The 57149-nt window shown below is 60.5% G+C and carries 49 protein-coding genes and 2 tRNA genes (1 of these 51 running past the window's edge); 27 read left to right on the top strand and 24 right to left on the bottom strand.

What is annotated here, in order from left to right; genetic code table 11:
- Positions 1-318 precede the first annotated feature (318 nt).
- Positions 319-1656 carry an N-succinylarginine dihydrolase gene (gene astB / locus G5179_RS03120; RefSeq protein WP_421257855.1) on the bottom strand — a complete coding sequence of 446 codons (1338 nt, stop codon included), beginning with the start codon at positions 1654-1656 and terminating at the stop codon, positions 319-321.
- Positions 1657-2011: 355 nt separating this feature from the next.
- Between astB and topA the strand changes: the two genes are divergently transcribed.
- Entirely contained in the window at positions 2012-4633 is a 2622-nt protein-coding gene (topA, locus tag G5179_RS03125) for a type I DNA topoisomerase (RefSeq protein WP_421257856.1), read from the top strand.
- 108 nt (positions 4634-4741) lie between these two features.
- Positions 4742-4906, top strand: coding sequence for a hypothetical protein (locus tag G5179_RS03130; RefSeq protein ID WP_005334891.1), 165 nt, complete (start codon positions 4742-4744; stop codon positions 4904-4906).
- Positions 4907-4921: 15 nt separating this feature from the next.
- Here the strand turns inward: G5179_RS03130 and G5179_RS03135 are convergent, their stop codons facing one another.
- The 11 genes from G5179_RS03135 to G5179_RS03185 all read right to left on the bottom strand — a co-directional run bounded on the left by G5179_RS03135 (position 4922) and on the right by G5179_RS03185 (position 21238).
- Positions 4922-5278, bottom strand: a complete 357-nt coding sequence (locus G5179_RS03135) for an MGMT family protein (protein WP_421257857.1) — start codon at positions 5276-5278, stop codon at positions 4922-4924.
- A gap of 66 nt (positions 5279-5344) precedes the next feature.
- Complete coding sequence (locus G5179_RS03140) at positions 5345-6898, bottom strand: methyl-accepting chemotaxis protein (RefSeq protein ID WP_421257858.1); 1554 nt, start codon at positions 6896-6898, stop codon at positions 5345-5347.
- Positions 6899-7110: 212 nt separating this feature from the next.
- Positions 7111-8976 carry a beta-N-acetylhexosaminidase gene (locus tag G5179_RS03145; RefSeq protein WP_421257859.1) on the bottom strand — a complete coding sequence of 622 codons (1866 nt, stop codon included), beginning with the start codon at positions 8974-8976 and terminating at the stop codon, positions 7111-7113.
- Positions 8961-9833: a BadF/BadG/BcrA/BcrD ATPase family protein gene (locus tag G5179_RS03150; RefSeq protein WP_421257860.1), complete on the bottom strand. Its 873-nt coding sequence runs from the start codon at positions 9831-9833 to the stop codon at positions 8961-8963. The genes G5179_RS03145 and G5179_RS03150 overlap by 16 nt, the downstream gene beginning before the upstream one ends.
- The gene (locus G5179_RS03155; protein WP_421257861.1) at positions 9826-11541 is read right to left on the bottom strand and encodes a glycoside hydrolase family 9 protein; all 1716 of its coding nucleotides are present in this window, start codon (positions 11539-11541) and stop codon (positions 9826-9828) included. The genes G5179_RS03150 and G5179_RS03155 overlap by 8 nt, the downstream gene beginning before the upstream one ends.
- Positions 11542-11655: 114 nt before the next feature.
- Complete coding sequence (locus G5179_RS03160) at positions 11656-12648, bottom strand: ABC transporter ATP-binding protein (RefSeq protein WP_005353824.1); 993 nt, start codon at positions 12646-12648, stop codon at positions 11656-11658.
- A gap of 11 nt (positions 12649-12659) precedes the next feature.
- Positions 12660-13679: an ABC transporter ATP-binding protein gene (locus G5179_RS03165; RefSeq protein ID WP_042054504.1), complete on the bottom strand. Its 1020-nt coding sequence runs from the start codon at positions 13677-13679 to the stop codon at positions 12660-12662.
- Positions 13676-14596, bottom strand: coding sequence for an ABC transporter permease (locus G5179_RS03170; protein ID WP_005347708.1), 921 nt, complete (start codon positions 14594-14596; stop codon positions 13676-13678). Before G5179_RS03170 ends, G5179_RS03165 begins: the two co-directional genes overlap by 4 nt.
- Position 14597: 1 nt before the next feature.
- Positions 14598-15581 carry an ABC transporter permease gene (locus G5179_RS03175; protein ID WP_421257862.1) on the bottom strand — a complete coding sequence of 328 codons (984 nt, stop codon included), beginning with the start codon at positions 15579-15581 and terminating at the stop codon, positions 14598-14600.
- A 118-nt stretch (positions 15582-15699) separates the two neighbouring features.
- Complete coding sequence (locus tag G5179_RS03180; RefSeq protein WP_005353816.1) at positions 15700-17385, bottom strand: ABC transporter substrate-binding protein; 1686 nt, start codon at positions 17383-17385, stop codon at positions 15700-15702.
- A gap of 415 nt (positions 17386-17800) precedes the next feature.
- Positions 17801-21238: an ATP-binding protein gene (locus tag G5179_RS03185; protein ID WP_421257863.1), complete on the bottom strand. Its 3438-nt coding sequence runs from the start codon at positions 21236-21238 to the stop codon at positions 17801-17803.
- 249 nt (positions 21239-21487) lie between these two features.
- On the opposite strand from G5179_RS03185, the gene G5179_RS03190 reads away from it, so the two are divergent.
- Both G5179_RS03190 and G5179_RS03195 read left to right on the top strand, forming a co-directional pair.
- Positions 21488-21563 (top strand) — tRNA-Gly (locus G5179_RS03190).
- 57 nt (positions 21564-21620) lie between these two features.
- Positions 21621-21694 (top strand) — tRNA-Cys (locus G5179_RS03195).
- A gap of 48 nt (positions 21695-21742) precedes the next feature.
- Here G5179_RS03195 and G5179_RS03200 read toward each other — a convergent pair.
- A complete protein-coding gene (locus G5179_RS03200; protein WP_005347702.1) occupies positions 21743-22036 on the bottom strand; it encodes a hypothetical protein in 294 nt (97 codons plus the stop codon).
- Positions 22037-22248: 212 nt separating this feature from the next.
- Here G5179_RS03200 and G5179_RS03205 point away from each other — a divergent pair, with 212 nt between their 5' ends.
- The 8 genes from G5179_RS03205 (at position 22249) to G5179_RS03240 (ending at position 27957) form a co-directional block, all read left to right on the top strand.
- Positions 22249-22449 carry a YbfA family protein gene (locus tag G5179_RS03205; RefSeq protein ID WP_005334863.1) on the top strand — a complete coding sequence of 67 codons (201 nt, stop codon included), beginning with the start codon at positions 22249-22251 and terminating at the stop codon, positions 22447-22449.
- 433 nt (positions 22450-22882) lie between these two features.
- Entirely contained in the window at positions 22883-23146 is a 264-nt protein-coding gene (locus G5179_RS03210) for a DUF2282 domain-containing protein (RefSeq protein WP_005334862.1), read from the top strand.
- Between the two features lie 72 nt (positions 23147-23218).
- Positions 23219-24067 (top strand): DUF692 domain-containing protein, encoded by an 849-nt coding sequence (locus tag G5179_RS03215; protein WP_421171658.1) that lies wholly within the window; start codon positions 23219-23221, stop codon positions 24065-24067.
- Positions 24060-24812 (top strand): DNA-binding domain-containing protein, encoded by a 753-nt coding sequence (locus G5179_RS03220; protein WP_216953114.1) that lies wholly within the window; start codon positions 24060-24062, stop codon positions 24810-24812. Before G5179_RS03215 ends, G5179_RS03220 begins: the two co-directional genes overlap by 8 nt.
- Positions 24809-25252, top strand: a complete 444-nt coding sequence (locus G5179_RS03225) for a DoxX family protein (RefSeq protein WP_158112124.1) — start codon at positions 24809-24811, stop codon at positions 25250-25252. Before G5179_RS03220 ends, G5179_RS03225 begins: the two co-directional genes overlap by 4 nt.
- A gap of 97 nt (positions 25253-25349) precedes the next feature.
- Positions 25350-25829: a GNAT family N-acetyltransferase gene (locus G5179_RS03230; protein ID WP_216978274.1), complete on the top strand. Its 480-nt coding sequence runs from the start codon at positions 25350-25352 to the stop codon at positions 25827-25829.
- Positions 25830-25920: 91 nt separating this feature from the next.
- Positions 25921-27222: a methyl-accepting chemotaxis protein gene (locus G5179_RS03235; protein WP_088868722.1), complete on the top strand. Its 1302-nt coding sequence runs from the start codon at positions 25921-25923 to the stop codon at positions 27220-27222.
- Between the two features lie 180 nt (positions 27223-27402).
- A complete protein-coding gene (locus G5179_RS03240; RefSeq protein WP_088868723.1) occupies positions 27403-27957 on the top strand; it encodes a DUF3332 domain-containing protein in 555 nt (184 codons plus the stop codon).
- A gap of 58 nt (positions 27958-28015) precedes the next feature.
- Here G5179_RS03240 and G5179_RS03245 read toward each other — a convergent pair whose 3' ends face one another.
- The 6 genes from G5179_RS03245 to G5179_RS03270 form a co-directional block, all read right to left on the bottom strand.
- Entirely contained in the window at positions 28016-29074 is a 1059-nt protein-coding gene (locus tag G5179_RS03245) for an FUSC family protein (RefSeq protein ID WP_421257864.1), read from the bottom strand.
- Positions 29075-29136: 62 nt separating this feature from the next.
- On the bottom strand, positions 29137-30900 hold the full coding sequence (locus G5179_RS03250) for a bifunctional molybdopterin-guanine dinucleotide biosynthesis adaptor protein MobB/molybdopterin molybdotransferase MoeA (RefSeq protein WP_421257865.1): 1764 nt from the start codon (positions 30898-30900) through the stop codon (positions 29137-29139).
- On the bottom strand, positions 30897-31541 hold the full coding sequence (gene mobA, locus G5179_RS03255; RefSeq protein WP_111900511.1) for a molybdenum cofactor guanylyltransferase MobA: 645 nt from the start codon (positions 31539-31541) through the stop codon (positions 30897-30899). The genes G5179_RS03250 and mobA overlap by 4 nt, the downstream gene beginning before the upstream one ends.
- Positions 31513-32208, bottom strand: a complete 696-nt coding sequence (locus tag G5179_RS03260; protein ID WP_279463502.1) for an energy-coupling factor ABC transporter ATP-binding protein — start codon at positions 32206-32208, stop codon at positions 31513-31515. Before G5179_RS03260 ends, mobA begins: the two co-directional genes overlap by 29 nt.
- 34 nt (positions 32209-32242) lie before the next feature.
- Complete coding sequence (locus G5179_RS03265) at positions 32243-32944, bottom strand: ABC transporter permease (RefSeq protein ID WP_019446238.1); 702 nt, start codon at positions 32942-32944, stop codon at positions 32243-32245.
- 129 nt (positions 32945-33073) lie between these two features.
- Entirely contained in the window at positions 33074-33916 is an 843-nt protein-coding gene (locus G5179_RS03270) for a substrate-binding domain-containing protein (RefSeq protein WP_201907223.1), read from the bottom strand.
- A 255-nt stretch (positions 33917-34171) separates the two neighbouring features.
- Here G5179_RS03270 and G5179_RS03275 point away from each other — a divergent pair, with 255 nt between their 5' ends.
- The gene (locus G5179_RS03275) at positions 34172-35527 is read left to right on the top strand and encodes a sigma-54-dependent transcriptional regulator (protein WP_111900509.1); all 1356 of its coding nucleotides are present in this window, start codon (positions 34172-34174) and stop codon (positions 35525-35527) included.
- A 25-nt stretch (positions 35528-35552) separates the two neighbouring features.
- Positions 35553-37631, top strand: coding sequence for a sensor histidine kinase (locus G5179_RS03280; protein WP_421257866.1), 2079 nt, complete (start codon positions 35553-35555; stop codon positions 37629-37631).
- A gap of 80 nt (positions 37632-37711) precedes the next feature.
- Here G5179_RS03280 and G5179_RS03285 read toward each other — a convergent pair whose 3' ends face one another.
- Positions 37712-38578, bottom strand: coding sequence for a substrate-binding domain-containing protein (locus G5179_RS03285; protein ID WP_421257931.1), 867 nt, complete (start codon positions 38576-38578; stop codon positions 37712-37714).
- Between the two features lie 15 nt (positions 38579-38593).
- Positions 38594-39451, bottom strand: a complete 858-nt coding sequence (locus G5179_RS03290) for a formate dehydrogenase accessory sulfurtransferase FdhD (protein WP_323968682.1) — start codon at positions 39449-39451, stop codon at positions 38594-38596.
- Positions 39452-39681: 230 nt separating this feature from the next.
- On the opposite strand from G5179_RS03290, the gene G5179_RS03295 reads away from it, so the two are divergent.
- The 10 genes from G5179_RS03295 (at position 39682) to G5179_RS03340 (ending at position 49927) form a co-directional block, all read left to right on the top strand.
- Positions 39682-40404 carry a hypothetical protein gene (locus G5179_RS03295; protein ID WP_421249307.1) on the top strand — a complete coding sequence of 241 codons (723 nt, stop codon included), beginning with the start codon at positions 39682-39684 and terminating at the stop codon, positions 40402-40404.
- A gap of 471 nt (positions 40405-40875) precedes the next feature.
- Positions 40876-41430 (top strand): DUF3305 domain-containing protein, encoded by a 555-nt coding sequence (locus G5179_RS03300; protein ID WP_204381330.1) that lies wholly within the window; start codon positions 40876-40878, stop codon positions 41428-41430.
- On the top strand, positions 41423-42022 hold the full coding sequence (locus G5179_RS03305) for a DUF3306 domain-containing protein (RefSeq protein ID WP_421257867.1): 600 nt from the start codon (positions 41423-41425) through the stop codon (positions 42020-42022). Before G5179_RS03300 ends, G5179_RS03305 begins: the two co-directional genes overlap by 8 nt.
- A gap of 103 nt (positions 42023-42125) precedes the next feature.
- Positions 42126-43898, top strand: a complete 1773-nt coding sequence (locus tag G5179_RS03310; RefSeq protein WP_421257868.1) for a 4Fe-4S dicluster domain-containing protein — start codon at positions 42126-42128, stop codon at positions 43896-43898.
- A gap of 9 nt (positions 43899-43907) precedes the next feature.
- Positions 43908-44525, top strand: a complete 618-nt coding sequence (locus G5179_RS03315) for a TorD/DmsD family molecular chaperone (protein WP_058058400.1) — start codon at positions 43908-43910, stop codon at positions 44523-44525.
- A gap of 129 nt (positions 44526-44654) precedes the next feature.
- Positions 44655-44858, top strand: coding sequence for a transcriptional initiation protein Tat (locus G5179_RS03320; RefSeq protein WP_421249310.1), 204 nt, complete (start codon positions 44655-44657; stop codon positions 44856-44858).
- Between the two features lie 23 nt (positions 44859-44881).
- Complete coding sequence (locus G5179_RS03325; protein ID WP_421257869.1) at positions 44882-47758, top strand: formate dehydrogenase subunit alpha; 2877 nt, start codon at positions 44882-44884, stop codon at positions 47756-47758.
- Between the two features lie 4 nt (positions 47759-47762).
- Complete coding sequence (gene fdh3B, locus G5179_RS03330) at positions 47763-48389, top strand: formate dehydrogenase FDH3 subunit beta (RefSeq protein ID WP_005334799.1); 627 nt, start codon at positions 47763-47765, stop codon at positions 48387-48389.
- Entirely contained in the window at positions 48386-49357 is a 972-nt protein-coding gene (locus G5179_RS03335; protein WP_005334792.1) for a formate dehydrogenase subunit gamma, read from the top strand. Before fdh3B ends, G5179_RS03335 begins: the two co-directional genes overlap by 4 nt.
- A 159-nt stretch (positions 49358-49516) precedes the next feature.
- Positions 49517-49927, top strand: a complete 411-nt coding sequence (locus G5179_RS03340; RefSeq protein ID WP_236396759.1) for a DNA breaking-rejoining protein — start codon at positions 49517-49519, stop codon at positions 49925-49927.
- A gap of 87 nt (positions 49928-50014) precedes the next feature.
- Here the strand turns inward: G5179_RS03340 and G5179_RS03345 are convergent, their stop codons facing one another.
- Complete coding sequence (locus tag G5179_RS03345; protein ID WP_236396761.1) at positions 50015-50779, bottom strand: substrate-binding periplasmic protein; 765 nt, start codon at positions 50777-50779, stop codon at positions 50015-50017.
- A gap of 274 nt (positions 50780-51053) precedes the next feature.
- Here G5179_RS03345 and G5179_RS03350 point away from each other — a divergent pair, with 274 nt between their 5' ends.
- Positions 51054-52769: an NAD-dependent malic enzyme gene (locus tag G5179_RS03350; protein ID WP_199415397.1), complete on the top strand. Its 1716-nt coding sequence runs from the start codon at positions 51054-51056 to the stop codon at positions 52767-52769.
- Between the two features lie 87 nt (positions 52770-52856).
- Here the strand turns inward: G5179_RS03350 and G5179_RS03355 are convergent, their stop codons facing one another.
- Complete coding sequence (locus G5179_RS03355) at positions 52857-53198, bottom strand: RT0821/Lpp0805 family surface protein (protein WP_040065365.1); 342 nt, start codon at positions 53196-53198, stop codon at positions 52857-52859.
- Positions 53195-54493 (bottom strand): hypothetical protein, encoded by a 1299-nt coding sequence (locus G5179_RS03360; protein WP_421257870.1) that lies wholly within the window; start codon positions 54491-54493, stop codon positions 53195-53197. Before G5179_RS03360 ends, G5179_RS03355 begins: the two co-directional genes overlap by 4 nt.
- A gap of 305 nt (positions 54494-54798) precedes the next feature.
- On the opposite strand from G5179_RS03360, the gene G5179_RS03365 reads away from it, so the two are divergent.
- Complete coding sequence (locus G5179_RS03365; RefSeq protein ID WP_005347636.1) at positions 54799-56037, top strand: uracil-xanthine permease family protein; 1239 nt, start codon at positions 54799-54801, stop codon at positions 56035-56037.
- A 549-nt stretch (positions 56038-56586) separates the two neighbouring features.
- Positions 56587-57149: the 5' portion of a substrate-binding periplasmic protein gene (locus tag G5179_RS03370; protein ID WP_227342193.1), read on the top strand. It continues 169 nt past the right edge of the window; 563 of the gene's 732 nt are visible here — the first part of the coding sequence; the start codon lies at positions 56587-56589; its stop codon lies beyond the right edge, outside the window.

The following is a 57149-nucleotide window of genomic DNA, read 5'->3' on the forward strand; positions in this document are numbered from 1 at the left end:
GGAGAAGGATTCGAACCTTCGAAGGCAGAGCCGTCAGATTTACAGTCTGATCCCTTTGGCCGCTCGGGAACCCCTCCCCAAGTGCGAGGCGCATACTATCAGATCCAGAGGCTTTGTGAACCCCTTGATGAGGCATCTGGCAGTAAAAAATGACTGTTCGTCGATTTTTTGATACATCCAGCTCAAAATTCAAGCTTATCAGCAAGTTGTGCGCTGCTTTTCTGCACAAAACAGCATCCGTGCAAGTTGGCGATCGCGCTGAAGAGAAGGGAAATAGCAGAAGACCGCCAGCGTCGGCGGTCTTCCCGGGCATCACATCTAGCGCTGGAACGGGTAGACCGAACCCAGTTTCAGGATCTGGGTCAGCTCGTCCAGTGCGTTGCGGGACTCCTGCACCAGTGCCGGATCCCGCAGGTCATCGAGGGTCAGGCGGTCGCGGTAGTGGCGATCCACCCAGCCATCGAGGCGGGCAAACTGGCTGTCGTTGATGAGGCAGGCCGGATTGACCGCTGCGAGTTCCTGATCGTTCATGGCAACCCGCAGTCGCAGGCAGGCCGGGCCGCCTCCATTGCGCATGCTCTGCTTCACGTCCATATAATGAACGGCCTTGATAGGCGTGTTCATGGTCAGCAGCTTGTTCAGGTACGCCGACACCGCCGGATTATCGCGGCACTCGGTGGGGGCGATGATGGCCATCTCGCCGCTCGGCAGGGTGAGGATCTGGGTATTGAACAGGTAGGATTTCACCGCATCCAGCACGGATACCTCGGCGGTCGGCACTTCGATAAAGTGCAAATCCCCCTCGCCAAACTTGCCGCGGATCTCGGTCAGTACCGCCTCGGTATTGAGGAACGCCTGCTGGTGGAAGAAGAGCACGTTCTGGTTACCCACCGCGATCACGTCGTTATGGAACACCCCCTGATCGATCACCTCCGGGTTTTGCTGAATAAACACCACGCTCTCCTCGCCAAGGCCATGCAGGCGAGCGATGGCCTGGCTGGCCTCCAGGGTCTGGCGGGCCGGATAGCGCTTCGGCGCCGGGCGGGAGTAGTCAAAGGCGCTGCGGCCATAGACAAACAACTCGACCCCCGCCTCGCCATAGGCGCGGCAGAGGCGGGTGTGGTTGGCTGCCCCCTCGTCGCCGAAGTGGTCATTCTCCGGCAGATGGAGGTGGTGGCTGAAGTGGCGATCATTGTTGAACACGGCGCGCAGGATACGGCCTGTAACGTCCGGCTCCAGAGAGCGGTGAAACTTGTTGGTCAGGTTGGCGGGGGTGAAGTGAATGCGGCCATCCTGGGTATCGGCACTGGGAGAGACGGTGGCGGCGTTGGCGGTCCACATGCTGGAGGCTGAATAGCAGGCAGCCAGTACGGCAGGTGCCTGCTTGGCGGCCTGCTCCAGCACCCGGGCATCGTTGCCGGTGAAGCCGAGGCGGCGCAGGGTAGCGAGATCGGGACGCTCTTGTGGCGCCAGTACCCCCTGGGTCATGCCAAGCTCGGTCAGCGCCTTCATCTTGCGCAGCCCCTGCTTGGCGGCCTCTTTCGGATTGGAAGCCTCCTGGGCATTGCTCTGGGAGGCAACGTTGCCGTAGGAGAGGCCTGCATAGTTATGAGTCGGGCCGACCAGACCGTCGAAATTGACCTCGAAGTGCTTCATTGAGTACATCCTTTCGATTTTTATGATGGGTAGCGGTTCCTTCCGCGCACAATGCGTCGGGGTTGGGCCATTATAAAGAGATTTTATTTTTTTGTAACAAGCCGGTAACCGGCAGACGTTTTTATGTCGTTTCAGATATAAAAAGAGGGGCGGTATGGCAGAAAATTGAAAAAGCGGTTGCGTCCGGCCTGTTGCCTTCGCATTAATAAATAAAGAAGCAATAAAAGAAGCCGTGTGGTGCGGGCTGGTCAGGCAAATTTGCTCACAAGATTGCTTTTTCGCGTCAAATCTCTTATACAGCCCCACAAAACCGCACACCAACCCCGTCGGGTGCAATGAGGATAATAGTTACAGCATGGGCAAATCACTGGTCATAGTGGAGTCTCCGGCCAAGGCCAAGACGATCAACAAATATCTGGGCAAGGACTACGTGGTGAAATCCAGCGTTGGTCATGTTCGCGATCTGCCCACCAGCGGCAGCGCCAGCACCGAGCCCAAGAAACCTGTCATTCGCGGCATCAAGTTGAGCGAATCCGAGAAGGCTGCCAAGGATCGCAAGGCCCTGTTTGCCCGGATGGGTATCAATCCGACCGCTGGCTGGCAGGCTAACTACCAGATTTTGCCCGGCAAGGAGAAGGTGGTCAGCGAGTTGCAAAGTCTGGCCGAGAAAGCCGACACCATCTATCTCGCAACCGACTTGGATAGAGAAGGAGAGGCGATCGCCTGGCACCTGCGCGAGATCATCGGTGGCGACGACAGCCGCTACAAGCGCGTGGTGTTTAACGAAATCACCAAGAGCGCCATCAAGGAGGCGTTTGCCCAGCCGTCCGAACTCAATATTGACCGCGTCAATGCCCAGCAGGCCCGTCGTTTCCTCGACCGCGTGGTGGGTTACATGGTCTCCCCGCTGCTGTGGAAAAAGCTGGCCCGCGGTCTCTCCGCCGGTCGAGTGCAGTCCGTTGCGGTGCGTCTCATCGTCGATAAAGAGCGCGAAATCAAGGCGTTCGTACCGGTCGAGTTCTGGGATCTCAATGCCGACCTGCTGACCGCTGACAAGAGCGATCTGCGGATGGAAGTGGTCAGCCGCAATGGTGCCGACTTCAAGCCGGTGACCCAGGCCGAGACCTTTGCCGCTGTCGCAGCCCTGGAAGGGGTCGACTACAAGATCGTTAACCGGGAAGACAAGCCGACCGGCTCCAAACCGTCCGCGCCCTTTATCACCTCCACCCTGCAGCAGGCGGCCTCTACCCGTCTGAGCTTTGGGGTCAAGAAGACCATGATGATGGCCCAGCGTCTCTATGAAGCGGGTTACATCACCTATATGCGAACCGACTCCACCAACCTCAGCAAAGAGGCGGTTGAAGCGGTGCGTGAATATATCGGAGAGCAGTATGGCGCTGCCTATCTGCCAGCCGAGCCGAATCTGTATGGCGCCAAGGCCAATGCCCAGGAAGCGCACGAGGCGATCCGTCCCTCCAACGTACAGGTGACTGCCGAGATGCTGGAAGGGATGGAGCCGGATGCCATGCGTCTGTACGATCTCATCTGGCGTCAGTTTGTTGCCTGCCAGATGACCCCGGCCCAGTACGACTCCTCCACCCTGACCGTCAAGGCGGGTGAGTTCGAGCTCAAGGCCCGTGGCCGTACCCTGCGCTTCGCCGGTTGGACCAAGGCACTGCCGCCGATGGGTCGCAAGGGCGAAGATAGCCAGCTGCCGGCGGTGACCGTTGGCGAGGTGCTGAAACTGGTCAAGCTGGATCCGCGCCAGCACTTCACCAAGCCGCCTGCCCGTTTCACCGAAGCCGCGCTGGTGCGCGAGCTGGAAAAACGTGGCATCGGCCGTCCCTCTACCTACGCCTCCATCATCTCCACCATCGTCGATCGCGGTTACGTGCGGGTCGATAGCCGCCGTTTCTTCGCCGAGAAGATGGGTGAGATCGTCACCGATCGTCTGGTGGAGAACTTCGTCGAGCTGATGAACTACGAGTTCACCGCCAAGATGGAAGACAAGCTCGATGGCATCGCCGAAGGGAGCCTTGAGTGGAAGAAGGTACTGGACGCCTTCTACGCCGAGTTTACCCAGGAGCTGGAGAAGGCTGACAAGGCGCCCGAAGAGGGCGGCATGCGTGCCAACCAGATGGTGATGACCGACATCGACTGCCCGGATTGCGGCCGCAAGATGGGGATTCGTACTGCCACCACCGGCGTGTTCCTCGGCTGTTCCGGCTATGCCTTGCCGCCGAAAGAGCGCTGCAAGAAGACCATCAACCTGGTCTCTGCCGACGAATTTGTCTCCGCCACTGACGGCGAAGAGGCGGAAACCGAAGCGCTGCGCGCCAAGCACCGCTGCGGTGTCTGTGGCACTGCGATGGATGCCTACATCATCGATGACAGCCGCAAGCTGCACGTCTGTGGTCGCAACCCGGATTGCGATGGCTACGAGATCGAGAAGGGCCAGTTCAAGCTCAAGGGCTACGAAGGGCCGAGCATCGAGTGCGACCGTTGCGGAGCCGAGATGCAGCTCAAGAACGGCCGTTTCGGCAAGTACATGGGCTGCACCAACGAGACCTGCAAGAACACCCGCAAGATCCTGAAAAACGGCGACATCGCGCCGCCGAAGGAGGATCCGGTGCCGCTGCCGGAGCTCAAGTGTACCCAGTCCGATGCTCACTTTGTGCTGCGTGACGGGGCTGCCGGTCTGTTCCTGGCGGCCAGCAACTTCCCCAAATCCCGCGAGACCCGCGCGCCGCTGGTGGAAGAGCTCAAGCGCTTCAAGGATCGCATCTCCGCCAAGCACAAGTATCTGGCCGGTGCCCCGCTCACCGATCCAGACGGCAACCCCGCCATCGTACGCTTCAGTCGCAAGACCAAGGAGCAGTACGTGATGAGCGAGGTCAACGGCAAGGCGACCGGTTGGACCGCTCACTACGACAACGGTACCTGGCAAGAGAGTTTGCCAAAGGCTAAAAAAGCCTGATGAAAAGAGGCCCCGACAAGGGGCCTCTTTGCTTATGGATAGCGGTATACTGAGACAGCTGCAAGGAGTGCAGCTGTCGTCAATCGCGAAGTAGACAAGGAGGTTGAGATGGAGATAAACGAGATCCGGCCGGGCATGAGCTGCATGACTCGGGAAGGGGCGGCCTATGTGCTGGAGGTGGACCGGCAGAGCCTGCTGGTGCTGCTGCAGCGTGCGGATGAGACCATACCGGTGCAGGTGCGCAGCGACGAGATCCTGGCGCCGCTGGAGTGATCCGGCTGTGCCCCCTCAAAACGGCAGTAGAAAAAGCAGCTCGGCCAGATCGGGCTGCCATTGCCACTCCTTCATTCTGACCCGCCCACCGATCACCACGACCCCTTCTTGCTGCAGGCGTCCCGTCTGTTCGGCAAAGCCTTGCGATCCTTTCGGTAACGAGATGGTGCCCGCTGCGCCCAGCACCCGATGCCAGGGCAGTACCTTGTCGGTTTCCCACAGCACCTTGCCCACCAGTCTTGCCCGTCCGGGCAGCCCTGCCAGATCGGCCACCTGACCATAGCTGACCACCCGGCCTGCCGGGATCAGGGCGATGATCGCTTCGATACGGGCCGTTTTGTTCAATGGGGATGGACTTGGTTCAATGCTCATAGACCCGATTCGTCAAAAACAACAGAAGCGCCATTGTGGCGCTTCTGTCATGGGGCTGGCAATGATTCAGCCGAAGGTCTGGCTAAGCCCCTTCAGTTGCTTGGCCCGTTCCAGCAGAGCCTGACTGGAGTGATCGACATCCAGCATCTTCTGACTGTTGGCGTGGGAGTACTCGGAGATCTGGTGGATGCTGCGGCTGATCTCCTCCACGACCGCTTGTTGCTGCTCAGCAGCGGCGGCGATCTGGGTGGAGTGTTCGGTGACCAGCTCTATCTCTGCCAGCACGGTATGGAGGCTGCTGGCGCCCTGGCGGGTCATCTCGGCACATGTGCGGGTCTGTTGCAGGTTCTCCTGCATCATCCCCTTCCAGCGTCCCAGAGTGTGCTGGATCTGCTTGATGCTGACCTGGATCTGCTCGGTCGCCTTGTGGGTGCGGGTCGATAGAGTTCGCACCTCGTCTGCGACCACCGCAAAACCACGGCCCTGCTCCCCGGCGCGAGCGGCTTCGATGGCCGCGTTGAGGGCCAGCAGGTTAGTCTGCTCGGCGATGCCCTGGATCTCGCCCATGACACTGCCAATCCGTTCGGATTCGCTGGCGAGCTCTACCGCCGAGTTGAACGCCAGCTCTGCCTGTTTGGCAAGCTGTTCGATCTGTTGCTCGGTCTGGTTCAACTGCTGGTTGGTTTGTTCACAACGATTGCGAGCTTCGTTGACCTGACCGTTGGAGTCCTGAATGTTGCGGGCGATCTCGTGAGCTGTGTTGGCCATCTGAGTCATAGCCGTAGCCATCTGCTGGGTCTGGGCATCTTGCTCGTTGATATCGAGACAGGCCTGATGAGAGGCCTGCTTCAAATTGATGGCCAGGGTTTGCAGAGGTGCCGTGGCATCGTTGATCCTCCCCAACACGGTTCGGATGCGGGCCTGCAGCATCTTGATATGAAAATCGGCAATGGCGCCGGGGTTGTCACCGGAGTAGACCAGCCGGGTCAGACTGTCATATTCGCGGCCCAGCTGCCGTAGATAGTGGGGCAGGGCAAAGAGCTCGCGCCAGTAGGCTCCGCCAAGAAGCAACAGGGGCAGCAGCATCAGCAGGACGGTCATGGCCCCTTGGCTGGCGAAGGCCCAGCCCATCAGGCCGAGCAGCAGCAGGGTAATGGCCGGGGTGCGCACTCTGGCAAGAGAGGGAAGGTTGCTGCTGTTGCCGCGCTCGGCCTTGAGCAGGGCTTGGTAGGTCTGAGCGGCGATGCGCTTGAATTGGGGCTCGGGCTTGCAGCGTACCGACTGGTAGCCGCTGATCCTGTTGCCTTCATAGATGGGGGTGACGTAGGCATCTACCCAGTAGTAACGACCATCCTTGCAGCGATTTTTGACGATGCCGCGCCAGGGTTTGCCCTCCTTGAGGCGGGCCCAGAGATCGGCGAAGGCGGCCTTGGGCATGTCGGGGTGGCGTACCAGATTGTGGTTGTGACCGACCAGCTCGTCGGCGCTATAGCCGGCGATGGTGCAAAAAGCCGGATTGGCATAAGTGATCACCCCGCGCAGGTCAGTGGTGGAGACCAGTTGTACGTCGGCAGGAAACTCCACTTCGCTATCCAGGGTATGGACATCTCTGCGGGCCATAGGAATACGCTCCGATGTTCTTGTTGATAATGTTGTCGTTGTTATTGTGGCAGATCTGGAGGTGGCCGCAGGCTCGCGCCAGCAGGAGGCAGGCCAGCTTCATTGGGGGCTGGATTTTGCCAATAATGGAGGATGAATGGTAGGGGGAAGTTGATGTTTTGTTGGCTAATCGTAAAAAAGGCGGCCGATTGGCCGCCAAAGTAGAGACAACATTACCTCTGTGGCATCCGGTAGCGCACCTGCAACTGATCGAGGATCTGCAGCTGACCCGGCAGGCGGGCGGCGAAGTGCTCCCAGCCCTTGTGGGCGGGATAGCTCCAGGCCACCTCGGCCGTGGCCAGCATGCGCGGGAACAACATGTAGTCGAGACGATCACGGCTGGTGATCAATTCTGACCACAAGGGGCTCAGCACCCCGAGGATGTTATCGTTGGCATGGAAATCTGCTGGGGCAGGATCGCAAGCATAAACCTGCTCCAGATTGAGGGTCCCCGCCCAGTAGAGGCCGGGTTCATGAATATCGGCGCTCCAGGCCAGATCCAGATAGAGGAACTGGGCGGGGGCCATCACCACCGGATAACCGGCCGCGGCAGCATCCAGCCCCGCCTGAAAGCTGGTCCAGGCACAGATGGCCGCTTTGCGGCTCACCTTGTCGCCATGCAGGATCTCCTCCCAGCCGATCATCTGTTTGCCTCTGGCGGCCAGATAGCGCTGGCAGTGGCGCAGCAGATGGCCCTGCAGCTCGCGGCAGTCGGCGTAGCCCTGTTCGGTCATCAGCTGCTGGCAGGCGGGGCTGTCGGTCCAGACCCCGGTCGGCACCTCGTCACCCCCCATGTGGATCTGCGGGCCGGGGAAGAGCTCGCATACCTCGTCCAGCACCGCCTCCAGAAAGCGGTAGGTGCCGGGCAGGGCGGGGTTGAGCACGTTGTCATCGAAATGCTGAACCGAGCGGTAGCGGGAGTGATCCGCCGTTTCGATCAGCAGCTCGGGCAGCGCCTTGATGGCAGCGTGGCAGTGGCCCGGAATGTCGATCTCGGGAATGACGGTGATGCCGAGCTCACCGGCATAGCTCACCAGCTCCTTCACTTCGCTCTGGGTGTAGTAGCCGCCATAGGGTTCGGCGCCGCCGCTGAGCTGGGGGCCGATCGCCAGATCGTGGCCGCGCCAGGCACCCACGTCGGTCAGCTCCGGGAAGGTCTTTATCTCGAGTCGCCACCCCTCGTCATCGGTCAGATGCCAGTGGAAGCGGTTGAACTTGTAGAGGCTCATCAGCTTGAGCAGGCGCTTGATGGTGGCCGGAGTGTGGAAGTGGCGGGCGCAGTCGAGAAAAATGCCGCGAAAGCCAAAGCGCGGGGCATCCTCCAGCGTGACGCAGGGCAGGCTCTCCCCATGTTGCAGATACCACTGGGCTAGCGTCACCAGCCCATGGCGCCAACCCGTTTCGTCGGCGGCGGCAATCACCACCTCCTGCGGCGTGATGGTGAGTTGGTAGGCTTCGGGGGCCAGCTTGGCCTCGGTCAGCCGGATTTCAGCGTCGTGATCCTGCTCCAGTGCCAGCGATGTGAGCTCGTTGAAGTGGCCAAGTAAACCGCTGATATCGCGGATGGCGCTCACGTGGGCCCGCTCGGCGAGGCGAAAATACCCCTCCAGCAGTACCAGATGGGCCGGTTGTGGCACTATGCCGGGCTGGGGCTCGACATCCGGCAGGTCGGGGCGGGTTACCGGCGGGTTCTCCAGTCCGAGATCCTGCGCCGCCAGCGTCACCGGTAGCAGCTGGGCACCTGTGGTCGCCTCCGGCAAGCTGAGGAAAAAGCCCTGCGGCATGTCGGAGATCTTCTTGATGGGGGTCTGGCGGCAGCAAAAGCGCAGTTCGCTGCTGCCAGCGTTCGGGAGAATCACCTTGTAGCTGCCGCTCTGGCGCTCCAGCTCGCCTCCTTGCAAGGAGTCGGGGTCGATATGGCGAGCCAGACAGAAGTGCAGCTTCCACCGGGTATCCGGCATGCGGGAGAGGGTGAAGGTGAACCAGACATCCTCGCCGTCACGTCGGGCGACCTGGGTGTGGATCAGGGGTGTAGACATGGAAAATCCTCTGATTGGGCAAACAGGATGGCGCCATCGAGCACATCTGCCTGGGGGGGGATCAGGTTGAGCTGGCCGAGACGGGGAGCGAGGCGGGTGCCAATCCCCCCCAGCAGGGCGATCTGTCTGGCACCGAGCTGGGTCATCCCCTCCAGCAGGATCCGCAGTTGTTCGCAGGTTTCGTCCAGCAGCTGATTGGCGAGCTCGTCGCCATCGCTGGCGGCATCGAATACCCAGGGGGCAAAGTGGCCATAGTCCGCCGGAATGGCGCGGGCGGCCCAGCGTACCACCTCGGCCTGATCCCGCTTGAAGCGGTCCATCAAGCGGATGGCGAGGGTGCTGGGGGGCAGAATGCCGTCGTGGCAAAGCAGGGATTGCTGGATGGCGCGCAGCCCCAGCCAGGCGCCGCTGCCTATGTCTGAAATGGGGAAGCCGCGGCCGGAGCAGGTGCGGATCTGCCCCTCCTGATAGACCAGCCCCACCGAGCCGGTACCTGCGATCAGAATGGCCCCCTCACGGCCGCCAAAGGCGCCGAGGCAGGCACCGAAGGCATCGGAGGTGAGCCTGACGCTGGCGAAGGGGAAGGGCATCTCGAGCAGGGCGTGATAGCAGTCGGCCAGCTCGGCGGAGGCGAGCGCCAGTCCGACCCCCATCTGCTGTTCACTCTCGATAGCGATCCCGGCGGCAAGGCGGGCGCTGGCGATGGCGGCCAGCACATTGGCGTGGGCATGGGGGATGCCCAGCTCCAGATTGGAGCCGGCTGAACGCCCCTCTCCGAGCAGTTTGCCCGCCCGATCCCGAATGCGGGCGCGGGTGTGGGTGCCCCCGCCATCGACGCCGACCCAGAACTCAATCATGGCGACCTCCTGCGGCATTTTGCCAGCTGATGGCAAGGGCAAACCAGGCTGCGTGGGGGATCCACTGCTCGCCCCAGCGCCAGTTCTGATCCAGCCGATCCTTGTACTCCTCCGGAATAAAGGCTACCTCATTTTCGTCATCAAACCCTGAGGTGATGCCGTTGCAGATACCACCCTGCGCATTGTGATACCCGGCGGTATAGGCGGGGTTGTTGATGCCGTGGCCCGCCAGCATGCAGGCGTTGAAGGGGTTCTGCCCGAGGATCCAGTCGAGCTGGCGCTGGCCATAAGTGAGCAGCGGCTGGCTCTGGCGGGGGAAGTGGCGGGCGCCAGCAAAGGCCATGGTCGCCAGAGACGCGAGGCGGGCGTTCTCCCCCTGCCACCAGTAACCGGATTCGTTATTGTGGGGCATAAAGAAGCTGATGCGCGGCGCTTCATCCACCCCTTTCACATATTGGCGGGCGAGGGAGAAGGGGTTGCCCGCGCGGGCGCAGAGCGCCAGCTCGGCGGCCAGCGCCTGCTCCACCACGGTTTGTACCCTAGCCTTGTATTCCTGATCCGGCTCTACGCCCAGATATTCCAGCAGCGCCAGCACCGGCAGGCCTGCCTCGGCGGCGTGGTAGTAAGGGCGCGAGCCATCCTCGTTGGCCGACCAGTAGTGACCCAGCTCCGAATGAGGGCGCTGGCGGGCACAGAGCTTGCTGGCGAGGGCTCTCGCCTCATTCAGCCACTCGTTGCCGAAAGTGCGGGTCAGCTCCACCGCTGCCAGCAGGGCGCAGTAATCGTCGATGATGTTCTCGACCCCGTCATCAAGGTAGGCAAGGTTGTGCTCACGCAGATGCAGGTAGCCGCGTTTGGCCGCCTCGGCGTAGCGGCTGGCATCGAAGTCGCCGCTGACGCTCTCGCGGGCGGCGCGGGCCAGCGCGGCGATGGCCATGCCGCCCCCTTGGCGAAAACCCGCCTGCCAGTTGGCGGACTTGAGCCCCTGTTGGGTGGCATAGGTGCACAGCTCGCGCTGGGCAGGGTCCTTGCTCCACTTGTCGAACAGGGTCATGAAGAAGAAGCCCGATTCATCCTGCATCCGGCAGAGGAAATCGGCGCCGTGCAGCGCCTCGTCATTGAGCCGCTTGCAGAGGTTCACCCCGTCGATATCGCGGCGCGGGGCCAGCAGTTCCCGGCACTTGAGCAGGGCCCACACCACCATGGGGGTCTGCTGGGGGTTGAGGTAGTTGGCGTAGGATAGGTGGCTCAGGTACTTGCTCATGTCGCCGCTGGCATCGAACCAGCCGCCGTGCACATCTCTGTGCTGGTCGGTGCCAAACAGGCGGGCGTTGCGGTCGGCCCGATCGAAGGTGCCGCTGGCGCGCTGGCCCTTGAAGTAGTGGATGACATCGGAGAGACAGCTGCTGGCCAGCAGATCCTGGCCGATGGCAAAACGGGTGGAGCGGACTATGCCTTGGGCAGTGATCGCCTCCAGCCGATAGTGGCCGGGCTCTTTGAAGGCGGAGAAGTCGGCGCGCCAGTAAGCGCGGCCCTGCCAGCCGGGGACGCTGCCAGCCGGTTGCAGCGGGGTTTCAAACAGGATCTGGCCATCATCGAGGCGTTGCAGCCTGACATAGCCGCCGAGATCAGGAGCGGGGGAGGTTTGCAACAGGGCGACCTTGTGTCCGTCGCACTCGTAGCCCACCTGATTGATCAAGAGTTCCATCAAGGTATTACTCCTGTGGTTCACCGCCGGGCGGTGAGGCACATCACGGGGCTGTGGCCGCCCCGTATCGAGGCATGGCCGGACAGGGTTGTCCGGCCGGTCTAAGGCTCACCCTCACTCGTAGAGGTAGCAGCGCACGAAGTGGTTGTCGGCAAGCTTGGTGATGGGGGGCAGCGCCTCCTTGCAGCGGGGCATCGCCTGATTGCAACGCCCGGCAAAGGGGCAACCGCAGGATTCCGGCGTCCAGAGCGGGATCTCCCCCTTGCGGCCACCCTCCAGCTCGGCGTGGATGCTTTTCTCCGGATCGGGCACAGCCGAGATGAGCAGCTGGGTGTAGGGGTGCTGCGGGTGGTGCAGGATTTCGTCCACCTCGCCCCACTCCACCATGTGCCCTACATACATCACCGCCAGATCTTCCGCCACATAGCGGGCGGTGGCGATGTCGTGGGTGATGTAGAGCATGGAGACACCGAGCTCGTTCTTCATCTGCTCCATCAGGTTGAGGATGCCGATGCGAATGGAGACGTCGAGCATGGAAGTCGGCTCGTCCGCCAGCACCACTTCCGCCTCCACTGCCAGATTGCGGGCGATGTTGACCCGCTGGCGCTGGCCGCCGGAGAGCTGGTGCGGATACTTGGCCGCCGTTGCCTTGGCAGGAGTCAGGCCGACCTTCTCCAGCAGGGCGTAGACCATGTCGGGCAGCTCTTTTTTGTCGATCACCTTGCTGTGCAGCAGCAGGGGGCGGGCGATGTGGTGATAGATGGTGTGGGTCGGGTTGAGCGAACCGAATGGATCTTGCCACACCATCTGCACGCTCTGGCGATAGTCCAGCAGGGCGGTGCCCTTGTTGAACTCCTCCAGATCGTGGCCGCGATAGAGAATGCGCCCGGCACTGAGCTTGTACATCTTGGCGATGATCTTGGCGATGGTGCTCTTGCCGGAGCCCGACTCCCCGACCACCGCCAGGGCGCGACCCCGGTGCAGGTTGAAGGTGATGTCGGAGAGCGCCCGCATCTTGCCACTCTTGATGGCATTGGAGTTGATGGGGAAGTCCTTGTAGAGGTGCTGGACTTCGATGATGGGTGCATCGGTTTTGGCGATTTGCATGACAGACATCCTTAACAGCCAGCGGCCTTGTCCAGATAGATCACGGAATCTTGTTGCAGCCCCTGCTCTTCATAGAGGTGGCAGGCGGTCTGTTGCCCGGGGCGGATCTCGGCCAATCTGGTGTACTCCTGACGGCAGCGATCGTGCACCTTGCCGCAGCGGGCCTGAAAGCGGCAGCCGACCGGCACCTCCAGCAGGTTGAGCGGGGTGCCCGGGATCCCCTCCAGCACCTTCTTCGGCCCGTGCAGGGGCGGGAAGGAGTTGCCGAGCCCTCTGGTATAGGGGTGCAGCGGTGCGGTCAGGATCGCCTTGGAAGGAGCCACCTCCACCAGCTCACCGGCATACATGATGCCGATGCGATCGCAGAACTCCACCATCAGGGAGAGGTCGTGGGTGATGAACAGAATGGAGAAGTTGAACTTCTCTTTCAGGGCATAGACCTTCTGCAGGATCTCCCGCTGCACCACCACATCGAGTGCCGTGGTTGGCTCATCCATGATGAGCAGCTCGGGGTTGAGCGCCATGGCGATGGCGATCACCAAGCGCTGACGCATGCCGCCGGAGAACTGGTGCGGGTAATCCTTGAGCCGGCTCGGGTGGATATCGACGATGGTGAGCAGCTCCTGGGCGCGCTTGATCGCCTCGTAACGGGTCAGGCCGGGATTGTGGGCCAGCAGCACGTCGCAGAACTGCTCCTCCATCCGCAAAACAGGGTTCAGGGCGTTCATGGCGGACTGGAACACCACCGACACCTGTTGCCAGCGGTAGGAGCGCAACCGTTCGTCGTTGTAGTGGAGGATATTCTCCCCCTTGAACAGGATCTCGCCACCGCTGATGTAGGCGGGCGGCTTGTGCAGTCGGGCCACCGAGAAGGCGACGGTGGATTTGCCGCAGCCCGACTCACCGGCGAGACCGAAGATCTCGCCCTGTCTGATATCGAAGCTCACCGAGTTGACGGCGCGCACGTCGCCATTTTCGGTGATGTAGTCGACGCAAAGATTGCGTACTGACAGCAGGGGATGCTTGTTCATGCTGTCTTCTCCTGTGCTGTGGCAACCGGAGTGGTGACCGGGGCCGCGAGTTTCTTCCAGCGGCTCAACCCTTTGTGGGAGCGCAGCTGCGGGTTGGCGATCTCGTCGATGGCGAAGTTGAGCAGAGCCAGACCGGCACCCAGGGTGGCGATGGCAAAGCAGGGGGCCAGGATCTCCCACCAGGCGCCGACCAGAATAGCGCTGGAGGTCTGGGCGTTGTAGAGCATGATGCCCCAGCTCACCACGGTCGGGTCGCCAAGCCCCAGGAACTCCAGGGTCGCTTCGGTGACGATGGCGTAGATGATGGAGCCGATGAAGCTCACCCCGATGATGGAGATGAGGTTGGGCAGGATCTCCACCAGAATGATGCGCCAGGCCGGCTCGCCCAGCACTTCGGCGGCGATGACGAACTCCTTCTCGCGCAGGGCCAGAGTCTGGGCACGGATGACCCGCGCGCCATAGGCCCACGAGGTCAACCCTATTATCACGGCAATCACCGCCGGTGACGCCTCCCCGATAAAGCTCGCCAGCACCAGTAGCAAGGGGAGGTTGGGGATCACCAGCACCACGTTCATCAGGAAGGTGAGGCATTCATCCACCAGACCACCGAAGTAACCGGCGGTGATGCCGATGGCGACGGCCAGGGTGCAGACCAGCAGGCCTGCGCTGAAGCCCACCAGCAGCGAGATACGGGCACCATTGGTGAACTGGGCCCAGATGTCGTGACCCATGCGGGTAGACCCCATCACGAACTCGGCACTGGGCGGCTGGTGCGGGCGAGCCACCCGTTTGGTCGGCTCGTTGCTGGCCAGAATGGGGGCAAAGAGGGCCATCAGTACGAAGGCAACCACGATGGCGAGGCCACAGGCAGCCTTCTTGTTGCCCAGCAGGATCTTGAGAATGGTCGGCATACGCATCTTATTTGCCTCCTGTACGCAGACGGGGATCCAGGAAGACGTAGAGCACGTCGGCCAGGAAGTTGAAGCTGAGCATGGTGATGGTCATGATGAGCAGCTGCCCCTGAATGAGCGGGTAGTCGCGGGCCAGAATGCCCTGATAAAGGGTCAGGCCCAGGCCGGGGTAGTTGAATATCACCTCGGTGATGAGAGAGCCACCGATGACGAAACCGAGCGCCATGGAGAGGGCGGTGACGCTGGGCAGAATGGCGTTGCGGGCGCCGTAGTTGAAGATCACCCGGTTGCTGGAGAGCCCCTTGGCCTTGGCCATGGTAATGTAATCCTCGCCCAGCAGGTTGATCATGTTGTTGCGCATGGTGATGAGAAAGCCCCCCACCTGTACCACGGCCAGGGTCAGCACCGGCATGATAGCGTGGGTCATGATGCTCTTGATGTGGTCCCAGCCCCAGTCAGCCTTGATCTCCGGGCTGTAGGCGTAGCCGATGGGCAGCCACTCGAGGCTGACCCCGAACAGGAACAGGGCGAGCAGGGAGACCACCACCGGTGGAATCGCCTGCATCACCAGGGTGAGCGGGGAGAGAATGCTGTCCATCCGGCCGCCGCGATACCAGGCGGCGAAGATGCCGACGATGGAACCGAGGGAGAAGCTAAGGATGGTGGAGGTGCCGACCAGAAACAGGGTCCAGCCGATGGCACGGCCCAGCACGTCAGAGACCTGCTGCGGGTAGAAGCGCACCGAGGTGCCGAGATCCCAGGTGAAGACACTCTTCACATAGGTAAGAAACTGGGTACCGATGGGGCCGTCGACAAAGCCGAAGGTGGCTTTGAGGGCTTCCAGGGCGGCGGGTTCCATCATGGCGCCAGCGCGGGCAAACATCACGGAGACAGGATCCCCTGGCATGGCACGGGGTAACAGGAAGTTGATGGTGGCGGCTACCAGAAAGGCAACCAGGTAGAAGGAAAAGCGTCTCAGTATGAATCCCATGATAGTACCTTTTACTGCAAGTCTGCCCCGCGTCGGGTATAGCTACCCCAACCCCGGCAAAGTCGGGCAAGAAGGGGATTAACGGGGAAGATGGCCCCCCGCAGGGGGCCGGGATTGTTTAGCTGTTTGGCTTGAGGGACAACACGTGCAGCAGACGCTCAGGGGTGTCCGGGTGGAGCTGAGGTTTGGCTACCGGGTTATCAGCACTGAACCAGCCGTTGAAGCGCTTGGTGCTGTACTCATACCAGGTCGGGTTGTTGAAGACCGGAATGATGGTCTGGTTGGCACCGACACGATCCTGGATGGCGAACATGATCTCCTTCTGCTTGGCCGCATCGGCGGTCTGGGTGAAGTCATCGATCAGCTTGTCGAGCTCGGGGTCCTTGTAACGGGGCGCGGCGAAGCGGTTGCCACGGTCACCCATGTTGCGGGAGTGGAACGCGGTCTCGAAGTACTTGTGCGGGTTGGCACCGGCAAAGTAACCCTGCAGGGCGACATCGAAGTCACCGGTGATCAGGTTCTCGGTCCAGACGGTCGCTTCCGGGGTGGCGGTCTTTGCGTTCAGGCCCAGCGCCTGCAGCCCTTCTACACCGATCTGTACTGTGTTGACCCAGTCGGTCCAGCCGTTCGGCACCAGTACCTTGAACTCGATCTTTTTGCAGCTCGGGGTGTCGAGGAACTTGTCGCCGTCACAATCCTTGTAGCCTGCCTCTTTCAGCAGGGCCTTGGCCCCTTCCAGATCGAACTTGTTGTACTTGCCGTACTTCTTGTCCACTTCCGGGTTGTTCCAGGAGTCAAAGGCTTTGCCCAGACCTGACGGGTACTCGTTGACGGTGGGGTAGCCGTAGCCCGCGATATCCACCATGGACTGGCGGTCCATCGCCATGGAGAAGGCGCGGCGGAAGTTGATGTCGTTGAAGGCTTCGTTATTGCCCGGGTTCTTGGTCTGGAAGTTGACGTTGAACGCCACGGTACCGGAGGCCGGGAACCAGTATTTGTTGTTCTTCGGATCGTTGCCGACGTAGAGGCGCTCGATATCCGGCACGAAGGAGCCGAACCAGTCGATGTCACCCTTCATGACAGCCGCCAGCACCTGGTCGTTGGTGGCCATCTGCGGCATGCGGATACAGTCGATGGCGAGGTTGGCGTTATCCCAGTAGTGCGGGTTGCGGCACTGGGTATAGAGCTGGGCGGAGAAGTTGTCCACTTCGGTGAAGGGGCCTGTACCAACCGGCTTGTCGTTGGTGAAGGCAACCGGATCTTTCACCGATTTCCACTGATGCTCCGGCACGATAGGTACCAGCACCAGATCGTTCACCACGTTGGTGTTGACCTCGGTCAGGTCGAATTTGACCTTGTTGGGGGCCAGCTTCTCGACGCTCTTGATCTGGGTCCAGATTGAGCGCTCATCCAGCGCCTTGTTGGCCTTGACCAGATTGAAGGAGAAGATGATGTCATCGGCATCAAAGGCTTCGCCGTCAGACCACTTCACGCCGTCACGCAGATCGAAGGTGACGGATTTCAGGTCATCGCTGAACGCATAGTTGGTGGCCAGACGATAGACGGGTTTGCCCCCTTGCATATCGTTGAAGATCACCAGCGGTTCATAGATGAAGTGACGGGTGGTGTGCAGCAAGCCCGCTTGCAGGAAGGGGTTGAAGTTCTTGACCCAGGCGGTTTCCTGCTGTGCGACCATGGTCAGCACGGTTTTGTTTTCTGCGGCCATGGCGTTACCGGCGGCACCGGCAAGCATCATGGTTCCCAGCATTACAGCGGTAGAGATTTTGGATACTTTGGCAAGCATATGTTTTCCTTTCTTATTTTTTGGCATTCCCGAGGGTTCGCCTTGTTTTGTGTGAGCACCGGTTTCGCATGCTGATGAAATCGGCCCTCTGTGTTGGTCAGGTGTCTAACCTTTGTCGTTCTGTTTTCCAACGCCCTAAGCAAACCAGAATTAACAGGAAAACAACAACTATTGATTTCGTTGTTTTCGTAAAAATTGACGGTGTTACGTCAATCTCGTCAAAATGCTTTTTTATCTGTTTAAAATCAATACTTTGAGTTATTTGCTTTCGCGTAGAAAGTGGCTGTGAAAATGGCGTATATGACAAATTTGTGAATTGGATCTGCTCTCGGTTTCGGGGTTGTACGGGGCTTTGTTTTGCATAAAAAGAAACCAGATTGCCAATTGTGATCCGGCGCCCGTTTAGGGCGCCGTGTCACGGTTTGCGGTTGGCGAGTTGACGCAGGGTCTGGGCGCTGTGCTGCAACTGCTGGCGCTGGTGGTCATTGAGCGGGCAGTGGCCCAGCACATACTCGGTGGTGGCCACCACCGTCTTCCAGCGTGGTGACTTGGGCAGGGTGTCCAGACTCAGGTATTTGTCGAGGGTACGGGTCTGCGGACTGGATCTGTCCATATAGACCCGCCACAGCTTGCTCTTCTCTGCCAGCACGATTTTGCCCTTGCCGGTCCCCTGCTGCCAGGCATCCAGGGTGAGCTGCATGGTCTCTACCAGCGCCCTGCGCAGCGGCTCGTCATCCTGCTGGCGAATGAGGTCGTCGGCCAGCGAACGGAACTCGCCACCCAGGCGGCTCAGCTCGCCCAGCAGCTGTTCATCTTCGATGATGGCTTGCCGCGAGAGGTTCTTGAGGGCGTTCTCCAGCGCCATTACCCGGTTCTCATCCTGACGCAGCTCGGTACTCAGAGTGAGGGCGAAAGCGGCCTGTCCTCCGAGCGCGATGGGCAGGGCACGGGCGTTGAGCACATCTTTTTGCCCGGCCACCAAAAATTCCAGATTGTGTTCCCGCTCGCTGGCAAGGTCGGGCCACTGCTGTTGCAGCGGGGTGGCGAGCCACTCATTGAGGGGTTGCCCCTCCATGGCTTCCGGCTCCTGACCCAGCAGGCGTGCCAGTACCCGGGAGGCAAACAGCACTGTGCCCTGCTCGTCGATAAAGATCATGGGGTCGGCCCCTTCGCCGAGCAGGGCCAGCAGCCGCTGCTGATCCTGATGCAGTCGATCCTGCAGGGTGAGGCGATGTTCGATCTCCTGCTTCAATAGCCGGTTCTCTACCAGCGAGGCGCGTCCTGTCTTGGCTTCCAGCAGTGCCTTGACCCGGGCAAACAGCTCCTCCTTGCAGAAGGGTTTGACCAGATAGTCGTTGGCACCGGCCCCGAAGCCCTCCTCGATATCCTTGGGCTGGTTGAGGGCGGTGAGCAGCAGCACCGGCAGCATATCTTTCGGGTGCTGCTGGCGCAGGCGGCGGCAGACGTCAAAACCGGAAAGGGTCGGCATCATCACATCGAGCAGGATGAGGTCCACCGGCTCCTCGGCCAGCTTGGCCAGCGCATCGTGGCCGTCACTGCTGGGCAGGATGCGGTAGCCGCAGGGCTGCAGCAGATGGCGCAGGATGTGCAGGTTGATGGGCTCGTCATCCACCACCAGAATGAGCGGCGCATCCTCGGGGGGAGGGGGCAGATCGTCGCTCTCCCAGTCTGGCAGGATCAGCGGTTGCTGGCGCACCAGCTGATGCTCGATCTGGCGGCTGTCGAGAGTCAGATTGGCCGCTTTGCCGGTGGCAAGGGGCAGGGTAAAGGCGAAGGTAGAGCCAACGCTCGGCTCGCTCTCGACAAACAGCTCGCCCCCCATCAGGTGCACCAGCTGGCGGGTGATGGAGAGGCCAAGGCCGGCCCCCTGCTTGCTTACCTCCGGGCTCATCTGTACCAGCGGCTCGAAGATATGTTCGAGATGGTCGGGGGCAATGCCGATGCCGGTGTCGGTGACCTTGATGCGCAGGAAGTTGTTCTCGACGATGGCACTGAGCACCACCTTGCCCTGCGGCGTGTACTTGATGGCGTTACCCACCAGGTTGTAGAGCACCTGTTCGAGCCGCTGCTCGTCGGCCAGCACCGGCGGCAGTTCGGCCGGGCTGATATCCACCAGAGTGAGGGGTTTGGCCTGCACAAGATGCTGGCAGAGATCCAGCACCAGCCGGATCACCCCTTTTGATGAGACGGGTTGTGAGTGGATCTCCAGCTGGCCGTAGCGCATCTGGTGGTAGTCCAGCAGATCGTCAACCAGACGGGCCAGGCCGTCGGCGCTCTTGATGATGAGGCCGAGCTGTTTTTGCTGCCCTTCGGTCAAATCCAGCTGGCTGGCGAGCATGGACTCGGCCATCCCCTTGATGCCGTGAATGGGGGTACGCAGCTCGTGGGAGGTGTTGGCCAGCAGTTCATCCTTGAGCTTGTCCGCCTGCTGCAGGCTGAGGTTCTGCTTGTGGGTCAGCTTGACCTGCTGTTGCAGCTCCTGGGTCTGCTGCTCGATGAGTTCGATCTTGTCCTTCACCGAGCGCTGCATATGGCGAAACGCCTCGGCCAGCCGGTCGATATCATCGCCGGTGCGCTCGATGGCGATGGGGTGATCCAGCGCACCGTCGGCCACCTGCTCGGCTGCTTCGGTCAGGGATCGCAGCGGCGCCGTGATGGAGTGGGAGAGCCAGCGGGAGAAGAGGATCAGCAGCAGTACCGAGCCAGCCCCCAGCACAATCACCAGCGTTTCCAGCTGGCGGATCGGGGCATAGGCTTCCCGGGTTGAGATCTCGGCGATAAAGGCCCACTCGGTGTCGAACACCTTCACCTGGGTGTAGGCGGCCAGCACCTCGTCATCCTGATAGGAGTGGAACAGCCCGACCCCCTGCTCGCCGGAGAGCGTCTTGGTGATGAGGGGCGTTTGCAGCGGCCGGAAGTTAGGGCTGAAGCTGTTCTCGACGCTGAACTCCGGTGCCAGCCAGGCATCGGCGCGCATCCGCTTGTCGGGGCCGATCAGGATGGTCTCGCCGGTCTCGCCCAGCCCCTCCCGCTCCGCCATGATCTGGTTGAGCTTGTCCGGCAGCAGCTCGAAAATCACCACACCGCGCACATAGTCGTACTGCATCACGGGGGCGGCCATGTAGGCGACCACCTGCCCGGTCAGCTCGTTGCGGCCAAAATCGGTGAATTCGAAGATCTGCTGCGGCTTCTGGCCGCCATCAAGGCGGCGTTTGATCTTGGCAAAGGTCTGGCCCAAGCCACTGCCCTGATAGGGGCCGGAGAGCAGATTGGTGGCAAAGTTAGGGTGCTTTGTGACCGAATAGACCACATCACCGTTGAGGTCCACCAGAAAGATGTCGCTGTAGTTGGACTTGCGCACCATGTCGGCATAGCCGCGATGAAAGCGCTGGTGCACCCGGCCATACATCTCGTCGGCGAGGATAAGCGCCGTGATGGAGGGTTCTATCTCCACCTGACTGTCCGGTTTGCGCAGTTGATCCCAGGAGCCTGGCAGATAGCGGGCCTGAGCACGGCTGCGGGCCTCCTGCGGTGTGGTGCCCAACTTCTCGAAGGCGCCGGTAAAGCCATAGAAACGGCCGATACTGTTGCCGGCAAAATCCTGCTGGGAGAAGTTGATGATCTGCTCTTTGAGGTTGTTGAAGTAATCCTCGAGCTGACTCTTCTTGATATTACGAACGGAGACCAGATGGTTGGAGGTCTGGGTGGTGAGATCCTTGCCGTGGCTGTATAGGAAGAAGAGGGTGATGACCAAAAAGGGCACCATGCCCAACATGAAAAAAGCCAGCATTAACTGCGGCCTGAGCCCACGAAGCGTGAAGATCCATTTCATCTTGTGATTTTCAATTGAGAATCCGGTTATTAAGCCGCTCAAGTCTCGAACGAAAGCGTAATCATTTCAACGACTTTATCCCAAATTCGCTTGGTGGGTCACAGCTGGCTGGAGAAAAATGCAGCAAGGCGTTTAAACCCTGAGCAAACAGTCTGCATCAGGGCTTAAATTGCGAAAAAGGGGTTGTGCTGGCGCTCGTGGTACGTATAATGCGCCTCGTTGTCAGGCAACTGGCACGAAAGCAGTAACGCGGGAATAGCTCAGTTGGTAGAGCACGACCTTGCCAAGGTCGGGGTCGCGAGTTCGAGTCTCGTTTCCCGCTCCAATCTTCCATCGCACCAACGATGGAACTCACTTTCAAGACAATCAGTCTTGTCAGCATGGCGCGTTAGCAAAGCGGTTATGCAGCGGATTGCAAATCCGTTTAGTCCGGTTCGACTCCGGAACGTGCCTCCATATTTTCTCTGTTTATCTCAATCATAACTCTTCGAGTCTGAGCCTTGGTCAGTATCCTTGCTGTACCAGTAACTGCTCGCAGCCAGCCTGTTTCCACTCGCGCTCGAGATAGTGGCTCACATCCGCCATGTTTTGCCCCCGATATTGAAACTGCACCTCGGCACTGTGCTGGTTGAGATCCGCAATCCGTTGCTTCAGTGTGCCGCATTGCCACAGGCTGACGGTGGGCACGCCCCGTTCGGCCAGCACGATGGCATCTTCCCGATTCAGTTGCCACTCCTCCAGTTGTGCCCGTGTCAGGGCAACCATCAGCACCAGCAGTGCCACTTCCGGCAGTTTCATGCGTGTCTCCCTACTGCATGTTTTTCCCCTGATAACTGTGGCAAAGCGCACGATTTTCGCAAGTTTGTTAACTGTTGGTTAATAACGTAACCCGTTTTCAGTATTTCCCGTTTTTCACCATTTTTTTATAAAAAAATGCGTTAGTGATGTAGTAATCCTACATGGAGTGGGGTAATCTTTGCTCAGTGGTCTTACCAGTAAGGAGTTACATCATGTTTCATCCCTTTTCCCTGACTCAGATTATTCTTCGTCGCATTTATGTATTGCTGGTGGGCATTCTGGCTTTCCCCGTGATGCTGTTTCGCAGCGATCGTGCCCGCTTCTACAGCTATCTGCACCGGATCTGGAACAAAACCAGCACCAAACCGGTGTGGCTCAAAATGAGCGAGCGTGGCGAGCGGATCTTCTACTAAACCCCATTCGCACCATGTGCAAAAAGAGACAGCCAAAGCTGTCTCTTTTTTTATCTGCTTGCCGCAACTCCTGGCTCCCAACACCACTCCGATTGTTTATTTCTTGTTTCTTTAAAGTTGCATCCAGCCCTGCCTGTTGGCGGGGCTTTTTTATGTCTGACGCATCTCTTTTGATGGAAGCAGTGAAAAAGATTAACGGGATGAAAGCACCATATGGCACTTTCCTCGTTCACTAATGGGTGGTCGTCGAGAAATTTTCAATGATGAAATAGCTGTTTAAAATCAATTTATTGAGTGTCTGCCTTTGGATTTTTTAACTCTTTTTGTGTTTTTTTGAAAGGGAATATCCCGTTTGCCGGTTCTATTGCAGGTACCCGGTTGCGACAAATCGGGGATATCAGCGACATCCAACGACATCAAAAGGAACATGAACATGAATGTTAAAAAAAGTACTGCTATCGCCTCCGCCATGACCGGTCTGCTGGCGCTGGGCGCCCAATTTATCGCGGCGCCAGCCATGGCTGCCGATGAAAAGGAGAAGTGCTACGGCGTGGTCAAGGCCAGCAAGAATGACTGTGCGACCAAGAGCAGCTCCTGCGCCGGTACCGCCAAGGAAGATGCTCAGGGTGATGCCTTTGTGGTGATGCCCAAAGGGCTGTGCGAGAAGCTGGTCGGCGGTTCGCTGCAACCCAAGTAAGAGACATCGGGCAGGGGATGGCCAACGGGCCGCCCCCTGCATCTTCTCTGGTTGGCGAAAGCGAGTCTTGCGATGAACCCTTTGATTGGCATCGGATTACGCACTCCCCATTACGATGAGATCCGGCAAACCCTGCCGGCAGTCGGTTGGCTGGAGGTGCACAGTGAAAATTACTTCGAACGGCACAGCCAGGGTTTTCAGGTGCTCGCCGAACTGGCGCAGCACTACCCCGTCAGTCTTCACGGCGTTGGCATGTCCCTCGGTTCTGCCGACCCGCTCGATCCGCACCATCTGCAGCAGTTGTCGACACTGGCCGCGGCGATCAAACCGGTACGGATCTCCGAACATCTCAGCTGGGGCAGCATTGGCGGGCGTTACTTCAACGATCTGCTGCCGGTGCCCTATACCCGCGCCTCCCTGCGCAACATGAGCGACAAGATCCAGCAGGTACAACAGACCCTGGGTTGCCGCATGTTGATTGAAAATCCCTCCTCCTATCTGCAACTGCCCGGGGAGATGAGCGAGTGGGAATTTCTTGCCGAGCTGCAGCAGCGCAGCGAATGTGGCATCCTGCTCGACCTCAACAATCTCTATGTCAGTGCCTTCAATCACGGTTTCTCTTGCGATGAGTATCTGGCGGCGATCGATCTCGCCACCGTCGGGGAGATCCATCTGGCCGGTTATACCGAGAAACAGCTGCCGGAAGGCTCCCTCTATATCGATACCCACAGCGTCCCTGTGGTGGAGCCGGTCTGGGAACTCTATCGCCAGATCTGCCGCAAGCAGGCCATTCCCACCCTGATTGAGTGGGACCTCGAGATCCCGCCGCTGTCGGTCTTGCTGGCAGAGGCGGCGAAGGCCGGCGCCATTCTGGATGAGGCGCGTGCCATGAGTGCACCACGGGAGGTGGCCCATGGCTGAACTGGCACAGCTGCAACAGCACTTTGCCGATGGTCTGCTGGGGGCGCCTGACGCCATTTCCCCTCACATCAGCTCCCGGCTCTTTTCTGCCGAATCTGTGCTGCAGGTCTATCGCAACCACTTCATCCTGAGCCTTGGCGAGGTGCTGGCGAGCAGTTATCCCGCCGTCAAGGCTATGGTCGGGGATGACTTTTTTGCAGCGGCGGCCCGTGGCTTCGTATTGGCCGAGCCGCTCAGGGAAGGGAGCGTCATGCATTATGGCGCCGGATTTGGCCAATGGTTGGCCCGCTTGCCGACTACAACCGGGCTGCCCTGGCTGGAGGCGCTGGCTCAGTTCGAATGGCAGCTTGAGCGTGCCAGTCTGCTGCCGCTGGAATCACGCTGCTGGCCAGCCGAGCGTCTGGCCGCATTATCGCCGCAACAATGGGAGCGGCTGCGGCTGTTGCCAGCCACGGATCTGCTGCTGGTTGCCAGCGATTATCCGGTGCTGGCCCTGTGGCAGATGGCGCTGCACTGTGGTGAAGCGGTGGAGGTGCTTGATGCCCCCGTCTGGTTGGCACTGAAGAAACAGCCGGATTGCCGGGTTGCCCCCTTGCCCCTGACGGCGGGTGAGTGGGCGCTGCTACAGGATTGTCTCGCTGGTACGGCGCTGGTCGATCTGCTTGCGGCCGACCCTGCGGCCAGTGAACATCTCACTCGCCTGATAACCCTTGGTCTGCTGGTGGATATGGAGGTAATGCCATGATGGCAAACAAATGGCTGGCGCTGGCCAGCTCGAGTGGTGATTTGCCGCGCTGGAGCAGTGCTGGTGTGCTGTTGTTGGCGCGGCTTTGGGTCGCCTCGGTTTTTATCACTTCAGGCTGGCTCAAGCTGACGGCGTGGGATTCCACCCTCTATCTGTTTGAATCCGAGTATCAGGTGCCCCTGCTGCCCTGGTTGTGGGCTGCTTATCTGGGTACGGCGACCGAGCTGCTGTTGCCGCTCTTCCTGCTGGCGGGGCTTTTTACTCGCCCGGCCGCCTTGCTGCTGTTTGGCTTCAATATCATGGCGGTGATCTCCTACCCGACCCTCTGGGCGGGTGGCTTTTACGATCACCAGCTGTGGGGCTGGATGCTGCTGATCCTTATCATCTGGGGCGGCGGTGTGCTGAGCCTGGATCACTGGCTGACACGTCGCAGCCATTGATTTATCAGTGATTTCCCCAATGACAAAGAGCGCCACAAGGCGCTCTTTGTCATAATGACGGCCGGCGAAATTTCCCATGAGAGAAAAGGAGCAGCCAATGATCATTCGTCAGGCAAGGGCCGCAGATATTCCCACACTGGTGGCGCTGCGCATGGAGCTGTTTTGTGAGGTCGGTGAGTTGGTGACGCCGCAGGCAGACCCGGCCTTGTGGCAGGCCACCCTTGACTACTTTACCCGGGCGATGAGTGAAGAGAGGGCTCTATCCTGGCTGGCTGAGGCCGATACGCAGGAGGGCGGCAAACAGATCGTGGCGGCAGGGACGCTGGCATTGTTTGAACGGCCGCCCTATCCCGGCAATCTGGCGGGGATGGAGGGGTATCTGCTCAACATGTATACGCGGCCACAATGGCGCCAGCAGGGGATCGCCACGGCGCTGCTCGATGCCATAACGGCCTTTGCCAGATCGCGTCAGCTGGGAAAGGTGTGGCTCCATGCCAGCGAGCAGGGGCGTCCACTCTATGAGCGGATCGGCTTTGTCGCCAATCCGGCCTATCTGGAGTGGGATCTGGCACCTTAATCGATGGGACCCCGTTATCCCTCTGCTTTCTCGTCTAAAGTTCATGCAGATGTGATGTAGTTGTAAACAGGTAACAGAGGGGCAGGGCAAGATGTTCAACTTCAAACTCAAAGCGGAATTACAAGCGTGTCAAATGCAGTTGGCCCAGGCCCAGGCATTTATTGATGCAGTAAAAGTCGGTGTCGCTACCATCAGTTTCACACCAAGTGGCGAGATCCTCGAGGCGAACCCGCTGTTTCTGAGTGTGGTGGGCTATAGCGAGCAGGAGGTGATTGGTAAACACCACCGGATCTTTTGTGATGCCCACTACGCCCAGTCATCCTCCTATGCCCAGTTTTGGGAACAGTTGCGTCAGGGGCATTCCCACAGTGGCATCTACCAGCGCATTGACAAACATGGCAGGGAGTTGTGGCTGGAGGCTACCTACTTCCCGGTCAAGGTTGAGGGCAAGGTGGTCAGGGTCGTCAAGATAGCCTCCGATATCACCGAGAGTTATCAGCAGTTGAGTCGTCAGAAAGCGATCATCTCAGCACTCGATCGGGCACTCGCCATTATCGAGTTCACCCCCAAGGGGGAGATTGTGACGGCCAATCAGAATTTCCTCTCCTGCGTCGGTTACTCCCTTTCGCAGCTCAAGGGGCAGCATCACAGGCTGTTTTGCGATGAGAGCTTCTATCACGAGCAACCTCACTTCTGGGACGATCTGGCCCACGGCCAGCTCAAGTCGGGGCTGTTCAGTCGTCGTGACAGCCACGGCAACGAGATCTGGCTGGAGGCTACCTACAACCCCATCAAGGATGAGAGCGGCAAGGTGGTCAAGGTGATCAAGTTTGCCAGTGAGGTGACAGAGCGGATCAAGCGCGCCCAGGCAGTGAGCGAGGCGGCCAACATAGCCCAGACCATTTCGCAGGAGACCACCCGCTTTGCCGAAACCGGGTCTGAACTGCTGGCGGCATCGGTTGCCATCTCCAGCGCCATTTCCGAACAGGTGAGCCGCACTTCCGGTCTGATTGGCCAGCTCAATGAGCAGTCGAAAAGCATTGAAGCCATCGTATCGACCATCAGCAGTATTGCCGAGCAGACCAATCTGCTGGCCCTTAACGCCGCCATTGAGGCAGCCCGGGCCGGCGATCAGGGGCGCGGTTTTGCGGTGGTGGCCGACGAAGTACGTCAGCTGGCTGCGCGCACCTCCCTCTCGACCGGCGAGATCGCCAGCGTGGTTCAGAAAAACCGCGAACTGACGGCCCAGATCACCGGCAACATCAATGAGGTGGCCACCAGTGCCCAGCGTGGCAAGGAGCAGATCGGCGAGGTGAGTGGCGTGATGTCACAGATAGAGCAGGGCGCCATCAATGTGACCGAGACAGTCTCCAATCTGGCCATCGGCTCCTGACGGTTATTGGTTGTTGAACGAGGCACCGAATGGATGATTATTCCATCGGTGCTTATTTATTGCTCACTTGGCACGCCAATCTGAACTCTTCCTGTATCACCCCGCCATTGTGAATTGTCCTCTTCTGGCCCCTTGATTAGGCTTGCCGCCTCATTTATTTCAGAGTAGGAACAGAACACGATGGCATTACAACAGAAGGGGCGGGCAATGGCCCTGCTGGTTATGGTCGCGAGCATGGGTCTGGGCGGCTGTATGGGGCAGATGGGGCTTTCTGGCATGGTCACCAAGGGCAACCTGAGCGTGGTGGATAACCGCTACGCTCGTGCCGGGGTCTTTATGCTGCTCTCCCCTGTCTACGGTCTGGCCGCGACCGCTGACCTGTTCGTCTTCAATACCATTGAGTTCTGGTCTGGCAAGAACCCCATCACCGGCAAATCTCCGGCTGTGGTGGACATGAAGGCCAATCCGGTGATCAAGGTGAACCAGCATCTGGATCCGGCCCTCAAGACGGTGCCGCTGGCCATGCTGCCACAAGGGGTGCGTGAGGTAGAGATCAGCTACCCGGACGAGCATACCGCCCAGATGGAGGTGCACTATCTGGATGGCCGCCGCAGCATGATGCGTGGCGAGAAGCGTGGCGAGTTGATGGATATCTACTTCGATGGCCGCTTTGTCTCTACCCTGAGCCGTGCGGAGCTGGAGCAGATGAGCGAGAACGCCCGCACGGCGGCCTGATCATCAGTGCCTATGCCGACAGGAACGCCCCGCCACTGCGGGGCGTTTTGCATTGGGTTTAGTCCGGCTGCTTGCGATGGGGCGGGGTGAGGATCAGACCCAGCAGGCGGCGCAGGTGAGTCAGCTGCTCGGTCAGCTGGACGTTGAGCCAGAGGTAGCCATTGATGGCCGCCTCGGTATTGGGGGGGAGCGATACCTGGGTTGCCAGCTCGTGCAGGCGGGCGATGGCGGCATCCGCGCCACGCCCGTCACCGGTTTGCATCATCAGGGCAAGCTGGTTGATCGCCTCCTCGGTGGCCAGATGGCAGGCTTGCAGTGCAGCCGTGCTCTGCATCAGGAAGTGGCTATCCCGATCGTTCCAGTAGGTGTTGGCCAGCATCTCAAGAGTGCAGAGGGTATTGCGCATGGTGACCTGCACCGCATCAAACAGGGCGACGCTGTGGCGTGTCTCCTTGGCCGCAGGGGCCAGCAGGGCCCGCAGTTTGCCGGTCTGGGCCAGCAGTTGGGAGAGATTGTGCTTGAGGCGCGGGCGCTCCAGCACATTGGGGGAGAGGTGGGTGTGATAGAGCCGCCCCGACTGCTGCAGGATCTGGTGCAGTTGCAGCCGCCAGTGGCTGTAGGCCCGCTGGGGATAGATGCTGCAAAAGAGCAGCGCAAGCAGGGAGCCCAGTATCACGTCGGCACTGCGCCACAGCGCCGTCTCTATATCTCCCGGCATGGCCCCCATGGTGACTCCCAGGGTGATGCCGATCAGCAACCCCACATAGGGGCGCTTGCCGAGGGCCAGATAGCCGCAGAGAAACATGATGCACCCGCACCAGATCAGGGTGAGTGGCAGCGAGTAGATCTCGAGATAAAGTGCCACCACCCCGCAACTGGCGCCGAAGATGGTGCCCACCACCCGCTGCAGGGCGCGGGAGAGCACATTGCCCCAAAACGAGATGGGGCCCATCACCACCACCAAGGTTATCAGCGGCCAGGTGCTCTCCGGCAGTTTCAGCTCGCGGGTCAGCAGAAAGGTGAGCATAAAGGCGAGCGCAATGCGCAGGCCATGGACGATCCGGTAGCGGCCATAGACCAGCAGATCGAGTCGGGAGAGGGGGGCATCAAGACGCACGGTCTGCCTCCTGTCAGGTGGGGGACGGGGCGCCGTGCATCCGGCCGACGCCCCGTCGGGATTTAGGCCAGTCGTCCCTGCAGGGGGTGGATCCAGACCCGTTCGCCAACGGCGATCCCGGGTTGATCCGGTACGATTTCAATCAGGCAGTTGGCATCGGCCATGGAGCTGAGAATGCCCGAGCCCTGCGGCCCCGTGGTGCGCACCCGCAGCTGGCCGTTACGGTCCTGATGGAAGATGCCGCGCAGAAACTCGGTGCGCCCCGGGCGGCTCTTCATCTTCTCGTCCGCCAGTGCCGAGAGGCGCAGCGGCTGCCACCGCTTGCCCTGTAGGCGGGCGATGGCGGGCTCGACAAACTGCAGCACGCAGATCATCGCCGCCACCGGATTGCCCGGCAGGCCGAAGAAGGGGGTCTGCCCCAGCTTGCCAAAGGCGAGCGGGCGGCCCGGGCGCATCTGGATGCGCCAGAAATCGATCTGGCCGAGCTCTGCCAGCACCAGCTTGATAAAGTCGGCGTTGCCTACCGAGACCCCACCCGAGCTCAACACCAGATCGGCGCTGGCTGCGGCCTGCTCCAGCTGCTGGCGCAGTATGGTCTTGTCATCGGGAATGATGCCAAGGTCCATCACCTCGCAACCGGCGGCGCGGATAAGGGCCATCAGGGTGAAGCGGTTGCTGTCGAAGATATGGCCGGGGGCGAGCTGCTCGCCCGGCGCTTGCACCTCGTCGCCGGTACTGAACAGCGCCACTTTCAGCGGGGTGCGCACAGTGAGACTGGCTTGACCGAGGGATGCCGCCAGCCCCAGCTGGGGGGCGCCAAGCCAGGTCCCGGCCGGGATGGCGACCGCGCCTTTGGCGAGATCTTCGCCGGCGAGGCGCACATTCTGTCCCGCCCGGATCGGGGCGGTGACCGTGACCCACTCCCCTTCAATCAGCGTCTCTTCCCGCATCACCACGGTATCGACACCGGGGGGCAGCGGGGCACCGGTCATGATCTGCACCGCCTGACCGGCCAGCACCGGTTCATGGCGTTGCTGGCCTGCCAGTACTTCCCCCACCAGTTGCCAGCGGCCGGCGGCGAGATCGTCGCTTCGAAGGCCGATGCCATCCATCGCCGAGTTGGCGTGGGGCGGCACATTGATGGGGCTTATCAGATCGGCGGCCAGCACGGCGCCGTGGCACTGGGCCAGCGGTTTTTCGGAGCAGGCGTTGCTCGGGGTGAGGGCCGCCAGAATGGCGTTGCGGGCCGCCTCGACCGAGAGAAAGCCCTTGCCCGCCTCCGGCTCCTTGCTCTGGCAGCCGTCAAGCCAGCGGCAGACGAAGTCGGCAATGGCCGCCAGATCGTTGATATCGAGGCGGGGCAGACTTGTCTGCTGTTGTTCGCCACTCTGTTGGGGCTGATCGCAAGCCAGCGCGATGATGTCGCCGTCTTCGGGGAAGAGCAGCGGCTTGCCAATCTCGGCGCGGTGCAGCTCGATTTTCGGGAAGTGTTCGTGCTTGAACCCCTCGACCAGCAGCAGATCGAGCTCTGTCTGATCGAAGCTGGCCAGCAGCTGGCGAAAATCGGCTTCGGCCAGTTCCGTTTCAATGATACGGGCATGACGACGGCGGGAGGCAACCATCATCTGCTTGGCACCCGCCTTGCGCAGGCGATGGCTGTCTTTGCCCGGCTGGTCGATATCAAAGTCGTGGTGGGCGTGTTTGAGCACCCCGATGCGCAGGCCGCGATCCACCAGCAGGGGGATCAACTGCTCCAGCAAGGTGGTCTTGCCGGTGCCGCTCCAGGCGGCGAAGCCAAGCAGGGGAAGAGTGGGGGCCGGGGTCATGAGGTGACTCCTTGTTGGGGGTCGATAGCCGGGGCAAGCAGACGGGCCTCGTAGGCGGCCAGCTCGGCAGGGCTATTGAGATTGATAAAGGCATCCGGCTGATCGGCAAAGCTCACCACCGCCATATTGTGGCGGGCAAACCAGATATCGATTTTGCGCTCTCCCTCTGCCAACGCAGCGGTGAGGGAGGGGAGCAGGGATTTGTGCAGCAGGGCCACCACGGGTTGCAACCAGTCGCCATCGTGGGCAACTACCAGCTCGGTATCCGGGGTCAGGGCGGCGCGAAAGCGGCTCATCAGATCCAGCGGCAGGGCGGGGCCATCGCAAGGGACAAACAACACCCAGTCGTGACGGGCGGCAGCAAGACCTGCCTGCATGCCCGCCAGCGGGCCGAGATAGTCGTTGTTGTCATCGCTGATGACCGGGGCCAGCGCCTGATAGCGGGCCTGACTGCGGTTGGCGTTGATCAATACCTCATCTACCTGGGGGCGCAGGCGCGCCAAAACATGGTCGATAAGAGGGCGTCCCGCCAGTGCTACCCATCCCTTGTCTTCGCCCCCCATCCGGGTGGCGCGGCCTCCTGCCAGGATCACTGCTGATACGGCAACGGGATCAGAGTGGCTGTCGCTTTTTGAAGTCATGTCGCTCGATGATTTTTAAAGGGGTCGTCTCTTGCAGCTGGCCACGGGCGAGGGTCCATTGCCGCTCGCACAGGTCGGTCAGGGCATTGCTCTGGTGGCTGATGACGACCAGGCCGCTGCCATGTTCCCGCAGATCTTGCGCCAATGCGGCCATCAGGGCAACCGAATGTGTATCCAGATTGGCGGTGGGCTCATCCATCAGCAGAAAGGCAGGTTGCAGCGCCCAGGCTCGAGCCATCGCCAGCCGTTGCCGTTCGCCACCCGAGAGAATGCTGATGTGCTCCCGCGCCAGCCCCTCCAGCTCGACCCGGCGCAGCGCCTCGAACACCCGGATCTCGCTGCCGAGCTGTTTATCCAGCGCCCAGGCCACGTTGTCGTGCACCGTGCGATCGAACAGATAGGGAGTCTGGTGCAGATAGGTGACCCGGCCCGGCCCCAGACCCCGCTTGAGCAGCCGGTTGAGCCGCTGTTGCCAGCGCCCCGGCAGATTGGTGTGGCCGCGGGTGGGGGTCAGCAGCCCCGCCAGGATCTTGAGCAAGGTGGTCTTGCCCACCCCGTTGGCCCCGTGCAGCCAGATGGCATCCCCCGGTGCGATGGCGAGCCGGTCAATCTCGAACAGCTGGCGCTCGCCAAAGCGCATCGTCAGCTGGTGGGCGGTCAGGGCCATGGGGTACTCCTGTTGATACACAGTGGGGGCATGGTCAGTTCTTCAGATAGCTGTGGCCGCGACACGCCGTCAGCAGCAGGTTGAGCAAGAGGGCGAGGGTGAGCAGCACTATGCCGAGGGCCACCCCCTGGGTGAAGGCCCCTTTCTGGGTTTCCAGCGCGATGGCGGTGGGGATATTGCGGGTAAAGTGCAGGATATTGCCCCCCACCATCATGGAGCAGCCCACCTCGGTGACGATACGGCTGAAGGCGCCGATGATGGCGGCCAGCAGGCCAAAGCGGCACTCGTGCATCAGGCCGATCAGCGCCTTGGGCCAGGAGACCCCCAGGGTCAGGGCGGTCTCCCAGGCGCGCCGGTCGCTCTGGACAAACGCCGCGTGAGCCATGGTGGCGATCACCGGGAAGGCGATCAGCATCTGCCCCACCACCATGGCCTGCTGGGTAAAGAGCAGCTTCCAGTCGCCAAAGGGGCCGGCCCGCGACAGCAGCATGTAGAGCAAGAGGCCAATCACCACGGTCGGCACCGATTGCAGGGTATTGATGCAGGAGAGCCAGAGCCAGCGGCCGGGCAGCGGCAGATAGGCCAGCGCAAAGCCCAGCAGCAAGGCGGGCAGCAGCACCAGCAGCAGGGCGATGCAGGAGACGGAGAAGGAGACCCCCACCACCTGCCACAGTTCGGTGTCACCACTGAACAGCAGGGCGAGGGCTGCTAATGTCGTGTCGATCAATGTCGGCATCAGACCTCTCTCTCATAGTGCAGGGCGAGGGCCGTCAATAAGGTCGTGTCGAGCAGGGTCGGCATCAGGCGCCTCCCTCAGCGAACCGGGGGAGGGCCATCAAGGTCATCGCAGGGGTCGGGGTTGCCATTATTTCCCGTTGGCATCCGCCACAAACAGCGCTTGACCGGCTACCTTGAAGTCGCCGATCAACTTCTGGCCATGCTCGGAGACCAGCCAGTTCTTCAGGGTGCGCGCCCCTTCGGTGTTGAGGTCCGGGTAGCGCTTGGGGTTGACCAGGATCACCTGATAGGGGTTGAACAGGCGCTTGTCACCCTCCAGCAGCACGGCGAGATCCAGCTTGCTCTGGTAGGCGAGCCAGGTGCCGCGGTCGGTCAGGGTGTAGGCACCGAGCTCCGAGGCCATGGTCAGGGTCGGGCCCATCCCCTGGCCGATGGACTTGTAACCGGCAAACTCGGGTTTAACGTCTGCGGCTTGCCACAGGGTCTTCTCCTTGATGTGGGTGCCGGACTCGTCACCGCGGGAGATAAAGGTCTGGCCCTGTTCCTTGATGGCTTGCAGCCCCTTGGCCGCGTCGTGCAATTTAGCCAGACCCGCCGGGTCTTTCGCCGGGCCGACGATAACGAAGTCGTTGTACATCAGGTGTACCGGCTCGATGCCAAAGCCCGCATCGACGAACTTCTTCTCGGCAGAGGGGGCGTGGGTCATCACCAGATCCGCGTCGCCATTCTCGCCCATCTTCAGGCTCTGGCCGGTACCGGCCGCCATCACCTGCACCGGATAACCGGTCTCCTTGGTGAACTGGGGCAGCAGCCAGCCCAGCAGACCGGACTGCTCGGTGCTGGTGGTGGTGGCGAGTCGGATCGGCGCTTTTGTGGCATTAGTATCCGCTTCGGCGTGGGCCGCACCGGCGATCAGCAGGCTGGCGGCGAGGGAGAGGGCAAAACGTTTGAGGCAGGTTTTAATCGTCATCGTGATGCAACTTTTTTCAGGGTGGATGAGGAGAGGGCAAGAGTAAGCAAGCAGGGTGCCAAACTGTTTCTGATAACAGAGATTAGCTCTTTGCCCTTAAAAAACAGTTATTTAATGGTGGCAATTAGGTGAGCCGGTTATCGCTTTTAATAATTGGTGTTGGTGATTTTGCTGCGGGAAGGACAAAATGTCCCACAAAGGTTCCGGTTATCGGGACATTCTTCGACCTTACCTGTATTCGAGGTACTTTTTTCCATGACAGCCTCTCCCGGTCTCTGGTCTGCCCTCTCCCTGCTTATCGTTGACGATGAGCCCGGCATGCGCAGCTTTCTGGCCAAGGCGCTGGCCAAGCGTTTCGCCCAGATAGAGACAGCCGCCAGTGTGGAGGAGGCGGAAGCCTTGCGCTGCCGCCTTCACTTCGATCTCATCATCGCCGATATCCGGATGCCGGGACGCTCCGGTATCGAGTGGCACGAGGCTATCGAGCCCGGCACCCGTCGCAGCGACATCATCTTCATGACCGGTTTTGGTGATATGGAGACCGCCCTCAAGGCGCTGCGTCTGGGAGCCTGCGACTTTATCCTCAAGCCTTTCAACCTGGAGCAGATGGTGCAAGCGGTGGACAGGGTCATCGAGCGCCGTCAGATGGAGCGGGAGAACCTGCTGTTGCGTCGGGAGGTGAGCAAGCTGTTCCCGCCCACTCTGATCGGCGACAGCGCCAAGACCCGCGAGCTCAAGACCCTGATCGCCAGAGTGGCCCCCTCCAACGCCGCCGTATTGGTGGAGGGGGAATCCGGCACCGGCAAGGAGCTGGTGGCCCGCGCCCTGCATCAGCTCTCCGGCCGGGTGGGGGCCTTTGTGCCCCTCAACTGCGCCTCTATCGCCCCGGAGCTTCTGGAAAGCGAGCTGTTTGGCCATGTGCAGGGGGCCTTTACCGGCGCCCGCAAGGGGCGTGACGGCCTGTTCCGGGTCGCTCATCAGGGGACGCTCTTCTTGGACGAGATCGGCGAGATGCCCCTTGCCATGCAGGCTTCCCTGCTGCGGGCGCTGGAGCAGAAGGCCATCCGCCCGGTGGGGGCCGAGCGCGAATTGTCGGTGGATGTGCGCATCGTCGCCGCCACCAATCGCAACCTCAAGGCCGAGGTGGAGGCGGGCCGCTTTCGCGAGGACCTCTTCTATCGCCTCAACGTGGTGGCGCTGCCGGTTGCACCCTTGCGGGATCGCATTGACGACATCCCCGCGCTGGTACACCACTTTACCCGCCAGCTCACCGCCGAGATGGGGATGGGCTCCTTGAGCTGGACCCACGAGGATGTGGTGGCGATGCAGGCCTATCCCTGGCCCGGCAACGTGCGCGAGCTGCGCAACCTCATTGAGCGCTGCCTGCTGCTGGGCAAGCCGCCCGCTGAATATTGGCAGAGCGTCAAGCCTGCCGAAGCCGGCGGGAGCGAGGCGGGCTACCCGCTGGAGTGGCCATTGGCGGAGGTGGAGAAGGCTCATATTCTGCAAGTGGTGGCGAGCCATGATGGCAACAAGTCGGCCGCTTCCCGGGTGCTCGGGGTGGCGCGCAAGACGCTGGATCGCAAGTTCAAGGAGTGGGCCATCGAATGATAAAGGGTGATCGGATGTGGTGGCGATGAAACTGACTCTGCTCCCCCGCTGCGTGCGAACCAAAGTGCGCTGGCGCCTGCTGTTGCTCACCTCGGTACCCATCATGCTCACCCTGGCGGGCATGATAGGGCTCACCCTCTACTGGACCCTCACCTACAGCTGGCAGAACCTGCTCACCACGGTGCGCAGCGACCTTGGCGTCGCCCATCATGCGGTCAGCGTGCAGCAGCAGCGTCAGGCCGAGCACCTCGAACATCTTCGGGATGCCTGGGCTTTTCAGCTGCGGCTGCGTGAGTCACCAACCCGGCTGGACGAGTGGGTGATGCCGCTGGCTGCCAACTATGGTCTCGATTTTCTGCGCCTGCGTAGCGGCGCCGAGCTTCAGGCTCTGACGGCGCAGGAGCTGACGACCCTGAGTGCCGGACGCAGCGTCAGTCACTTCGTGGTCTGGTCGCAGCAGGAGATGCTCGCCCTCTCCCCGCAACTGGCCAAGCGAGCCGTGCTGTGGCAGCGGGATGGCACCAAAGCGGTGGAGAGCCGGGGGCTGATCAGTCTGTCATTGACGCCTGTGATGGGGCGCGACGGATCCCTTTGGGCAGTGCTGGAGGGGGGGGAGCTGATTAACGGCAGCACCCGGCTGGTGGATGAGATCAAGGGTCAGGTGTTTGCCAAAAACACCCTGCCAGAGGGGAGCATAGGTACGGTCACCCTGTTTCTCGATGATCTGCGGGTGAGCACCAATGTGCCGGTCAGCAGCAGCCGTCAGGTTGGCCGGGCGGTGGGCACCCGGGTCTCGCCCCCGGTGCGCGAACAGGTGCTGGGGCAGGGGGATATCTGGATAGACCGCGCTTTCGTCCACGACGCCTGGTATGTCTCCGGCTACGAGCCGCTGCTGGGGGCCAGGGGCGAACGGCTCGGCATGCTCTATGTCGGCTTTCTCGAGTGGCCCATCATCCGCACCTACCTCACCAATCTGGTGGAGCTGGGCTCCGGCGTGGTGCTGCTGTTGCTGCTCTCCGGCCTGCTGGTCTATCGCGGCGCGCGGGATCTCTTCACCCCCATCGAGCGGATGCACAAGGTGGTGCGGCAGGTGCAGACCGGGGAGTCGGCCCGCATCGGCCCGCTGGCCCTCGACCCCGATCACGAGCTGGCCCAACTCGGTCGCCAGTTTGACGCCATGCTGGACAGGCAAGAAGCGCACCAGCAGCAGATGGCTCGCAGCGCCGACGAACTGGAGCAGAAGGTGGCCGAGCGTACCCAAAGCCTCGAGCTCAAGACTGCCGAGCTGGAAGATCATATCCATATGCTGACCGAGGCGCGCCAGCAGTTGCTGATCAGCGAGAAGCTGGCGGCCCTTGGCGAGCTTTCGGCCGGTGTGGCCCACGAGATCAACAACCCGCTGGCGGTGATCCTCGGCAATGTGGAGCTGATGAAGCTGGAGCTGGGGGAAGCGGCCGAGCCGGTGCGCGAAGAGCTGGCGCTGGTGCTGGCCCAGATCGAGCGCATTCGTGCCATCACCCGCAGCTTGCTGCAATACTCTCGCCCTGGCGATTACGAGACCGCGCCGGTGTGGCAGCACCTCAACCCCATCATTGAGGAGAGCCTGACTCTGGTGCGTTCCGCCCTGCGCCAGCAGCAGGTGGAGCTGGTGGCCGATCTCAGGGCCCTGCAGCCCATCGAAGCGGATCGCCAGCAGCTGTTGCAGGTGCTGATCAACCTCCTGGTCAATGCCAGTCACGCGCTGGGGGAGCAGGGGGAGATCCGGGTCGAGAGCCGCGACTGGGTCGATGAACTGGGTCAGTTGCGCGGGGCCGAGGTGCGGGTGATCGATAACGGCAGCGGCATCGAAGCGGCGATTATCGACAAGATCTTCGACCCCTTCTTCACCACCCGCGCTACCGGCACCGGGCTGGGTCTGGCCCTGAGCCACCGCATCATCAGTCGCTGGGGTGGGGAGCTCTTGGTGGACTCCACCCCGGGGCAGGGGAGCTGCTTTACCGTGCGGCTGCGCAGCCACGCCCTGCTGCCCAGCGGCAGCGAGCCCGCGAAACTGGAAGGGTGGCGCATTGCGCTCAATGCCGAGGGGCGTGAGACAAGCGATTGAGGCTGTTATAAAAAGGCCCGTGATAAAAACAGCCCGTCAACATGGTTGGCGGGCTGTTTTGTCGGTGGGTGAGTGGTTATTTACTGCGGACTCCACACCAGCTTGCCGCTTTGGGTCAGGTCATAGCCGCCGAGGCGGGCCGCCAGCTCGCGCCCCTCTGGGGATTGCAGCCAGCCGATCAGCTGTTGCAGCAGGGTACGAAAGAAGACCCCCTGCGGCATCACCAGATCGAAGCACTCCTGCGACAAGGGCATAAAGCCGAGGCCAAACTCGGTGGCGGTGCTCTGGGCGCCGGGCCCGACATCCGCATCGCCGCGGCTGATGGCGGCAGCCAGCTCCCGCTCGCTGTTGACCTCAAGGGTGCGTTCCAGCCGGGTCAGCGACTCCCCCTGGGTTTGCAGCCACTCCTGCAGGGCGCGCTGGCTGCCGGCGCCTTCCTGACGCATGGCCCAGCGCCAGTCGAGCGCCTCTTTCGCCTCCTTGGGTTGCAACCCCTGGCGCAGCACCAGCCCCTGCACCCGGCGAAATCCATGAACGATCACCCATTGCCGGTGGCCCTGATACTGCTGCACCAGCGCCGGGTGGCGCAGGTGCGCCTCCTCGGCCTGCCCCCAGTGGATGGCGCAGAGATCCACATGGCCGCGCGCCAGCATCGCCAGCCCCTGACGGGTGCCGCACGGGGTGTAGCCCACCAGTGCCTGGGTGCCGAGCTGCTGCGCCAAGCGGCTGCTGGTGTAGTGCAGCAGCACGTCGTCCGAGCCTGCCAGCAGCAGCCGGTCGTTCATCACCCCCTCGTGGCAACTGCCGAGCAGCCAGCGGTCGAGCAGGGAGCGGGGAAACAGCCACTTGCCGGTCGCCTTGGTGGCGGGGATGCGCGCCTCGTTGGCGAGCTGGTAGACCTTCTTCTCGTTGAGATCGAGGTATTCCGCCACCTGCTTCACATTCATAAATTCGTTCATGACTTAATCCCGCATCCCGCGACCAGCCGGACTGGGCGCCAGCACCGGCGGCTTCTCGTCCAGCACCATATGGTCGTGGCCGCTGAATACCTCGAAATGGCGCCCCTTGGCGCGGGCAATCATGGTGATGCCGAGCTGGCGGGCCAGATCCAGCCCCATCTGGGTGACGCCGGAGCGCGACAACAGCACTGGAATGCCCATCTGCGCCACCTTGATCACCATCTCCGAGGTGAGTCGCCCGGTGGTGTAGAAGATCTTGTCGTGGCCACTCTCGCCGCGCATCCATAGCTCGCCCGCCAGGGTATCCACCGCATTGTGGCGCCCCACATCCTCGACAAAGGAGAGGATCTCCGCGCCGCGGCAGATGGCGCAGCCATGCACCGCACCCGCCATCTTGTAGGTTTCGTTATGGGCCGACAGCGCCTTGAGCAGGGCGTAGAGGGTGCTCTGTTTAAGCTCGGGCGCCGCCAAGACCACCCCTTCGAGCTTCTTCATCACGCTGCCATACATGGTGCCCTGACCACAGCCGGAAGTGACCGTCTTCTTCTCCAGCGATTTGTCGAGATCTTCAGCCTGCTGGCTGCTCACCACGGCGGCGGCCTCGCTCTCCCAGTCGACGATCACCGACTCGATGGCCGAGATATCCTCGATAAAGCCCTGATTTTTAAGGTAACCCAGCACCAGCGCCTCGGGGCGGGCCCCCAGCGTCATCAGGGTCACTATCTCCTTCCAGTTGAGGTAGACAGTCAGTGGCCGCTCACAGGCGATTTGGCGGGTGTTCATTGTGCCCTGTTCATCCATCACCTCGACGGCCATGGTGAGCTGGGCGGCTGCATTGCTTTTGATAAAGGTCGGTGTCATGGGCCCCTCGCGACCGGTTGCCGGGATCTAAGGGGAGGGATACAGCAAGTTTTGTTCCAGATTGTTTATTCGGAAGGGGAGCCTCATGGGTTTGATGAACTGTAGTTATTATACGGAATGCTCTATTTCACCATGAAATTGCTAGACAAATTGGTATTAGGGTATGAAAATATTCGCTATAGATATTTTTGTAAATTAAATATCAGTTAACTCTGATAAAAGGGTTTGATGTGCGTAAATTCATTCAGTTATTAACAGCTTTTATTGCTTTAACGGCCCATTGGTGCATTGCTCAAACACCAGATGCAGCACTATCCAATCTCTCACAAGAGATGCGCGACTGGGTCAATCGTTCATGTCCTAGTAGTTTAGGTCCGTCTCTTTGGTCAAGTTGCGTTGTACGTGAAGCATCTGCAGCATCGCAAGGAAAACCTAATCTTGGACATTTTCAACCAGATATTCGTACTTGGATAACAAGTAGCTGCCCTGATTCTCTTGGGCCATCTTTGACAATCAATTGTCTTATCCGAGAAAGCACTGCTGTATCTAATGCTAGTCTCGATATTTCATCTTTGAATGAAAAGCAGCGTCAGTGGTTGCTAAGTGTTTGCAGTCCTTCTCTTGGCCCGAGTCTATTTATTTCATGTGCTCAGAGAGAGTCGGCAGCATTACATGGAATTCAATCTATCCCACAAAAATCTGCTAGTGTTCCTCCGCAACCACCTAGGACTATGAACCGAGGGGGAAAATATAATAGTTATGAAATTGAAGTGGCTCACAATGATGAGTTATTCATTATAAACGGAGAGAAGTTTGAAGCACAGACATATTGCTTAGGATGGGAAAAAGGAGATGAAGTCATTTTTATTGATGGAAGTCCCTATGGTGTTTGTGTAAGTGCAACATTACTTAATTTAAGAATGCAAGAAAAATGTGATGTTTGGTGTGAGTAATTTAAATAGACAGTTATTACTGCTGAGTTTCACTAAATTCAGTTCTGATTAGATATGCGGACAAAGAGTTAATTACTGGGAAGCACCATCATCTCGCATCTTGGGCTAAATAATAGGTTGGCGTTGAACGAAGTGAAGCCCAACGTTTACCGCAAACATTCTTATCAAGGCAATAATCGGATAATTCGGTGTTATTCGATTATCGTCATCCCTGCTGATTAGGTTCTGGCGGATTGGTCTTACGCCGCATGTTGGGCTTCGCTGCGCTCTGCACCAACCTACGCCCGCGCCAACCTATATCCCGCACGACGACCCAACCCGCATCAAACCCCATCGGCCACCAGACCGGCCTTGGCCCCACTCTTGCTATGTCTTATCCCATTGATGGCCGTGGCCGCCATAAATCTCCTGCTCTGATCTGCCTCGAATTGGGTGGATCACGGGGGAGGGCGACCCGGCAGAGACCTTCTGATGGGAGCCGTGACAGTGCAAGAGACAACCAATACCTTGCCCCCGCAGCGCTGGCTGCAACTGGAGTTAAAGGCCATCGACAGCCAGGTTGGCCGCTGGCAGAGCCGCCGTTTCGAGATTGCGGCGCTCCACCCCGCCGAACCTGAGGCGGCCGGTGCGCTGCCTCTTACCCTGTTTCGCGATGAGCGGGGGGATTATCGCTTCAATTTGAGCTCCGGCTCGCCCCGCCTCTTTGTCACCGGAAGCCGTGTGGACAGTGGCTTTGTGGCTGATGGCCTGACCCTGAGCCAGACCGTGGCCGCCGCCTATATGGATGGCGAGCGGCAGGTGCTCTCCTGCCCGCTGCCCGAGGCGCTGCAAGCCTGGGTGGAGGCCTTTATCGGTCGCCATGGCGAGCTGCTGGAGGCCCGTCGTAAGGGCAAGAAGGGCAAGGGACGGGCGCAGGATCAGCTGGGAGTCGATAGCCAGGATCAAGCCAGCTGCGGCGCCGTCAAGGCCACCGGCCCCGATGGCCGTGAGCGTGGCAGTGACAGCGGAAATCGCGCCCATGAGTGAGTTCCTCAAACGTTGGTCGTCTCGCAAGAGTGAGGCGCGCAAGCATCAGGCATTGCAGCCACGGGAAGAGGTTATCCCCGAGGCAGTTGCCGCCCCTATCGAAGGCAGTGGCGAAGGTGAAACACCAGATACATCGCTGGATAGCCCCGTAGTCAGCACTGACAAGGGGAGCTGTGAATCCCTTGCCGTTGAGGGGACCGAGAGTGGCGAACCGCAGCTAACAACAGCCCAGCCGGGCAAGGCCAAACTCCCCGACAGGGAGGCGCTGCGGGCCATGTTTCGCAGCCACAAGCCGGATGGGCTCGACGACTACACCCAGGATTTCAGCCAGCCCGAATTGCTGCCTGCGGCCCTGACCGCTGGCCTGCGCAACTGGCTGGTAGAGCAGGTAACCGCCCCGGAGAGCGAATCGGTCAATCTGGCCAGCGGATCCGCGGAACCGGTTGTGCTTGCCAGCGAACCTGCCGCCGAGCCGCCCGAGCTGGCTGATAACCATTCTCAAACCCACAGCGACGATCGGGACATTTTGGTTTCCTGTGGTGGACAAAATGTCCCAACTAAAGGTGAGGGAATGGAACCCTCAGGATCCTGACTCCCTGTCAGTCACTTTTTTTCCGAGGGAGTTGGCTCGCCTCTTGCTCTCTCGGCTTACCAACAAGCGCCCATCCCATGAGGTGGTGCGCACAGGAGCGTATGTGAGCACTGAACAAACATTGCCAAATCTGGGCCCAAATCTAGCCTCCAATCTTGCCCATGGGGCGGGGGCGGTCGAGCATAACGCGCGCGCTCGCGCCTATGCCCTGCAGCATACGGTCAAGACCGACAACCTGATACCGGCCACTGTCTCTTACCAGAGTCAGGGGTGCCTGCTGCTGGTCGGCCCGGAAGATCGTATTCGCCGCGCCGCCAGCCTGCTGCCAGCAGGGGTGAAGCCCACCCTGCTGGTGAGCGAATCGGTTCACGATGCCGAGGCGGCCGATCTCGAAGCCATTTTCGATGCCACCGCATCCCTCGCGGCCCTGACCCTGCGCGAGCCGGGCCTGACAGGGTATCTCGGCCAGTTTCAGCTCACCGGCCTCAATGGGCAGGGGGAGCGGGTTAATCTGGCTGCGCTTTGCTTCCCACAACAAGGCTTTCCACACCAAGCGGCTGCTGTTAGTGAACAGCCACGCGAGCCGCGCTTTGATCTGGTGGCCGATCTGGGCCGCGCCCCGCTCTTTGCGCTGGAGCGTCCGCCGGTTGGCTATCTGCATCTGGCTGATGACACAGACTTGGCTGAACAGCTCGCCGAGCTCTGTGCCCTCACCGGTATCTTCGACAAGCCGCGCTATTTTCGCCTCGACCCCGAGGCCTGCGCCTTTACCGCCCGCGGCGTGCCCGGTTGCAGCCGCTGCCTCGATGTCTGTCCGACCGATGCCCTCAAGCCCATCAATGGTCGCATCCAGATCGATCCCCATCTCTGTCAGGGCTTTGGCAGCTGTGCCTCTGCCTGTCCGACCGGGGCGATTGCCTATCACCAGCCCGATGCCAACACCAGCGGCGACTACCTGTTCCGCCTGCTCAAGCACTATCGGGAGGCGGGCGGCGACGCGCCGCAGCTGCTCATCGCTGGTGAAAACGAGCGCGAATGGGTGGAAGCCGAACTCACCCGCCTGCCCGCCAACTGGCTGCCAGTCTGGATGGAGGAGAGCGCGAGTTTAGGCATCGAGAGCTGGTTTGCCGCCCTCGTCTATGGCGCCAGCGCGGTGCGCATTGCGCTGGGCGACGATGCTCCCGCCAGTGTCCGTGCGCTGGTTGAGCGAGAGCTGGCGAGCGCCGCCGTGCTGTTGGCGGGCGCTGGTCTTGCTGCCAATCGTATTGCTCTGTTTAACGGCGATGCCGAAATGGATGAGTCTCTTTACGCGCAGTCAGCCGTTGCCCTGTTGGACAAGCCGCTGAAAGGAGACAAACGGGAGAACCTGTTTGCCGCCTTCGATGCCCTCTGGCAAGCCAACAATGGCGGCCGCGAGCCACTGGCGGTGCCCCACGGCGCCCCTTACGGCAGCGTGGAGCTGAAAGAAGCAGACTGCACCCTCTGCATGGGCTGCGTGGCGGTCTGCCCGAGCCGCGCCCTGCATGCGGTGGGTCATGCGCCCGGCCTCAACTTTATCGAGCAGGACTGCATCCAGTGCGGCATGTGCGAAAAGGCGTGCCCCGAGCAGGCCATCGTACTGGTGCCCCGTCTGCAACCTGTGCCCGAGGCGCGCCGCGCCGTGCAGAGTTTGAAATCGGAAGAGGCGGCCTGCTGCATTCGCTGCTCCAAGCCGTTCGCGCCCGCCTCGATGATCCGCCGCATCCAGCAAAAACTGGCCGGTCACTCCCACTTCCAGAACGAGGCCGCCCAGCGGCTGCTGATGTGCGAGGAGTGTCGGGTCAAGGATGTGTTTGCGGCGCTGGCGGCGGATCCCGTCTCCCAGCTCAAGGTGTGAGGGCCAGTGATGAGTGAACAACATAACGAAAAGGCTGGCGAACTGACCATGACCGAACTGGAACAGAGCAGCGCCGATCTCTACGCCCTGCTGGCGAGTCTCTGGCGCGCCGCTCCCCGTGGCGAACAGCTCGCCTGGCTGCAAGGGTTGCAGCCGATGCCGGGCCCCTTTGCCAGAGGGCTGGGGCTGGTGCAGCTGGCGGCTAGCAGCCACCACGAAAACGAGCTTGCCGAGGAGTATCAGGATCTCTTTATCGGGCTGGGGCGCGGGGAGATCGTGCCGTTTGCCTCCTGGTATCTCACCGGCTCTTTGATGGAGCTGCCGCTGGCGGTGCTGCGCGCAGATCTGCAGTCCCTCGGTTTTGAGCGCCAGAGCGGAGTGTGCGAGCCGGAAGATCATCTCGCCGCCCTCTGTGAGGTGATGGCGGTACTGATTGGCGAGCAGCACCCGGAGCGCAACCGCTTCTATGAGCGCCACCTTGCCCCCTGGGTACTCGCCTGCTGCCGCGATCAGCAACAGGCGAAAGGGGGCAGCTTCTACCGGGCGGTCGGCGCCCTTGCCGAAGATTTCTTCAAGCTGGAAAACGAATTGCGCCTGCCGTTTGGCGCCTGCGTGGTGCCGGGCTGAACGCCCCTGTCTGTGCACAACAAGAGCTGCGCATAACAAGAGCTGCGCATAAACGAGCAGACGAGATATCCCATTGGACGCGAAGCTGGCGCGCAGGCGCCGGCAAGAACAACAACAGAGGTCACAAGAATGAGCGATGAACAGCTGAAAGACCCGTCCCGCCGCAATCTGATCAAGGGAGTTGGCGTGGTCGCCACCATAGGCGTATTGGCCGGTGCCACCGGCCGGGTGGTGGGCAAAGAGGTGCTGACCTACGACACCGAGCCTGACAAGGGCTATCGGGAGACCCCCCATGTTCACGACTTTTATCGCACCCTGCGCGGCACCGACTGAGCCGGATCAGTGAAGGAGAACTCATGAAACTGACAAAACGTGCCGAGCAGCCCCAAGTGGGCGAGCAGGGCAATGAGGCCATTCGCGGTCAGGGGCTGACCCGTCGCGCCTTTATGGTCAACTCCGGTCTGGTGGCCGGTGGCGCCGTGGCCGCCGGTTGGCTGGCGCCAGCCATGATGCAGCGGGCCGAGGCCAAAACCGTGGCGGCCGACGTGCCGGTCGAGGTGAAGCGCACCATCTGTTCCCACTGCTCGGTGGGCTGCGGCGTCTATGCCGAGGTGCAAAACGGCGTCTGGACCGGTCAGGAGCCGGCGTTTGATCACCCCTTCAACCTTGGCGGTCACTGCGCCAAGGGGGCGGCCCTGCGCGAGCACGGCCACGGTGAGCGTCGCCTCAAGTACCCGATGAAGCTGGTGGGTGGCAAGTGGCAGCGCATCAGCTGGGATCAGGCCATCGAAGAGGTGGGCAACGAGGTGCTGCGCCTGCGTAAGGAGTCCGGCCCCGACAGCGTCTACTGGCTCGGCTCTGCCAAGCACTCCAACGAGCAGGCCTACCTGTTTCGCAAGATGGCGTCGCTTTGGGGCACCAACAACGTGGATCACCAGGCGCGGATCTGCCACTCCACCACGGTCGCGGGTGTAGCCAACACCTGGGGCTACGGTGCCATGACCAACAGCCTGAACGACATGCACAACAGCAAGTCGATCATGTTTATCGGCTCCAACCCGGCGGAGGCCCACCCGGTCGCCATGCAGCACATCCTGCTGGCGAAAGAGCGCAACGGCTGCAAGATCCTGGTGGTTGACCCGCGCCGTACCCGCACCGCCGCCAAGGCGGACATGTACCTCTCATTGCGCCCGGGCACCGACGTCGCCTTTATCTGGGGCATGCTGTGGCACATCTTCAAGAACGGTTGGGAAGATAAGGAGTTCATCCGCACCCGCGTCTACGGCATGGACGAGGTGCAAAAAGAGGTGGCGCGTTGGACCCCGGCCGAAGTGGAGCGGGTGACCGGCCTCAACGAACAGCAGGTCTATGGCGCCGCCAAACTGCTGGCCGACAACCGCCCCGGCTGCGTGGTCTGGTGTATGGGCGGTACCCAGCACACCACCGGCAACAACAATACCCGTGCCTACTGCATCCTCGAACTGGCCCTCGGCAACGTGGGCAAGAGCGGAGCGGGCACCAACATCTTCCGTGGTCACGACAACGTGCAGGGCGCCACTGACTTTGGCGTCACCTCCGATTCCCTGCCCGGTTACTACGGGTTGGAAGAGGGCTCCTGGAAGCACTGGGCCCGGGTGTGGGATGTGGATTACGAGTGGATCAAGGCCCGCTTCGACAACAAGGTCTACAACGGCAAGCTGCCGATGAACAACAACGGCATTCCGGTCTCCCGCTGGGTGGACGGGGTGCTGGAGAACGCCGATCTCATCGAGCAGGGCTCCAACATCCGCGCCATGTTCTACTGGGGCCATGCGGTCAACTCCCAGACCCGCGGCCCCGAGATGAAGAAGGCGATGCAAAAGCTCGACATGATGGTGATTGTCGACCCGTATCCCACAGTCGCTGCCGTCATGAACGATCGCACCGACGGAGTCTACCTGCTGCCGGCCACCACCCAGTTCGAAACCTATGGTTCCGTCACCGCCACCAACCGCTCCATGCAGTGGCGCGACAAGGTGATAGAACCCCTGTTCGAATCCAAGGTCGACCACGAGATCATGTATCTCTTGAGCAAGAAGCTCGGTTTTGCCGACCAGCTGTTCAAGCACATCAAGGTAGAGAACAATCAGCCACTGCTGGAAGACATCACCCGCGAATACAACCGCGGCATGTGGAGCGTGGGCTACACCGGCCAGAGCCCGGAGCGGCTCAAGGCGCACCAGCAGAACTGGCACACCTTCCACAAGACCAACCTCAAGGCCGAAGGCGGCCCGGTCAGTGGCGAAGTGTACGGTCTGCCCTGGCCCTGCTGGGGCACCCCGGAGATGAAACACCCCGGCAGCCATATCCTCTACGACACCAGCATTCCGGTGTCGGAAGGGGGCGGTGGTTTCCGCGCACGTTTCGGCATCGAGTATCAGGGCGTCTCGCTGCTCGCCGAAGACTCCTGGCCGAAAGGGAGCGAGGTGGAAGACGGTTATCCCGAGATCACTGCCGACCTGATGAAACAGCTCGGCTGGTGGGATGAGCTGACCGAGGCCGAGAAGAAAGAGGCCGAGGGCAAGAACTGGAAGACCGATCTCTCCGGCGGCATCCAGCGTGTCGCCATCAAGCACGGCTTTGTGCCGTATGGCAACGCCAAGGCGCGCTGCGTGGTGTGGACCTTCCCGGATCAGGTGCCCAAGCACCGCGAGCCGCTCTACACCCCGCGCCGGGATCTGCTGGCCGACTACGCCACCTGGCCTGATTCGAAGAGCCTGTGGCGCCTGCCGACCCAGTACGCCTCGGTGCAGGAGAAGGACGTCAGCAAGGAGTTCCCGATCATCCTCACCTCCGGCCGTCTGGTGGAGTACGAGGGGGGCGGCGACGAGACCCGCTCCAACCCCTGGCTGGCTGAATTGCAGCAGGAGATGTTCGTCGAGATGAACCCGGCGGATGCCAACGACGTCGGGGTGCGCGACGGTCAGGATGTGTGGGTCGAGGGGCCGGAAGGGGGCCGGGTCAAGGTGAAGGCACTGGTGACTCCGCGGGTCAAACCGGGGCTCGCCTTTATGCCGTTCCACTTCGGCGGCCACTTCGAGGGCAAGGATCTGCGATCCAAATATCCGGAAGGGTCTGACCCCTATGTGCTGGGGGAGTCGGTCAACATAGTCACCACCTATGGTTATGACCCGGTCACCCAGATGCAGGAGACCAAGGTCACCCTGTGCCGTTTTCGCAAAGTAGGAGCCTGATCCCATGGCCAGAATGAAATTCATGTGTGACACCAAGCGCTGCATCGAGTGCAACGGCTGTGTGACGGCGTGCAAGAACGAGAACGACGATGCCCTCGAGTGGGGCATCCAGCGCCGCCGGGTGGTAACCCTCAACGACGGCCTGCCGGGTGAGACCTCCATCTCGGTCGCCTGCATGCATTGCACCGATGCCCCCTGCATGGCGGTCTGCCCGGCCGACTGCTTCTATCACACCGACGATGGCATAGTGCTGCACAACAAGGATCTCTGCATCGGTTGCGGCTACTGCCTGTTTGCCTGCCCGTTCGGGGCGCCCCAGTTCCCGAAGACCGCCGCCTTTGGCGATCGGGGCAAGATGGACAAGTGCACCTTCTGCGCCGGCGGCCCGGAAGAGGATCACAGCGAGGCGGAGCGCCAGAAGTACGGTGCCAACCGCATTGCCGAGGGCAAGCTGCCCATGTGTGCCGAGCTTTGCTCCACCAAGGCACTGCTGGCAGGGGATGCGCAGGTGATCTCCGACATCTTCCGCGAGCGGGTTGCCTATCGTGGTGCCAAGGATGCGGCTTGGGGTAATGGCGATGAGCTGTTCCACGATGCCAGCAAGCTGAACAAGCAGGGAGGGGCGGCATGAAAACCTGGCTAATGGCCCTGTTTGCTGCCCTGCTGCTGGTGAGTACCGCAAGTTTCGCCGATGCCGAGAAAGAGGCGGTCGGCTTTGCCGGCGCCGATTACTGGCGGGCGGTGAAGGATGGGCAGGAGGGGGTGACCACCTCCCGCTCGCCGGAGCACGGGGTACTTATCTCGGTGCCGGGCCAACTCTGGTTCGAGGTGAAGACCAAGTGGGTGTCGCCGCTCGGTGCCATCGCCATCTTCGGCTCCTTGGCCATGTGCGGTCTGATGTACCTGGTGGTGGGGCAGACCAAGCTCTCCAAACCGCGCACCGGGCGCAAGCTCAAGCGCTGGAGCAGGCTGGATCGGGCGCTGCATTGGACCACGGCGGCCATGTTCCTGACCCTCTCCGGGTCGGGGCTGGCCATCATCTACGGCAAGTACTTCATCAAGCCGGTGGTGAGCCTCGGGGTGTGGGAGAACTGGATCTGGTTTGCCAAGGTGTTCCACAACTATGTGGGGCCGCTCTTCTTCCTCTGCCTGATGGGGGTGCTCATCAAGTGGTTCCGCCACAACATCGTCAACATGGTGGATGTGCAGTGGTTCATGAAGTTTGGCGGCATGCTCGGCAAGCACAAGGGAAGCCACCCCTCGGCGGGCTTCTCCAACGGTGGCGAGAAGGCGATCTTCTGGTTGCTGATCTGGTTTGGCGGCATTGTGGTGGCGACCGGGTTGTTCCTCGATTTCCCCATCTTCGGCCAGCTGCGCCGCCAGATGGAGTGGGCCAGTTTTATCCATATCGTAGGCGCCTTGATCCTTATCTGCGGCTTTATCTTCCATATCTACATGGGCCTGTTCCAGCTGGAAGGGGCGCTGGAGGGGATGGTGACCGGCGAGGTGGACGAGACCTGGGCCAAGGAGCACCACGACCTCTGGTATGAAGAGGTGAAGCACACCCTCGATGAGCCCAAGGCGGGGAAATCAAGCTGATGGTCGACAAAGAATAAAGAGAAGGGGCGCTGCGGCGCCCCTTTTGATGGCGGGTCGATGGTGATGGCAAATTGATTGAACGATGCCGCAAACGGCGATGGTTTTTTGGGCCACCTTGAGCAACAGTAACAGGGGTTCCATTCACACAAGGGATGACAAATGATGAGAAAAGCATGGCTGGCAGCGGTATGTGCATCTGCGCTCTTCGGTGGTATTGCGGGCGTGGCGCAGGCGGCTGACGGGATCAAGACCCAGCAGGTGCAGTTCAAGAAGGGGGAGTCAGGGGCGACTATCAACGGCACTATTCAAGGTAGCCAGACCCTCGATTACAAGCTGACGGCCAACAAGGGCCAGAGCATGGTGGTGATCCTGACCGGCAAGCCCTACTTCAATATTTTGCCGCCGGGCAGCAAGGGGGAGGCGATCTTTGTTGGCTCGCGTGACGGGAACAACTTTGAGGCAACCCTGCCTGCCAAGGGCACTTATACCATTCGGGTCTACCAGATGGGGGCTGCCGAGAGCAGCAAGGCCAAGACGTCGTTCAAGCTGGAGGTGGGCATCAGCGGCTAATGCCGGCCGCTGACAAGCATCACAGAGGTGGTGGCCACAAAGGGCCGCCACCGTTGTTTTATCCCCTCTGTTTTTGCCTCGCCAAGGTCAATATTCCCCCCGGGCCAGCCGCTCGAAGTAGCGCTGATAACGTCCGCTGGCGATGGCCTGCTGCAACAGCTGATTGAACTGATCCCGCAGTTTGGCTGAATCCGGCATCTTGCGCGGGAACATCACGAAGCTGTCGTTGCGCAGAAAAGGGGTCTGACTGTGGGTGATGAGTGCCGCGCTGGCGGGATCGAGCTGGCTCTGCAACTCGGCCAGACCGACTCGCAGCTCTTGCGGATAGAGGTCGATCCGCCCGCGCAGCAGCTTGCCGAAATTCTGTTTCACGTCGGTGACTTTCTGTTGGGTTACCTTGCCATCGGCCACCATCTTGTCCAGCTCGGGCCCGTAGCTATAGGCGATATCGCCCCCCAACCGCATGCCGATGATCTGCTCAAGGCGCTCGGCTTGCAGTTGCCGTGATTTGAGGGAGAAGAAGACAAACTGCTCCTGCAGCACCGCTTCGCTGAACAGAAAATCCTGCTCCCGCTCCGGTTTGTGCATCCAGACGGCGGTGGCGTCGTAGAGCTGGCTGTTGGCCGCCAGCGAATAGACCCGACCCCAGGGGGCGAAGTGGAACTTCACCTCATAGCCCGCCTCCTTGAACAGATCGCTGATGAGGTGGGCCACTGGCCCGTGCTGTTTTGACTGCTCGGAGACAAAAGGGGGCCATTCACCCACGATGATGTTGAGCACCCGGCCCGGTGCGGCGAGAGCCGACTGGCAGGTCAGAAATAGCCACAGAGCAAGCAGCGGGATCAAGCGCATGGCAGAAAGAAGGGGACGCAGGCTGGCAGAGGCGAGGGCATCAGGTCACTCCCGGCTGTGATGCGGTGAAAGGGGCTGGGTTGCCCGCAATGCTAACATGAGTCTCATTCCTTGCCGTGGAAATTTGTCTCGCCGGGGCCGCCAGACGCCTATTTTGGCCGCAGGGTATGCCCAAGCTCACAAAACCGATCGAGTAAACGTCATATGATTGATTTCATTATGAGTCTTGCTCTCCTGCCGAACGGCAATTTCACGTAAATCAAAGAGAATGACTATGGCTACCGGACAATATCTGCTGTGGAAAGATGCACAGGGACAGGATTTTCGCCCCGTTGCACTGACCGGCACTGATCTGCTTAACAATCGATACCTCAACAAGGGCACGGCCTTCACCGAACAGGAGCGGGCCGATTTTGATCTCGATGGTTTGCTGCCGCCTCAGGTACAAACTTTTGAAGCCCAGCTCGAGCGAGTGTATGAGGGGTTCAAGAGCGCTTGCAGCGATATCGAGAAGTACCAGAACCTGCGTGCCCTGCAGGATCGCAACGAGACTCTCTTCTATGCCCTGTTGTCACGCCATGTGGAGGAGATGACTCCCTATATCTATACCCCGACCGTGGGCAAGGCGTGCCAGGAGTTCAGCCACCGCTTCCAGAAGCCGCGCGGCCTCTACATTACCCCGGACAACGTGGATGACATGGGCAGTCAGGCCCGCCACTTCGATGCCAAATCGATCCGCATCATAGTTGTCACCGACAGCCAGGGCATTCTGGGGATCGGCGACCAGGGTGTTGGCGGCATGGGGATCCCCATCGGCAAGCTGGCGCTCTATACCCTGGGGGCCGGTATTCACCCCGCCTGCTGCATGCCCATCGCGCTGGATGTGGGCACCGACAACCAGAAACTGCTCGATGATCCCATGTATCTGGGGCGCCCGCACAAGCGCATTCGCGGCAAGGAGTATGAAGAGTTCATCGACAAGTTCGTACAGGGGGTCAAGCGCCACTTCCCCAACGCCGTGCTGCAGTGGGAAGACTTCAGCAAATCCAATGCTTTCAACAATCTGGCTCGCTACCAGCAGTCACTGCCGTCATTCAACGATGATATTCAGGGCACCGGTGCCGTGGTGCTGGCCGGTATCATCGGCGCGGTCAAGGTCAAGGGGGAGACCCTGGGCCAGCAGAACTATCTGGTCTACGGCGCTGGCGCCGGTGGGGTTGGCGTCGCGGATCAGATCTGCGCGGGAATGATCCGCGAGGGGATGGATCCGCAGGCGGCCCGCGATCGCATCTACATTCTGGATACCCAGGGGCTGGTGTGCGACAACCGGGACGGGCTCGACGAGTACAAGCGTCGCTACGCCAAGCCGGGGCTGCTGCTGGCGGGCTGGGATACCGAGGTGCCCGGCAAGGCCAATCTGGCCGATGTGCTGCGTCATGTGCCCATTACGGTGTTGCTGGGTACCAGCGGCTCGGGCGGTGCCTTCCAGGAAGAGCACATCCAGCTGATGCTGAAACATTGCGAGCGCCCCATGGTATTCCCGCTCTCCAACCCCACCGCCAACTGTGAAGCGCTGCCGGAAGATATCTACCGCTGGAGCAAGGGCAAAGCCATCGTTGCAACCGGTAGTCCGTTCAAGGATGTGAGCTACGAAGGGCAGGATTTTCGGGTCGGGCAGGGCAATAACGTCTTTATCTTCCCTGGTGTAGGTCTGGCGGCCATCGTCAGCCAGCTCCGCGAGATTACGCCCGATGTCTTCACGACCGCCGCCTTTGCGCTGGCCGAGTGCGTGAGTGAGGTGGATTTGGCGAAAGGGGCCGTTTATCCCCGCATTCGCGAGCTTCGCAGCATCTCGGTGCATGTGGCGACCGCCGTGCTCAAGGATATCGTGCGCCGGGATCCCTCCCACCCGCTGATCGGTCAGGATCTGCAGCAGCATATCCTCAACCACATGTGGGAGCCGGTTTACCTGCCCTATCGTCGGGTATAACCGCGTATTCACCGCCCGGATAGCGGATCGGTAAAGATGACAAGGGGGTAGCGCTGCTACCCCCTTTCGTTTACCCCGTGGCATTCACTAAGTTCGCAATGGCCGCCAGCGCCCTTGCTGATTGCGACAGGCGGTATCCTGCCACTGCTGGCTCGCCTTGCCGATATAGAGCTGCTCGCGATAGTCGCGACACCACTCCCCGCTGGTATGGCGGAAGGTGCGCAGCGGCGTGACGCTACCCGAGTGACGATTAGCCGGATTGAACCAGGTGAGGCTCTGCCCTTTGGTACGGGTTTCCAGCGCCTTGGCGAGAGCCTGATTGGCCAGTTGAACATCTGCCTTATCCATTTGATGGTAAAGCGGCGGAGTGTCGACCGTGGCGCAGCCAGCGAGGCCGAGCAGGAGGAGTGTTAGCAGATAACGCATCATGGTTGCCCCTGTTGGCGAAAACCGTTGTTGAGCAGCGCCCGCTCCTGCTCATCGGTAAGCACTTGCTGGCGATCATCGACCGTGCCATCACCCCTGAGCTTGTTGCCATTGGCATCGACGGCATCCACACCGTTGTCATCGACCGTGCCATCGCCCCTGAGTTTGTTGCCATTGGCATCGACGGCATCCACACCGTTGTCATCGACTGTGCCATCACCCCTGAGCTTGTTGCCATTGGCATCGACGGCATCCACACCGTTGTCATCGATGGTGCCATCGCCTCTGAGCTTGTTGCCATTGGCATCGACTGCATCCACGCCGTTGTCATCGATGGTGCCATCGCCTCTGAGCTTGTTGCCATTGGCATCGATGGCATCCACACCGTTGTCATCAACGCCATTGCCAAACCCGCGGCCACCCCCATGGCGTTCTCCCCCTGCATGTTTTTCTCCACCAGCATGCCGTTCACCTCCACCATGCTGCTCTCCGCCGGCATGCTCGCCTTGGCCGCCACTGTCATCGCTGCCACCGCCGCTGTTGCCGCCACCGCCGCTGTCGCTGCCACCGCCGCTGTTGCTGCCTCCGCCGCTGTTGCTGCCTCCGCCGCTGTTGCTGCCACCGCCGCTGTTGCCACCACCACTGCTGCTGCCCCCACCACTGCTGCCCCCACTGCCACCATCGCCATCTTTGTTGTGAACGATCAGCTCATTGGCGATGTAGCTGTGGCTGCCATCGAGCAGCAGATTGAAGAGTGCGGTAGTGGGAGGCGCCTCGATCCAGCAGAGTGACTCAACCAGCAGTAATTCCGGCTGGGATTGCAGGGCCAGATTGCCCGTCACCATGACAGGTGCCGGGCGACACATTATCTGCATGCCGGTAAATAGCGGCAGCACTGCCAGTTGCGGGTTTTCGGTTCGTGTCATAGCCGGTGAGATGGCTGCCCAGCCCCGCGTGGTCAGCAGAGGGTGTTCTGCGGTAAAGAACGGGGGCAGATCATTGATCCCGTAGAGTCTGCGTTTGCCCAGTATGACCCGTTCGACCGCCAGGATCCGGTTACTGCCGCCGTGTTGATCCAGCACTCGTTCACCGACCCGGAGCGTCTCTATGGGGCGGGTGGAGCCATCGGCCATCGTGATGCGAGTGCCGGCGATAAAGCAGGACTTGGCATAGGCCTGATTCATTTGCCACTCATTGTGGGCGAAATCATAACTGAACGGGTTTGCAAACAGGGCGAGTGCGATGGCCGAGCCAATAAGCAATCTGCGCTGGCTGGCCTTGAATGGGGGCTGTGACATGGGGACTCCTTGTCCATCTTGATTCACAGGATCCATTATAGAGCGCCCCCTGGCGGTGGCATCTTTGACCATGAACACAATAAACATGATGGAAAAACGATTGGCGTTCGTCACAATAATGCGTAAAATCGCATACTCGATGCTTGTAGCAACGAATCCCGCCTAAAAAGCCAGTTTCATGCCCTTCCCAAGCAGTAAAAGGTAACAGGTGACGCATTTGTGTTCATTTTGTGCCTTGAAAAAGTCTTGTGATGACTGAAAAGTGATAAATATCCCCATCAGTTATCAAAAAATTAAGGACATCCATGTTTTCCTTAGTCAAGCAAAGTGTCGCCGGGCTGCAAATCCTGTTTGTCGCCTTCGGTGCCATGGTTCTGGTGCCCCTGCTCACCGGACTGAACCCCTCCATGGCCCTGCTTGGCGCCGGTGTGGGCACCCTGTTGTTCCAGCTCTGCACCCGCCGCCAGGTCCCGATTTTCCTCGGTTCCAGCTTTGCCTTCATCGCTCCCATCATCTACGCCACCCAGACTTGGGGATTGCCATCCACCATGTTTGGCCTGTTTGCCGCCGGTTTCATGTATTTCATTCTGGCTGCGCTGATCCGGGCAAAAGGGATGGGTTTTGTGCACAAATTGCTGCCCCCGGTGGTGATTGGCCCGGTGATCATGGTGATCGGTCTTTCTGTGGCTCAGGTTGCCTGCAACATGGCGATGGGCCGCGCCGGTGGTGAGCAGGTGGTTCCTGCGGGGACTGCGCTGACGCTGGCCGGTATCTCGCTGGCGGTCACCCTGATTGCCGCTGTGTTCTGCAAGGGGTGGATCAAGCTGATCCCCATCCTGTGCGGTGTGATTGCCGGTTATGTCTCGGCGGTGTTTATGGGCCAGGTGAGTTTCGATGGCATGGTGAACGCCCCCTGGCTGGCGCTGCCCCACTTCGAAACCCCGGAGATCAACTGGGCTGCTGCGTTGTTCATGTTGCCGGTAGCCATCGCCCCCTGTATCGAGCATATCGGTGGCGTGTTGGCGATTGGTGGCGTGACTGGCAAGGATTACACCAAGGATCCGGGTTTGCACCGTACGCTGGCCGGTGATGGCATCGGCGTCTGCTTCGCCGGTTTCATCGGTGGCCCACCCGTGACCACCTACGCCGAAGTGACCGGTGCCGTGATGATCACTCGTAACTTCAATCCGGTCACCATGACCTGGGCTGCGGTGTTTGCCATCATTCTGGCCTTCTTCGGCAAGTTCAATGCGCTGCTCACCTCCATCCCGATGCCGGTGATGGGCGGTATCATGCTGCTGCTGTTCGGATCCATCGCTGCCATCGGTCTCAAGACGCTGGTGGAATCCAAGGTGGATCTGGGGCTGTCACGCAATATCGCCATCGTCGCCGTGACTCTTACTGTCGGTGTCGGTGCGCTGGAGATGAAGATTGGCGACTTCGCGCTGGCCGGTGTTGGCCTGGCCTCCGTTGCCGCCATCCTGCTCAACCTGATCCTGCCTGCGCACTCCGAAGAGGGTGTGATGGACGCGGCCAAGGATTGAGTTTCACCAGACGTTCACGTTGACTTGTAGAAGGCCACCTCGCGGTGGCCTTCTCTGTTTCGGTTCTCTCGCGCCACTTTTCGGCTATGCGGAGCTCATCTGGAATCTAATTTGGAAGCAGATGAGGGGGTTAGCGCTCTCATTTGACGTATCTCTTTTCGTGACCTTAGCTAAAGGACAGGTTTGGCTCTGAGGTCTCCTCGAGCAGTATGGGAAAATGGATGTTGGCGTTTTCTATCATTTCTCTCCCAGACCTTGGTCATTAAACGATGCGCTTCTGCTTCGCCACAGCGCTGTTGTATGGCAGAGGTTTATCCGCCCCCTCCACACTCCCCTCATGCTGCCCTGGCATGTTTCCACCTCGATTTGTCGTGAGCCTCCCCCGCCGATTGCGTTTCGTTGCGCACTGGCAAAATCCGGATCTGTTTGCTGCTGCACATGGGTGGGCGGCGAGCCGTGAAAGCCGGCATGACCCCAGCGGGTCAGATGTGCACCGCCATCGGTAACGGCGGATGTTCAGGGATGAATGGCAAGCAAAGCGAGGTTGCAATGAACTATCAACTGCTGTGGAAAAGTGCAATTTTTTCAGTCTCTTCCATGATGGCGATAAGCGCAGTTCAGGCTGCGCCACTGAACGTGATGACCGAGGATTACCCTCCGTTCAACATGCAGGGGGAGGGGGGCAAGATTGTCGGGCTATCGACCGAGGTGGTCGAAGAGCTGCTCAAGCGTGCCGGCGTCGAATACAAGCTGACCCTGATGCCCTGGAAGCGGGCGTATGAAGATACCCTCAGCACTCCCAACACCGCACTCTACTCCACGACTCGTACCCCGGAGCGTGAGGCGCTGTTTAAATGGGTGGGGCCGCTGGTCAATAACAACTGGGTGTTCTTCTCCAGCTCGACGGCCAATATCACAGTCTCTTCACTGGAAGAGGCCAAGCAGTATTCGGTGGGGGGCTATAACGGCGATGCGGCGGCCGAGTATCTCAAGGCACAGGGATTTGCCAAGTTGCAGCTGGCAGCCAATGACACCGCCAACGTGAAAAAACTGGAGGCCGGTCGTATCGATCTCTGGGCAACCGGCCAGTATCTGGCGCCCTATCTGGCCAG

The sequence above is a fragment of the Aeromonas sp. 600886 genome (assembly GCF_049174935.1).
GTDB lineage: Bacteria > Pseudomonadota > Gammaproteobacteria > Enterobacterales > Aeromonadaceae > Aeromonas > Aeromonas veronii_A.

Excerpts from the sequence above, each read along its gene's own strand:
- G5179_RS03225 (WP_158112124.1), top strand. The coding sequence starts at position 24,809 with ATGATGGCAAACAAATGGCTGGCGCTGGCCAGCTCGAGTGGTGATTTG.
- G5179_RS03240 (WP_088868723.1), top strand. The coding sequence starts at position 27,403 with ATGGCATTACAACAGAAGGGGCGGGCAATGGCCCTGCTGGTTATGGTC.
- G5179_RS03170 (WP_005347708.1), bottom strand. The coding sequence starts at position 14,596 with ATGCGTATGCCGACCATTCTCAAGATCCTGCTGGGCAACAAGAAGGCT.
- G5179_RS03325 (WP_421257869.1), top strand. The coding sequence starts at position 44,882 with ATGAAACTGACAAAACGTGCCGAGCAGCCCCAAGTGGGCGAGCAGGGC.
- G5179_RS03345 (WP_236396761.1), bottom strand. The coding sequence starts at position 50,779 with ATGCGCTTGATCCCGCTGCTTGCTCTGTGGCTATTTCTGACCTGCCAG.
- G5179_RS03215 (WP_421171658.1), top strand. The coding sequence starts at position 23,219 with ATGAACCCTTTGATTGGCATCGGATTACGCACTCCCCATTACGATGAG.
- G5179_RS03220 (WP_216953114.1), top strand. The coding sequence starts at position 24,060 with ATGGCTGAACTGGCACAGCTGCAACAGCACTTTGCCGATGGTCTGCTG.
- G5179_RS03150 (WP_421257860.1), bottom strand. The coding sequence starts at position 9,833 with ATGATTGAGTTCTGGGTCGGCGTCGATGGCGGGGGCACCCACACCCGC.
- G5179_RS03305 (WP_421257867.1), top strand. The coding sequence starts at position 41,423 with ATGAGTGAGTTCCTCAAACGTTGGTCGTCTCGCAAGAGTGAGGCGCGC.
- G5179_RS03360 (WP_421257870.1), bottom strand. The coding sequence starts at position 54,493 with ATGTCACAGCCCCCATTCAAGGCCAGCCAGCGCAGATTGCTTATTGGC.
- G5179_RS03320 (WP_421249310.1), top strand. The coding sequence starts at position 44,655 with ATGAGCGATGAACAGCTGAAAGACCCGTCCCGCCGCAATCTGATCAAG.
- G5179_RS03275 (WP_111900509.1), top strand. The coding sequence starts at position 34,172 with ATGACAGCCTCTCCCGGTCTCTGGTCTGCCCTCTCCCTGCTTATCGTT.
- G5179_RS03340 (WP_236396759.1), top strand. The coding sequence starts at position 49,517 with ATGATGAGAAAAGCATGGCTGGCAGCGGTATGTGCATCTGCGCTCTTC.
- G5179_RS03270 (WP_201907223.1), bottom strand. The coding sequence starts at position 33,916 with ATGACGATTAAAACCTGCCTCAAACGTTTTGCCCTCTCCCTCGCCGCC.
- G5179_RS03235 (WP_088868722.1), top strand. The coding sequence starts at position 25,921 with ATGTTCAACTTCAAACTCAAAGCGGAATTACAAGCGTGTCAAATGCAG.
- G5179_RS03230 (WP_216978274.1), top strand. The coding sequence starts at position 25,350 with ATGATCATTCGTCAGGCAAGGGCCGCAGATATTCCCACACTGGTGGCG.
- G5179_RS03175 (WP_421257862.1), bottom strand. The coding sequence starts at position 15,581 with ATGGGATTCATACTGAGACGCTTTTCCTTCTACCTGGTTGCCTTTCTG.
- G5179_RS03200 (WP_005347702.1), bottom strand. The coding sequence starts at position 22,036 with ATGAAACTGCCGGAAGTGGCACTGCTGGTGCTGATGGTTGCCCTGACA.
- G5179_RS03140 (WP_421257858.1), bottom strand. The coding sequence starts at position 6,898 with ATGGCCCGCAGAGATGTCCATACCCTGGATAGCGAAGTGGAGTTTCCT.
- mobA (WP_111900511.1), bottom strand. The coding sequence starts at position 31,541 with ATGACTTCAAAAAGCGACAGCCACTCTGATCCCGTTGCCGTATCAGCA.
- G5179_RS03285 (WP_421257931.1), bottom strand. The coding sequence starts at position 38,578 with ATGAATGTGAAGCAGGTGGCGGAATACCTCGATCTCAACGAGAAGAAG.
- G5179_RS03290 (WP_323968682.1), bottom strand. The coding sequence starts at position 39,451 with ATGACACCGACCTTTATCAAAAGCAATGCAGCCGCCCAGCTCACCATG.
- G5179_RS03205 (WP_005334863.1), top strand. The coding sequence starts at position 22,249 with ATGTTTCATCCCTTTTCCCTGACTCAGATTATTCTTCGTCGCATTTAT.
- G5179_RS03265 (WP_019446238.1), bottom strand. The coding sequence starts at position 32,944 with ATGCCGACATTGATCGACACGACATTAGCAGCCCTCGCCCTGCTGTTC.
- G5179_RS03280 (WP_421257866.1), top strand. The coding sequence starts at position 35,553 with ATGAAACTGACTCTGCTCCCCCGCTGCGTGCGAACCAAAGTGCGCTGG.
- G5179_RS03335 (WP_005334792.1), top strand. The coding sequence starts at position 48,386 with ATGAAAACCTGGCTAATGGCCCTGTTTGCTGCCCTGCTGCTGGTGAGT.
- G5179_RS03155 (WP_421257861.1), bottom strand. The coding sequence starts at position 11,541 with ATGGAACTCTTGATCAATCAGGTGGGCTACGAGTGCGACGGACACAAG.
- fdh3B (WP_005334799.1), top strand. The coding sequence starts at position 47,763 with ATGGCCAGAATGAAATTCATGTGTGACACCAAGCGCTGCATCGAGTGC.
- G5179_RS03165 (WP_042054504.1), bottom strand. The coding sequence starts at position 13,679 with ATGAACAAGCATCCCCTGCTGTCAGTACGCAATCTTTGCGTCGACTAC.
- G5179_RS03210 (WP_005334862.1), top strand. The coding sequence starts at position 22,883 with ATGAATGTTAAAAAAAGTACTGCTATCGCCTCCGCCATGACCGGTCTG.
- topA (WP_421257856.1), top strand. The coding sequence starts at position 2,012 with ATGGGCAAATCACTGGTCATAGTGGAGTCTCCGGCCAAGGCCAAGACG.
- G5179_RS03315 (WP_058058400.1), top strand. The coding sequence starts at position 43,908 with ATGAGTGAACAACATAACGAAAAGGCTGGCGAACTGACCATGACCGAA.
- G5179_RS03145 (WP_421257859.1), bottom strand. The coding sequence starts at position 8,976 with ATGTCTACACCCCTGATCCACACCCAGGTCGCCCGACGTGACGGCGAG.
- G5179_RS03250 (WP_421257865.1), bottom strand. The coding sequence starts at position 30,900 with ATGACCCCGGCCCCCACTCTTCCCCTGCTTGGCTTCGCCGCCTGGAGC.
- G5179_RS03185 (WP_421257863.1), bottom strand. The coding sequence starts at position 21,238 with ATGAAATGGATCTTCACGCTTCGTGGGCTCAGGCCGCAGTTAATGCTG.
- G5179_RS03260 (WP_279463502.1), bottom strand. The coding sequence starts at position 32,208 with ATGGCCCTGACCGCCCACCAGCTGACGATGCGCTTTGGCGAGCGCCAG.
- G5179_RS03180 (WP_005353816.1), bottom strand. The coding sequence starts at position 17,385 with ATGCTTGCCAAAGTATCCAAAATCTCTACCGCTGTAATGCTGGGAACC.
- astB (WP_421257855.1), bottom strand. The coding sequence starts at position 1,656 with ATGAAGCACTTCGAGGTCAATTTCGACGGTCTGGTCGGCCCGACTCAT.
- G5179_RS03135 (WP_421257857.1), bottom strand. The coding sequence starts at position 5,278 with ATGAGCATTGAACCAAGTCCATCCCCATTGAACAAAACGGCCCGTATC.
- G5179_RS03130 (WP_005334891.1), top strand. The coding sequence starts at position 4,742 with ATGGAGATAAACGAGATCCGGCCGGGCATGAGCTGCATGACTCGGGAA.
- G5179_RS03300 (WP_204381330.1), top strand. The coding sequence starts at position 40,876 with ATGGGAGCCGTGACAGTGCAAGAGACAACCAATACCTTGCCCCCGCAG.
- G5179_RS03350 (WP_199415397.1), top strand. The coding sequence starts at position 51,054 with ATGGCTACCGGACAATATCTGCTGTGGAAAGATGCACAGGGACAGGAT.
- G5179_RS03365 (WP_005347636.1), top strand. The coding sequence starts at position 54,799 with ATGTTTTCCTTAGTCAAGCAAAGTGTCGCCGGGCTGCAAATCCTGTTT.
- G5179_RS03160 (WP_005353824.1), bottom strand. The coding sequence starts at position 12,648 with ATGCAAATCGCCAAAACCGATGCACCCATCATCGAAGTCCAGCACCTC.
- G5179_RS03355 (WP_040065365.1), bottom strand. The coding sequence starts at position 53,198 with ATGATGCGTTATCTGCTAACACTCCTCCTGCTCGGCCTCGCTGGCTGC.